The organism is Streptomyces sp. AB3(2024) (genome assembly GCF_041862025.1).
GTDB lineage: Bacteria > Actinomycetota > Actinomycetes > Streptomycetales > Streptomycetaceae > Streptomyces.
In genome coordinates, this window is the sequence record NZ_JBGWAB010000052.1 from 1 (window position 1) to 50,104 (window position 50,104).

Below are 50,104 nucleotides of genomic sequence, written 5' to 3' on the forward strand. Positions count from 1 at the left end.
CCGGGCTGCCGCAGGCCGAGGCCGCCGCGCTGCGCGTCGTACGGGGTCTGCGCGCAGCACGGGAGCGGCACGCGGCGCAGCGCCTCGGCGACCTCGCCGCCGCCTTCCGCGAACTGCTGACCTCCGCCGCGCTGCTGGCGTCCGGCACCGGCGGTCCGGGACTGACCGGCGGGGGCCGCCGCGCCTACTCGGCCGGGGGCGGCCTGCGCGTGTACGGCCTGTGCCGGGAGCCGGTGCTGAGCGCCACGGGTTACGGGGGCGTGGTCACCCACCTGCTGGGCGCGGACGGCGGCGCCTACTCCCTGTCGGACGTCCGGCCCGGCGGTCTCGCCCGCGCCCGGGGTGCGGGGGCCGCCTCCGTCGCCCTCGGTGGCGGGGTCCTCGACCATGCCGGGCTGTCCCGGGCGGGCCTGCGCATCGTCGGTGCGACGGTCTCCGCCGACGGGCGGCTCGGCGCCGGGCGCGCGGTGCGGGCCACGCCCATGCCGGTGACGCCGTGGACGGCGGAGCCGCTGGCCGCGCTGTTCGCGCGCCCGGCCGCCGAGGCCGTCGCGGAGCTGCTGTGCCGGGAGGAGGCCGAGCCGGGCCTGCTGGGCTGCGACGTCGAGGTCGTCGGCGCGGCCGGGGAGCACCTGCTCGTACGGGAGGCCCGCGCGGATGCCCCGTTGCTGCGGCTGCGTCCCGCGCATCCGCACCCGGAGCTGGCCCACACCGCCAACCTGCGCCGCCTGGCCGGGTATCCGGGGCTGGCGGTGCGCGTCCTGGGACGCCCGGACCCGGACCGCGCGGCGACGCTGAGCCCCCTGGCGGTGGGGCCGGTGCCCGGGGCCGCGTACACGCTGCGACTGCCGCCGGAGTGGCACGACCGGGCCGATCTGGGCTACGACCGGCTCCAGGGCGGCCACTTCCCGTTGCCGGGCGAGGCCCCCGCGGCAGCGGCGGAGGCGGTGGTGCCGGGCCCCGACCCGTTGGCCGACGCGCCGCTGTGGCGGGTGGGGCGGCTGCTGGAGACGGGCGTCGCGGGAGGCCGCCGCGCGGTGGCCGAAACCGCGCGGGGACCCCAGTCGCTGACCGCGTACGGCCCGTTGCGGCGGGCCGGGTTCGGGGCGGCGGCGGACCTGGCGGCCGCTCTCGTGGCCGAAGCGGACCGGCGCCCCAGGGACGTGTTCGGCCGGCTCACCGACCCCTCGTCGGACGGCTACGCCTGGGCCTGGCTGGCGGCGTCCACCCACCTGAAGGCGGCCCGGCGCTCCCTGGTCACCGCCTCCTGGACCTGACCGCCCCGGCGGCGGAGGCCGCCCCGACCCCGTCCGGGCCGACGGTCCACCGGTGCGGGGGGCCTCGCCCCCGTCGGCGCGGGGGCGGGCGTCGACTCCGTCGGCGGGCGGGGCGGCCACGGCGGCGGGGCCCGTCCCCGCACGTCCCCCGAGCCTCGCGCGTCCTCGGCGCGGAACACGGGGCGTGGGGCCCGGGGTCTCCGCGCGGAAAGCGGCTCCGGCGCGGGCTGGGCGCGATGCGCTCCCTGTTTTCGGCCAAGTCCTTCGGGCGTCTGGTCCGGTCGCGGGGGCATCGGCCGCCCGTGCGCGGGGGCCGGGCCGGCTGCCGGTGTGGCCGGATCCAGGCCCTCCACTCGACTTCCATGACGATTCCACCCTTCCTGGACCCCGCGCTGCCCACACTCTTGCCCGGAGGGCCCCGCACCGCGGCCGGCCCCTGAGCGGAGGGGGCTCGATGGCACGGGAGGGCTACCACCTCGTACGGGAGCGCGGCCGCACCGGTGGGCCCGGGGGGCGGATCGTCGCCGGTGGCCTGGCCCTCGTGGCGCTGGTGGCCGTGGCCGGGGTCGCCGCCGCGCAGGGCCGGCCCGTGGCTCTGGCTACGGCCCTCGCGCTGGTGGCCGTAGCCGGGTGGCGCACGCTGAACCGGGCCGCGCGCCCCGCCGCCCTGCGGATCACCCTGGCGGAGTTCGACGCCATGGGCCACGAGGAGTTCGAGTACGCGGTGCGGGACCTGCTGGTCCGGGACGGCTGGGGCGCGCGGGGGGCCACCGGGGTGATCGGCGGGGACGCGCGGCACGGCCGCATCCTCGTCCGTGCCCGGCACACCCGCGCGGGCGCTGCCGGGGCCACCGTCGGCTCCTCGGCGATGGCCGAGGCGATGGGCTCGGCGGGTCCGGCGCACCGGGCCGAGCACGCCGTGGTGGTGACCAACGGCGGCCTCACCCAGGACGCCAAGGCGTGGGGTGACCGGCACGGCGTGCGGTGGATCGACCGCGACCTGCTGCGCCGCTGGGCCGAACAGGGAGCCCCGCTGGCGGACCTGCTGCGCCTGCCGCCGGACCGGCCGCGCCGGCCGGAGCGGCGCGCCCTGCGGACCACCCGGTAGGACCCGGCAGGACACAGCGGGACCCCGGTCGGGTCCGCCGAGGGAGCCCCGCGCGGGTGCTCCTACGATGGCGGCACCGACGAAGGAGCACCGTGGATCCCAGACCGCCGACGCCCGACCACAGGCTCGGACCCCACCCGTTGACCGAGGAGGGGATCGCGGCCCTGTCGGCCCGCTACGAGTTCGGCGACTCCTGCCTCCGCCGCGTCGTCCTCGATCAGGAATACGGTCCGCGGGCGGCCGGGGGACGGGTTGCCGGACTGGTGATCGACGCCAGGGTGGTGAGCGAGGACCTCCGCTGGGAACCGGTGTGCCTGGAGCTGCACGACGTACGGCGTTTCCGCATCGACGAGAGTGCGGCCTTCTCCTGGGTGCTCTACGACCCCCCGCGGTTCACCCGCTTCGACGGACTGTTGCAGGTGGATCTGTGCGCCGAACGCTTCGGGAGCCTGCGCCCGGAGAACGCCGCCGAGGTCTTCGAGGGCTCGGAGCTGGTCTTCGAGGCGGTCGGTGGCAGCTGGAGCGCGATGCATCCGTGGCAGCGGTAGGACCGCCGGACACTCCGCACCGCCCGGTGCGGGGTTGGTTGTCCGGTTATGGGTAGTCTTTCCGGGTCAGCGCAGAGTCTCGTCGGGGTGGGTCATGGGTCGTCAGTCAGGTGTGCGCGGCGCGGCGGTGGTGGTGGCGGCCGTGCTGCTCGGTATCAGCGGATGCGGTGGGCCGGCGTCCTCCGGGGACGGCAAGACCGGGGGTACGCCCGGACCGGGCCCGGCTCCCGGCACGTCCAGGGGCGCGGGCTCCGCCCCGCCGGCGCCCTCGGGGGCCGCCGGACAGCCGGCCCCCGGGGACGTGCTGCCCGGGATGGTCAGTGCGGCCGTCGCCCGGACCCAGCTGGCGGCGCTGACGACGGGCAAGCCCGGCACGATGGCCGGGTACAGCCGCGACAAGTTCACGCACTGGGCCGAGCAGGGCAACAAGTGCGACACCCGCGAGGTGGTCCTCAAGCGGGACGGCACCGACGTCACGCAGGACGCCGAGTGCCGGGCCCTGACCGGCCGCTGGAAGAGCCTCTACGACGGGGCGACCGTCACCGAGGCCGCGAAACTGGACATCGACCACATGGTGCCGCTCGCCGAGGCCTGGCGCTCGGGCGCCGCCGCCTGGGACGCGGCCCGGCGCAAGGCCTTCGCCAACGACCTGACGCGGCCGCAACTGCTGGCGGTCTCGGCGTCCTCCAACCGTTCCAAGGGCGATCAGAGCCCCGACCTGTGGCAGCCGACGGACAAGTCGAGCTGGTGCCAGTACGGGCGCGCCTGGACCACCGTCAAGTCCCACTACGGGCTGACCGTCACCGACGGCGAGAGGGCCGCGCTCACCACCATGATCGACACCTGCGCCTCGTGACCGGGCCCCAACGCACCTGGCAGGACGAGGTCCTCGCCGGTCCCGGCGGAGCCATGACCGACGAGGTCGGGGTCATCACCGGCCCGCTCACGCTGCGGACGACCGGCGGGGCGGACGGCACGGTCGGGTTCGCGATCCAGTACACGGACGCGGACGAGTGGTACACGCTGACCGGCAGCCCGGTGGCCCACGGCGATCCGCACGCCCTGCACACCGCCGCACTGCGCGCCATCCGCGCGGGCGGCGGGGCCGGGGCGCCCGCCCCGGCCCGGTGACCGGCGGCCCGGTGCGAACCCGATGGCCCGCGGACGGCCCGGCTGACAGACTGGGCCGACGTGATCACTCCAGGAGGCACAACGATGGCTGACGCAGCACAGACCCCGCAGGCGGACGGGGCACAGGCGGACGGGGCCCCGGCGGACGTCCCGCAGGACGAGTCCCCGGCAGACGAGGCCAAGCGCAAGTTCCGCGAGGCGCTGGCGCGCAACGCCGCGAGCGCCCAGTCCCAGCAGTCGCACCAGAGCCGGGCGAAGGTACAGGGCTCCAGCGCCGGCGCCGGGGGCAAGAACAAGAAGGTCCGCCGCAAGACCGGCTGACACCGAGGCCCGGGCCCGGCAACCACCCGGCCACGGCGCGAATCATTGGGCCGCATGGGTGATCGGCGATAACCCCTGGGCGCGGGGGCAGTTGATCAGGACGTCCCGCCGGGGACAGCTCATGCGACAGAAGGATCCCCACAATGCTCAAGAAGTTCATGGCCACCGCCGCGGTCACCGCCTCCGTACTGGGCACGGGCGCCCTCGCGGCCTCCCCGGCGATGGCGATCGGGAACGACAACGGCGTGAACACCGTCAACGGCAACGGCGCCTCGCAGATCTACGGCAACCAGGAGACCAAGGGCAACCAGAGCCCGCAGCTCAGCGCGGTCCAGGGCTCGCTGAACAAGCTCTGCATCGGCCTGCCCGCGAAGGTCAACGCGCAGTCGGTCCTCGCCGCCCTCAACATCGGCGTCCAGGACATCAACGTCCTGTCCAACCCGCAGAACCAGCAGTGCGCCGAGAACTCCACCCAGGCCAAGGGTGACGAGTCGCTGTCGCACATCGTGGACAACATCCCGGTCCTGTCCGGGAACCTGTCCGCCGGCAGCTGACCCCAGCGGCATCCGGAACGGCGTGACGGCCACGGTCGTCACGCCGTTCCGGCGTTTGCGGAGTCCCGCACCGAACCCGGAAAGCTTTGGTCTAGACCTTGACAGGTCCAGACCATCTTCGCTTCAGTGGCGGTAGCCGTCGCCCCCCACCCCTCGCGACGATTCCCCCCACCCCAGGAGCAGTTACGTGATACGCGCCCTACGCCGCCGTACCCTCTCCCTCGCCGCGGCCGCCGCCGTGACGCTCGGCCTCGCCGTGGCACTGCCCGCCTCCCCCGCCGCCGCGGCCCCCGCCTGCGCCTCGGCCTGGACCTCCTCCGCCGTCTACACGGGGGGCACGAGCGCCTCGCACAACGGCCACAACTGGCAGGCGAAGTGGTGGACCCAGGGCGAGACGCCCGGGACCACCGGCCAGTGGGGCGTCTGGTCGGACCAGGGTGCCTGCGGTGGCGGCGGGGGCACGGACCCGGACCCCGGCACCGGCAACCCCTCCGGTTTCGTGGTCAGCGAAGCCCAGTTCAACCAGATGTTCCCGAACCGGAATCCGTTCTACACGTACAACGGCCTGGTCGCCGCCCTGTCCGCCTACCCCGGCTTCGCCAGCACCGGTGACGACACCGTCAAGCGGCGCGAGGCGGCCGCCTTCCTCGCCAACGTCTCCCACGAGACGGGCGGGCTGGTGTACATAGTGGAGCAGAACACCGCCAACTACCCGCACTACTGCGACGCCTCCCAGCCCTACGGCTGTCCCGCGGGCCAGGCCGCCTACTACGGGCGCGGCCCCATCCAACTGAGCTGGAACTTCAACTACAAGGCGGCGGGCGACGCCCTGGGCATCAACCTCCTCGCCAACCCCTACCTGGTCGAACAGGATCCGGCGGTCGCCATGAAGACGGCACTCTGGTACTGGAACACCCAGAACGGCCCCGGCACGATGACCGCGCACGCCGCCATGGTCAACGGCGCGGGCTTCGGCGAGACCATCCGCTCCATCAACGGGTCCCTGGAGTGCAACGGCGGCAACCCCGCACAGGTGCAGAGCCGGGTGAGCAAGTACCAGAGCTTCACCCAGCTGCTGGGCGTGACCCCGGGCAACAACCTCGGCTGCTGACGCGAACACCCCGGGCTTCGAGCGGGCCGTGCCCGGGGGGCGACCCGCTCAGTGCCCGCGCAGCGCGGTGGCCAGTTGGGCGCGGGAGCGGACGTCCAGCTTCTGGTAGATCCGGGTGAGGCGGGCCTCCACCGTCTTCACGCTCAGGAAGAGCTTCGCGGCGGCCTCCTGGTTGCTGGCTCCCCCGCCGACGAGCAGCGCCAGTCTGGCCTCCGCCGCGGTCAGGGCCGCCACCCCGGGGTGCGGGGCGGCGGTCTCGGGCGGGGTCTCGCGGGCGAGGCCGAGCCAGGGCTTGGCCCCGGCCCCCGCGAAGACCTCGGCCGCCGCCGACAGGGCGGCACGGGCGGGCGCCCGGCGGCGGCGCCGGCGTTCCACCCGGGCCAGCGCGAGGAGCGTGCGGCCCTGTTCCAGGGGCAGCCCGAGGGCCCCGAACCGCTGCGCGGTCAGCTCCAGCAGGGCGACCGCCGGTTCCGGTTCGCCCTGTGCCGACCGGCACAGGGCCCGGGCCCGGTCCAGGGCCGCGATCACCGTGGTCCGGCCCAGGGAGCGGGCCACGGGGGTGACCCGGTCCAGCAGTTCCCCGGCCCCGGCGGGATCGTCGGCGGCGACCAGGGCCTCGGCGAGCTCGCCGTGCCAGCGCAGGACCGAGGGGTCCACCACCTGCTGGGCCTCCTCCAGCGCGGCGACCCGGCGCAGCGTGGCGACGGCCTTCGCGGCCTCCCCGGTGGCCAGTTCGACGGTGCCGAGGGCGTACAGCGCCCGGGACAGGAAGACCTGGTCCTGTTCCTCCTCGGAGGCCTGGATGCCCCGGCGGGCGTATCCGGCGGCGCGGGCGAAGCTGCCGGCCGCGGCCTCGGCCGTGGCGGCGACGTACCAGGCCGGTCCGGGGGACAGGCCCGCCTCGATGGTCAGCTCCAGCGCGCGGCGGGCGTGCGCGGACCCGGCGACGCAGCGGCCGCGCCGCAGTTCCACCTCGGTGAGGCTGCGCAGCACCTCGAAGACGTCCTCGGCGGATCCGGTGCGCTGCACGGCGGGCAGCAGGACGAGGAGCTGACGGCGGGCGTCGGCGAGCCGGTCGTCGAAGAGGGCGTGGCGGACGGCCAGGTACTGGGGTGCGTTGCGCATCCCGAGGGGGACCTCGGGGGCGGGCAGGTCGAGGGCCTCGGCGAGGATGTCCTCCGCGTCGGGGTCCCCGAGGATGCGGCCCATGCGGGCCCGTACGGTCAGGGCCATGGCCTCGGCGACCTGGTCCCCGCCGGCCTTGGCGAGGGCGCCGGCTTCGGCGGCGGCGTCGCGGGAGCGCAGGGGGTCGCCGTCGCCGATGTTGTGCTTCCAGGCGATGCGCAGTTGGACGGCGGCCCGCAGTGAGGGGTCGCCCGCGGCGTCGGCCAGGGCGTGGGCGATGGTCTCGTCGACGTCGGCGAGGGCCTGCCCGGCGGCGTCGATCACGGCGAGCCGGGCGCGTACCCGCTGGGCGGGCGAGGCTTCGCGGGCGAGGACGGCGCGGGTGGCCCGGCGGGCGAGGTCGGCGCGGCCGGCCCAGCCGGCGTCCTCGGCGGCGGCGACGAGCCGGCCGAGTTCCTCGCGGGGCAGGGTGAGGGGGGTGCGTTCGGCGGCGAGCAGACCGAGTTCGGCGGCGAGGGCGCGCTGGCCCCGGCGCCGGCACGCGGCGGCCGCGTCGGTGATCTGGGCGGCGAGGTCCGCGTCGGGGGTGTCGACGGCCAGCGCGCGGTGGCGCACGGCCTGGACGGGGTCGTCGACGGCGGCGGCGAGGGCGGCGTGTCCGGCCGCGCGCTCCGGCCAGCCGGCGTCGGCGGCCAGGGCGGTCGGCAGGGCGCCTGCCGTGAAGGTGACGGCTCCGTCCTCCCCCACGGTGACCAGCGCGGCCCGTTCGGCCTCCGCGAGTTCCGCTTCGGCGTCGGGGCGGCCTGCGCGGCGCAGCAGCGCGGTGGTGGGGCGGGCCGCGAGGGCGGCGAGGAGCAGGGTCCGCCGGGCGCGGGCGGGGGCTTCGGCGAGGAGCCGGCGGGCGACCTCGCGGGCCTGGCCGGAGACGGGCGGGGTGTCGGCGTGGTGGGCGGCGCCGCCCGGTCCGCCGCAGGCCTCGGCGAGGGAGTGCCCGAGGGCGAGGGCGAGCCGCGGGTTGCCCCCGCTGGCCTGGTGGACGCGGCCGGCGAGGCGGGCGGGCAGGCCGTGGCGGAGCAGGAGCTCGGCGACCTGGTCGGCGCCGAGCGGGGGGACGCGGACGACGGGGGTGCCGGGGCCGCAGAGGGGTTCGGCGACGGGGGCGCCGCCCTGGACGCATTCGGCGACGAGGACCCGTACGCGGGGCGGGGTCAGGCGCAGGACGAAGCGGAGCAGGTCGGTGCTCTCGGCGTCGAGCCACTGGGCGTTGTCGAGGACGAGCAGGACGGGACCCGGGACGGACAGGGTGCGCAGGACCTCGACGACGGCGAGGCGCAGCGCGACGTGGTCGCGGCCGGCTCCGGGGGCGTCGGCCTCGCGGCGGAGCAGGGCTATGGCGGTGCGCTGGGGGCCGGCGAGGCGTTCGAGGGCGGTGCGGGGGACGGAGGCGAGCAGGGTGGCGGCGGCGGCCTCGGGTATCGCCTGGTCGGCGGCTTCGGGGGCAAGCCGCAGGACGGTTTCGCGGCGGCCGACGGCGGCGGCCGCGACGGCGCGCGCCACCTCGGTCTTGCCCGCTCCGGCGGGTCCGGTGAGAACGGCCCGGCCGTGCGTGGTCAGCGCACGGTGGACCGCCTCGATGAGTTCGCGTTGTCCGACGTTGGTGTGTCCCACCCCGGCGTCAGCGTGCCCCGTCGCCGCCACGCACAGCCACCAGCCTTTCGCGCCCCAGTTCTGTGCCTTTCCTGTGAGACGCGACAATACGAGGTCAGCCGCCGGACGGACCCGGATTGTGACGCAGAATTCAGTCCGCATTCAGTACGTGGACAGGAATGCGCGGCGGGCCTGTCGGTACGGGAGGTACCGGCAGGCCCGCGTGCTGGGGTTTGGTCCGTACCATCGGCCCGTCAGAACGGAGTTGGGGGGCTCCGTCGTGGGCCTGGACCGGTCAGAAGCCGAGGCTCCACGAGTCGATCCTGCCGGTGTCGCCGCCGGCGTTGTCGTTCACCCGGAGCTTCCAGGTGCCGTTCGCGACCTCGGAGGAGGCGTCGACGGTGTAGGTCTGGCTGATGTTGGCGGTGCCGCCGCCGGCCCGGTTGTGGAGCGTGTAGACGGAGCCGTCGGGGGCGACCAGGTCGACCTTCAGGTCACCGATGTAGGTGTGCACGATGTTCACGCCCACCTTGAGGGTGGCCGGGGCGTTGCCGGTCACGCCGGAGACGGTGATCGGGCTCTCCACGGTGGTGTTGTCACCGATGGCGACGTCCGCGGTGTTCTCGAACGTGGGGGTGGTGGGGGTGGAGGTCACGGCGTTCACGGTCGCGGCCGCGTCGGCGAGGCCGGCGCCGCAGCCGCCGGTGCAGGTGCCGGCGAGCGGCCGGGCATTGGCCTTGATGGCCGCCTCGACCTGGGCCGGGGTCAGCGACGGCTTGGCGGCGACGAGCAGCGCGGCGAGGCCCGCGACGTGCGGGGCGGCCATGCTGGTGCCCTGGTACGGCTTGTAGATCTCGGCGCCCGGCGTGGTGGTGCCGGCGTTGAGGGAGGAGAGGATGCCGTTCTCGGGGGTGGTGACGGTGCCGGGCGTGTCGGTGGCGCGGCGGGTCTCACCGCCCGGGGCGGCGACGTCGATGATCGCGCCGAAGTTGGAGTAGAAGGAGCGGTCGCCGGTGCGGTTGGTGGCGGCGACGTTGATCACGTTGTTGCAGCTGGCGGGGGAGAACCCGGCCGCGTCCGCGTTGCTGTTGCCGGCGGCGACCACGACGGTGGTGCCGCGGGCGACGGCCGCGTTGATGGCGTTCTGGTAGCTGGCGGTGCAGGCGCCGGAGCCGCCGAGGCTCATGTTGATGACCTTGGCGGGGGTGGCGTTGGCCGGGACGCCGGCGACGGAGCCGCCCGACGCCCAGGTGATGGCGTCGACGATGTCCGAGGTGGCGCCGCCGCACTTGCCGAGCACGCGGACCGGCTGGATCTTGGCGTTGTAGGCGATGCCCGCGACGCCCTTGGCGTTGTTGGCGGCCGCGGCGATGGTGCCCGCGACGTGGGTGCCGTGCCAGGAGGAGTCGCTGGCCTTGGAGCCGGTGCCGCACTCGCCCGCCGCGCTCCAGTCACCCTGGTCGGCGGGGTTGTTGTCGCGGCCGTTGCCGTCGCGGGCGGCCGTCGAGCTGCTGATGAAGTCGTAGCCCGCGACGATGTTGGGCGCCACGTCGGAGTGGGCGACGTAGCCGGTGTCGATCACGGCGACGGTGACGCCGGACCCGGTGGTCTTGTCCCAGGCGGCGGGCACGTTCATGCCGGCGGTGGGCTCGAAGAGGTCCCACTGCTTGGCGTACTCGGTGTCGTCGGGGGTGCTCATCGCGTAGGCGCGGGAGTCCGGCTCGACGTAGGCGACGTCCGGGTCGGCGCGGAACTGGGCCATCACGTCGGCCGCTTCGGCCGGGGCGACGGCTCCGCCGAGGTTGACGAGGGCGGCTCCGGTACCGAGGCGGCGGTCGAACTTCGCCTTCTTGCCGGCCTTCTTGCCCTTGGCCGCGGCGTCGTCGGCGGCGGCGGTGTTGGAGCTGGCCTCGGAGGCGGTGGACTTGTATCCGACGATCAGGTTCTCGACCGGGGCGGCGGCGGGCGCGGCGGGGGCCGCGGCGGCCGGGAGGGTGCGGGCCGGGTCGTTCCCCCCGGTCACGGCCACGGAGGCGGTGGCGGAGCCCGCCAGCAGGGTGACGGAGATGGCCGCCACGGATATGAGCCGACGTCTGGATGCGTGCACGGTGTTCCCCTTCGCGGGCCGATTCCGGGCAGGCCGGAGCGGCCGGTCGGTGCAGTGTGGGAGGTGATCGGGCCGCGGCGCCGGGGGCGGGCTGGTCAGGCCCGCTCCGGCCGCCGCCGCACGCCGCGTCGTCCGGCCGCGACGGTGGGACCGGACAACTGCGTACCCGCGATCCGCGCGTCGCCGTAGGGCTTCACACCATGTGGGGTTGGTGCGGGGGCCGTTCGGGATGTGGAAGATCGCCGGTGGGCAGACAGTAGGCAACGCGGGGGTGAACCCGATACGGGGAAAACCCTTGTCCGGACCCTGTCGGCCCCCCTCCCCCGCACCGGTCCCTCCCCCGCCGCGCCCCGGGGGCGCCCCGGGTCACCTGGGGTCGAGCCTGCGGAAGTAGGTCCAGCTGGTCTCGTTCGGCTCGGTCCACTTCTCGGGGGCGCGGGCGAACTCGGGGTGGTGGGCGGCGATGTACGCGCGGGTGCGCTCGGGCACCTCGGCGTAGGAGCCGAGTTTCACGCCGCGGCAGTGGAAGGTGAGGCCGCCGGGGCGTTGTCCCTGCTCCATCCAGGGCAGCCAGGGCGACTGGCGGGTCCAGGACATGGTGGCGGGCACGCTGGGGGCGTCGCCCGCGAGGGCGGCGGCGGGGGTGAAGAACTGGAAGAGTTCCAGGGCCCGGTAGGTGTCGTCGGCGGAGTTCAGCGGGTAGTCGGCCACGGGCAGCGGGGAGGGGTAGGAGAGGGGGATCTCCAGGCTGAAGCAGACCTGGTCGCCGAGCTCGGTCCGGGGGACGGGGAAGGGCCGCCACCTCTGGTTGGCCGGGTCGTTCCAGACGTGGACGACGGGCTTGCCCTGCCAGGTCTCCAGGATCTCGCGCGTGCCCGGGTCGAGGTAGAAGGCCGCCTCCCGGGAGAGCATCCGGTATCCGCCGGCCCCGCCGTCCTCGGCGTCCTCGGTTTCGAGGCGGGCCACGTTGACGCCCTCGAAGCCGAAGAGGCGGCGGTAGGGCTCGCCGGGGGCCCAGGAATGGACGTCGCCGGACCACCAGTAGGTGACCTCCTCGCCGTCGAGGGAGACGCGGGTGCGGGCCAGGGAGTGCAGGAGCTCTTCCGGTGTCATACGGAGAACTCTGCGCGGCCCGCGCGCGGCCCGGCAAGGACCGGACGGGCCAACTCCGCGGGGCGCCGGTACCCGTGGGGCACGGGACGGAGAGCGGCTCGCGGGGTACGGACCGCCCGGCGCCGGGCAGGGGTCCGGCGCCCGGAGCCGCCATGCCGTACGACCCCTACAACCCCCGGCGCCGCCCCTCGTGCGGACGCCCGGTTGACGGCCGTGCCGGGCACCGGCAACCGTGACCGCCATGGGCAACGAACACCGACTGCTGGCGCTCCTCGTCTGCCTGGTGCTGGGCACCGGGCTGACGGCCGCCGTGCTGGGCGCCACCCGGGCGGCCGGATCCCGTCAGGCCTCCGTGGCGGGTGCCACCGTGGACATACGCCGGGTCGCGCCCGGCCCGCAGGGGCCTCCCCCGGCCGGGGCCGGTGGCTCCCCCGGCTCGGTGACGGTGGACTGCGGGCGCAACGAGGAGGGCCACTGGAACGAGGACAACCTGGTGGTCTCGCCGGGCCTGCGGGCGGGCGCCCACCACACCCACGCGTACGTGGGCAACCTCTCCACGGACGCCCTGTCGACCGACGCCTCGCTCGCCGGGGCCGCCACGAGCTGCGCGGGCGGCGACCGCTCCACCTACTACTGGCCGGTGCTGCGCCGGGTGGACCGGCCGGGGAACGGGGCCCACGAACACTCGGCCGGGCACGGCAACGCCGGCGAGATCCTGCCCGAGGCCTCCGTGACCGTGGAGTTCCGCGGCAGCCCGGTGAGCAAGGTGGTCCCGATGCCCCGGTTCCTGCGCGCGATGACCGGCGACGCCGTCGCGTACACGGCGGGGGCGCGCGCCGACGTCCGGGCCCGCTGGGGCTGTTCGGGGTTCCCCGACCGGTCCACCACCGACTACCCGCGCTGCCCGGCCGGCTCCCTGGTCACCCGTACGCTCGTCTTCCCCAGCTGCTGGAACGGGCTGGACACGACCGCCCCCGACCACCGCTCCCACCTGCTGTTCCCCTCCCCGCAGGGCGTGTGCCCGCAGGGCACCTTCCCGGTGCCCGAGCTGCGCCTGTCGCTGGCGTACGCGGTGGCCCCGGGCGTGCCGATCGCGCTGGATTCCTTCCCGGAGCAGCGGCACAGCCCGCGGACCGACCACGCGATGTTCGTCGACGTGATGACGGACGCGCAGATGGACGCGGTCGTCGTCTGCCTCAACGAGGGACGGGAGTGCCGGACCTGAGTGACGTACGTCACGTGAACCGTACGTGCGCCCAGGGCGTGTTCCGACCGCACCAGGTAACACCAGGCGGACGGAGAGGGTGAGATGGCCGGACCACTGTGGCCCCGCACTCGGCGGGGCTCGACCGACGAGGCACTGATCAGGGCGGTCTACGAGGAGCACGGCAACGCCCTGCTCGCGTACGCCACCCGGCTGACCGGGGACCGGGCCGCCGCCGAGGACGTCGTGCAGGAGACACTGATCCGGGCCTGGCGGCATTCCGAGGTCCTGGTCAACGGGAAGGGCTCGGTGCGCGGCTGGCTGCTCACCGTGGCCCGCAACATCATCACGGACCGGTACCGCGCCAAGGCCGCCCGGCCGCCGGAGGTCTCCGGCGCGGCGGCCGCTCCCCCGGTCGAGGGGGACCACGCGGACGCGGTGGTGGACACCATGACGGTGCTCGGCGCTCTGGACCGGCTGACGCCGGAACACCGGGACGTGCTGACGGAGTTGTACTACCGCCAGCGCAGTGTCGCCGAGGCCGCCGACCGCCTCGGCATTCCCGCCGGTACGGTCAAATCACGCTCGCACTACGCGCTCAAGGCCCTGCGCGAGGTGTTCGCGGACGGCACCGGGGACGGCGCCGGGAACAGACGATCAGGCCGGCCGCCCCAGCAGCCCGGCGGACTGCGGGAGGTGGTGGCGTGAACCGGCAGCGGCACGAGGAGGAACTGCTCGGCCCGTACGTGCTCGGTGTCCTGGACGAGGACGACGTACGGCGTGTCGAGGAGCACGTCGGCGATTGTGTGCGGTGCCGTGAGGAGGTGGCCGCGTTGCGCGAGATGGAGGGCGTACTGGGCGAGGTGCCCGAGGAGGCGTTCCTCGAAGGGCCGCCGCAGGGAGGCGATCTGCTGCTCCAGCGGACCCTGCGGCAGGTGCGCGGGGAGCGGGCGGCGTCGGCGCGGCGCCGGGTGGGGCTGGCGGGTCTGGCCGTGGCGGCTTCGCTCGCGGCCGTGTTCTGGGCCGGAACGCAGCTGGGCGGGGACCGGGAGCAGGTCGGGGCGCTGCCCCCGCCGCCGTCCCCGACGGCGTCGGCGGTGCCTTCGGCGCCCGTGGCGGGGACCAGGGTGGCCTCCGCGACGGACCGGGGCACCGGTGCGCGGATGAACGTACAGGTGACGCCGGCGGCGAAGTGGGTGCGGGTGCACGCGGCGGTGACCGGGATCCCGGCGGGCGAGCGGTGCCGGCTGGTGGTGGTCGCCAAGGACGGTACGCGCTCCACCGCGGGCGGCTGGGTCGTGGGCACGGCCGAGCACGGTGAGGGCAAGGGGGCGTCGCTGGACGGCTCCGCGGCCGTGGACCCGGGGAACGTCCGGGAGGTCCTGGTGGAGAACGAGTCCGGCCGGACCTTCGTGTCCGTCCCCGTGTAGCGGGAGGCACGCCCGGGAGCCGGGCTCGGGCCCGGACGTGACGGGGTCCGGGAGCACCCGCTCCCGGACCCCGGTCCTGCGTCACCGCGTCGATTCCGCCGGTGCGGTCACCGCCCCTGTGTGCGGCGGGCCGTTCAGGGGGTGTGGAAGCGGGCTTCGGGCGCGTCGGCGGAGGGCCCGTCGAGGGCCGGGGCGGGCCGTCCCTTGAGGTGGAGGTCCAGGAAGGCCGTCACGTAGCGGCGGGTCAGCTCGACGGCGCGCGGTCCGGCGAGGGGGGCCTCGGGGTGGGGCAGGCCGAGCTGGTCGCGCAGGGCCGGGAAGTCGGTCGCGCCGAAGTGGTCGGTGCCGTCCAGGGTGATCCAGCGCTTCCAGCCGTCGAAGTGCGGCCACGGGCCGGACCAGTTGCCGGGGCCGTCCCCGGGGACGCTGGCGGCGGAGCCGAGCAGCATGAAGGGCCGGCCGCCGATGCCCGCCGCGGGGTAGGGCTCGGGCAGGGTGCCGTCCATGTCGATGCCCGAGCGGATGCGCGGGTCGGCGGCCATCGCGGGCAGGGCGGTGGCTCCGCCGATGGAGTGGCCGGCCATGGCGATGCGGGACGCGTCGATCACGTCGGCGTTCTTCCAGACGGGGTGGCGTCCGGTCAGGCGGTCCAGCAGGAAGGAGGTGTCGCGGGCCCGGACCTCGGTGACGGCCTCGCGGCCGCCGGGGCCCTGGGTCTGGTCGCAGGCCAGGCACGTCAGGATGCGACCGCCGGGGAAGGCGGTGGCGGCGCTCTCGTAGGCGTGGTCGACGGCGGCCACCACGTAGCCGCGGGAGGCGATCTCCTCGGCCAGGGAGCTGAGGGTGGCGCGCGGGACGGTGAAACCGGGCGAGAGGACGACGAGCGGGTAGCGGCCCCGGACGGGCCGGGCGTCGGTGCGGGCGTGGGCCCGGGTGGCGGCGAAGACCGCCGGGTCGATGACCTTGTCCAGGCCCTTGTCGGCGAGGATCAGCCGGGCTTCCTCGGTGCTCATGTACGGCGCGGGTGCGCGCCCGGTGCCGCGCTGCGCCGGATAGCGCAGGGTGACCATCAGCTCGCGGGGCCCGGAGTGGGCCCAGGGATCGGTCCGGCTGCGGTCGACCAGGTGGAGGTCCTCCTGGCCGACCGCGAACCGGCCCGTGGCGGGCGGCAGTTCCAGCGCCGTGCGCTGCGCGTCCGAAGCGGCCGACGCGGTCGGCGCGGCCTGCGCGGCGGAGGCCGCGGTGACCGGGAGCGGCAGCAGCAGGGCTAACAGGGCGGCGGCGGCCGCGGTGCGGCGGCGTGTGGTGTTCATGGCGCCGAATCTAGGCCGCGGCCGGCCGCCGGGCGTCAGCTCGTGGTGGTATCCCGGGTCAGACCGTGGTCGCAGAGAGCCTCACGGGCAGGTCGTGGAGGTCGTTCTGGGTCAGGATCGGCTTGTTGCGCAGCTCCGCGCGGCCGACGGCCAGGCTCAGGTCCGGGAAGCGGGCGTAGAGGGCCGGGAGGGCGACCAGGGCCTCCAGGCGGGACAGGGCCGCGCCGGGGCAGACGTGCGGGCCGTGGCCGAAGGAGATGTGCCGGTTGGGGGTGCGGGTGATGTCGAACTCCCCCGCGGTCTCGCCGTGCTGGGCCTCGTCGCGGCCCAGCGCGCCGAAGGACACGATCAGGCCCTCGCCCTCGGGCAGGATCCGGTCGCCGACCTCGATGTCCTCGGTGGCGAAGCGGATGAGGACGTGCGAGGTCGGGGTGGACCAGCGCAGGGTCTCCTCGATGACGTTCTCCCAGGGCACCTCCCCCGCGAGGACGCGGGCGCGCTGCCCGGGGTGGGTCTCCAGGGCGACGACGGCGTTGACGATCAGGCTGATGGTGGTCTCGTGGCCCGCGGCGACCATCAGCTGGAGGGTGTTGGTGATCTCCTCGGTGCTGAGGTGGTCGCCGTCCTCGGAGGCCGCGATCAGGGCGCTGGTGAGGTCGTCGCCCGGGGTCTCGCGCTTGGACTCCACGATGCGGGAGAAGAGCGCGCCGAGGTCCGCCATCATCTGCGGGACTTCCTCGGGCAGGGTCTGGGTGGAGAAGAACTTCTCGAAGAGCGCCTTGAGCCGCGGGTGTTCGCCGGCGTCGACGCCCATCAGCTCGCTGATGACGTTCATCGGGAGCGGGTACGCGAAGTGCGCCTTCAGGTCGACGCTCTCGCCGGCCGGGAGGGTGGCCAGCTTGTCGAGCATCTCCGTGGTCAGGGCCTCGATGCCGGCGCGCAGCTTCTCCACCCGGCGCACGGTCAGGGCCTGGGCAACCAGGGTGCGCAGGCGGCGGTGCTCCTCGCCGTCGACGGTGAGCATGGAGCGGCCGGGGTTGGCGAGGCCGATCAGCGGCCAGTCCAGGGGGATCTCGCCGCGCTGCCAGGCCCCCCACACGTTGATGTCCTTGACCACTCTGGGGTCGGTGAGCAGTCTCCTGGCCTCGGCGTGGTGCGTGACGGCGTACACGCCGACGCCGCCGGGCAGCACGACGGGGACCAGCGGGCCCGCGGCGCGCAGGGCGGCGCTCTCGGCGTCGAGGTCGGCGACGAACGGGTCGAGGACCAGGGGGGCGGGGCCGGTGTGGTCGATCGGGCAGGTCATCGGGCGGCTCCAAGAGCGGGGGTGGGAGTGAAGGTCACGGGGAGCGCGGTCAGTCCGCGCAGCCACGGCGAGGGACGCCGGGTGAGCTCCTCTGCGGGGCCGGCCAGGTCGACGTCGGGGAGCCGGTCGAGAAGGACCTCGATGCCGGTCCGCGCGATGACCTCGGCGACCTCCTGGGCCGTGAAGGGGCAGCGGTGTTCGCCGTGGCCGAAGGAGAAGAAGGCGTTGTTCCCGCCGGTGAGGGCGCCCGCGTCGGTCCGGACGGCCGGGTCGCCGTTGGCGGCGGCCAGGCCCAGCAGGACCAGGTCGCCGCTGCCGATGTGCTGTCCGCCGAGCTTGGTGTCGCGGGTGGTCCAGCGGCCGGCGACGTTCTGGGTCGGGGTGTCCTCCCAGAGCACTTCGTTCATGGCTTCGCCGACGCTGTGGCGGCCGCCGGCCAGGGAGGCGGCGAACCGGTCGTCGGTGAGCATCAGGCGCAGCGAGTTGCCGATCCAGTCCGCGGTGGGCTGGTGGCCGGCGGCCATCATCACCATCAGGTCCTGGGCGACCTCGTCGAGGGTGAAGCCGGCGGTGTTGGCCAGCATCCGGGAGGCGACGTCGTGACCGGGCTCGGCGGCCTTGGCGGCGAGCAGCCCGTACATCGACTCGCCGAGGTGGCGCTGGCCGTCCAGGGCGCCCTCCCGTCCGTTGATCATGTCGTTCATGGCGGTGACGAGGCCGGGGCCCTGTTCGTCGGAGAAGCCGTAGATGCGGGCGAGGACGCGCAGCGGCAGGAGCATGGCGTACTCGCCGACGATGTCGCACGCGCCCCTGCCGCAGAGCTGGTCGATCAGCTCGTCGGCGAAGCGTTCGGCGTGGCCCTTGAGTTCGAAGGGGTCCACGGCCTCCAGGGCGGCGGAGATCACGGCGGCGCGTTCGCGGTGGCGTTCGCCGACGGTGTAGAGGATGGACGGCTGCTTGCGGCCGATCATCGGGAGCAGGGGCCAGTCGGCGGGGATGCGGTCCCACTGGTTCCACAGGTCGGAGTCGCGCGAGAAGAGCTGGGGGTCGCTGGTGACCTGGTGGAGTTCGCGGTAGCCGAGGACCAGCCAGGCCGGGACGTCGCCGTCGAGGACGACCGGGGCGACGGCGCCGTGGTCACGGCGCATCTCCCGGTACAGCTCGGCGGGTTCGGTCTGGAAGCGGGGGCCGCCGAGGTAGACGGGCTGGGGCTCGGGGGTGGTCACGGGGTGGGCTCCGGAATCGGGGGCTGGAGGGCCGTCTGGGGGTGTCGTGCGCGCTGGAGGTGCTGGAGGTGTTCGACGAGGGAGATCAGCACGTGCTTGCTGGACTCGCGGGAGCGGGCGTCGCAGAACAGCAGTGGCACCTCGGGCGGCAGGTCGAGGGCGCCGCGGACCTGCTCCGGGGTGTGGGTGGGGCCGCCGAAGTCGTTGCAGGCCACGACGAAGGGCGTGCCGTGGTGTTCGAGGCGGTCGATGGCGTACCAGGAGTCCGCGAGCCGGCGGGTGTCGACCAGGACGACCGCGCCGAGGGTGCCGGAGAACAGCCGGTCCCACAGGAACCAGAACCGCTCCTGGCCGGGGGCGCCGAAGAGGTAGAGCACGTTGTGGGCGTCGAGGGTGACGCGGCCGAAGTCGAAGGCGACCGTGGTGGCGGTCTTGGCGTTGATGCCTTCGGTGTCGTCGACGGCCTCACCGGCCTTCGTCATCGTCTCCTCGGTGTTCAGCGGGCGGATCTCGCTGACGGAGCGGACCATGGTGGTCTTGCCGACGCCGAAACCGCCCACGATGACGATCTTGAGGCCGTTGTCGGCGGTGCTGCTGAGGGCCTGACGGGGCTCGCCCGGGTCAGAGGTTGCGGAGTCCAACGAGCACCTGCTCCAGGATGTCGAGGTCGGGAAGGCGGTACGTCGTGGCGCGGGGGTGCCGTGCGCTGATGCGGCCGGTGCCGTGGAGGTCGGCGAGGAGGATCCGGACGATCGACACCGGCAGACCGAGCTCGGCCGCGATCTCGACGACCGCCGTCGGGAAGCGGGACATCCGCAGGATCGCGGCGTGCTCGGACTGCATGCCGGGCACCGGGTCGCATTCGGCGACGATCAGGGTGACCAGGTCGAACGCGTCGGAACCGGAGCTGCTGCGGCCGCCGGTGAGGGTGTAGAGCCGGTCCGGGGAGTCGTCCCGGCCCGGCCTGCCGCGGCTCATCCCCGGGGCCTGGCGATCAAATGTTCGCTCAGCTGCTCCACCAGTTCGGACATGTTGTGGCCGACGAGGCCCGCGTCGGCGTCGTCGGCGGCGACGAGGGCGAGGTGCGCGCCCTCGCCGGCCTCGACGATGAAGAGGATGCCGCCGTAGAACTCGGCCATGGCGGATCGGACCCCGCCGCTGCCGTCACCGAACTCGATGGACGCCCCGTGGGACAGGCTCTGGATGCCCGCGGAGATCGCCGCGAGCTGGTCGGCCTGGTCGACGGAGAGCTCGGGGGTGCGGCACAGCTTGAGGCCGTCGCGGGAGAGCACGAGGGCGTGCCGGGCGCCGGGGGTGCGCTCCAGGAGACCCTCCAGGAGCCAGCTGAGCGTCTCGTCGGTGGTGGAGCCGGTCATTGCGTGTTGCCTTCCGGGTGCGTGGGGGTCGAGGGCTGCTGCGCCGAGGTGCCGCGCACGGCCTGGCGGAAGCTGCCGAAGCGGGTGGCGGACTGGGAGGCGCTGCCGGGGGCGGCCGGGGTACGGGCCGCCGCGCCGGCGGCGTCGGGTCCTTCGGGGTGGGCGGCCGCCAGGGTCCGGCCGCGCCGCCGCTGGGGCAGTCCGCTCTCGCCGAGCACCGGGGTCGTACCGGTGGTTTCGGAGTCGGGGGTGGTGTCCGCGCCGTCGTGGACCGGCTCGGCCTCCGGGGCGGGCGCCTGCGCGGGCGCGGCGACGGCCCGCGGGGCGGGTTCGGGGGCGCCGATCAGCGGCGGGGCGGGGACGGGTTCGGCCGGGGCGCGGCTGATCAGGTCCTGCGGGAGCATCATCAGCGCGCCGGTGCCGCCGCGCGCGGAGGGCCGGAAGGACACCGTGAGCCCGTGCTTGCGGGCGAGGCGGCCGACGACGGCGAGGCCGAGGCGGGTTCCGGAGAGTCCGGCCAGGTCCAGGGACTCGGCGGTGACGGCCTGTTCGGCGCGGCTCAGCTGGATCTCGCTCATGACGAGGCCGCTGTCCTCGACGGTGATGATGATCCCGGCCGGCACCTCCTCCACGTAGACGTGGACCTCGGCGGTGGGCGGCGAGAAGTTCGCAGCGTTGTCGAGGAGTTCCGCGAGGGCGTGCATGACGCCTTCGGCGGCGTGTCCGGCGACGGCCGCCTCGCTGGTGGAGTGCAGGCGCACCCGCTGGTAGCCGCCGATGCGTCCCATCGCGCCGCGCAGGATCGACTCCATGACGATCGGCTTGGCCCAGCGGCGGCCCGAGCGGGCTCCGGTGAGGACGGCGATGGAGTCGGCGAGGCGGCCCGCCTGGGCGGTGCGGTGGTCGAGGTGCAGCAGGTCGCCGAGGACTTCCTCGTCGGCGTGCTTGTGCTCCATCTCGCGCAGGTCGGCCAGCATTCCGGTGGCGAGGGCCTGCATGCGGCCGGCCGCGTTGGCGGCGGCGGCCATGGCGGCGGCCCGTCCGGACCGGGCCAGGCGCAGTTCTTCGGCCAGCCGTTCGCGGGTGGCCTGCTGCGCGGCGGTCAAGCTGTCGAGCTCGGCGGTGTGGGCGGCCGTCAGCCGGTCCAGTTCGGTGGCGCGGGCGGTGGTCCAGTGGTCCATCTCGGCGGTGTGCGCCGCGACGAGCCGGCCGCGTTCGGCGGTGTGGGCCGCGCTCTCGCGGGCCGCGTCGGCGGCGAGCCGGGCGATGTGCGCGTCACGGACGGCGACGTCGGCGGTGAGCGCCGAGACCTGGGCGCGCAGCTGCCGGGCATTGCGCGCCCACCAGGTGACGGCGCAGGCGGCCACGGCGAGGAGCAGCGATCCGGAGGCCGCGAACCATCCGAGGGGAACGCGGATGGACGACGGGGCCGCGGCCACCGCCGCCATCGAGAAAGCACCCGTGGCCGCCGCGGTGACGAGCAGCGCGAGCGCGGAGGGGCGAAGGGGGGAGGGCGACGCCGTCATTAGTCAAAGCCTCAAACCGGGCGTAAATGGAAGAGAGGGTTCCTGTGGCAACGAGGCACAACTATAAGAGGATTGCTGATCGTTTAGGAAAGGTTTTGTCGAATATCACGCTCTGTAGCGCCCACTAAGGCTGCATCTGGAGCGGTTTCGGGGCTATGCCATGGCATCCTGTGACGTCACAGCTCGCCGGACGGGATCGGCGGAGGGGCGTCCGGGGAATATGGGGAAGGTCATGAGGCTCTGCTTCCTGGTGGAAGAGCACTACCGCCGTGACGGCATGCCGAACGAGGTGATCCGGCAACTGTCGGCATGGGGACACCGGGTGGACGTGGTCCGTCCGGGGGGCTCCCTGCTGCGCATGGACGAGGTCGTCCGCTCGGGCTTCCACGACGCGTGGGTGCTGAAGACCGTGTCCGGCGGACCGGGGCTCACCCTGCTCGAAGCGGCGGCCGCCGCCGGCATGACCACGGTCAACGACGCCCGCGCGATCCGCGGCGTACGGGACAAGGCGCTGGCCGCCGCCATCGGCAGCGCCCGGGGCCTGCCCCAGCCGCAGACCTACGCCGTCGCCCGGCCCGAACTCCTCGCGGAGATACCCGACAGCGCGTACCCGCTCGTGGTCAAGCCCGCCGACGGCAGCTCCGGGCGGGGCGTGCACCTGCTGGCCTCGCCGGACCGGCTCGCCGCGCTCCTGCCGGAACTCGCGGGCGAGGCCATGCTCATCGCGCAGCCGTACGTCCCGAACGCGGGCACCGACATCAAGGTGTACTGCGTGGACGGCGAGCTCTTCGCCACCGAGCGCTGCTCCCCCCTGCACCCGGACGCCACGGTCCGCGAGCGGCAGGTGCCGCTGCCGGCCGAAGTGGCCCGGATCGCCGCCCGGGTGGGCGAGGTGTACGGGCTGGACCTGTACGGGGTCGACGTCCTGCTGGGTCCCGACGGGCCGGTGGTGGTCGACGTGAACGACTTCCCGAGCTTCCGGCAGGTACCGGACGCCGCGGCCAGGGTGGCCCGTGCCGTCCTGGCGCTGGCCCGCGCGGGCGGCCGGCGCGAGTGCCCGCCCGCCGCGCCGTTCGTGCTGCCCGTGACGATCCCGCTCCAGGTGGCCGCGGGCGCGGGGGACGGCGCGTGAGGATCGGCCTGATCACTCCGGACGCCGGGCACCCCCTGCTGGCGGCCACCGCCCGGGCGTTGGCCCCCGGCGGGCACGCGGTGGACGTGCTGGATCCGGCCGCCGGACCCGCGGGGGCGGCCGACGCGCGGGCCGACATCTACCTGCTGAAGGCGCGCACCCCCTCCGCGCTGGCCCTGGCCCGGGAGCTGGAGCGGCGGGGGGCGCCCGTGCTGAACTCGGCCGCCGCCACCGAGGCCTGCCAGGACCGTACCGGCATGGCCGAGCTCGCCCTGCGGGCCGGGCTGCCCTTCGCCCCCACCCGCACCTTCGCCGCGGCGGCGCTGCTGGAGGGCGCGGCGGGGCTGCCGTGGCCGATGGTGGTCAAGAGCCGGCGCAGCCACAAGCACGACCTGGTCGCCCGCCTCGACGGTCCCTCGCGGCTGGCGGAGCTGGTGGGCCACTGGAGCGAGGAGCCGGTCGTGGTGCAGGCGTTCGCGCCCAACGACGGCTGGGACCACAAGCTGTGGGTGATCGGGGACCGGGTCTTCGCGGGCCTGCGGCGTTCCGAACTGGCCGCCGGGGGCAAGGAACCGGCGCGGAGCCTGGACCGCCTTCCCGACGGCTGGGCCGAACTGGCGCTGCGGGTGGGCGAGGTGTTCGCGCTGGACGTCTACGGCGTGGACGTCATCGGCACCGCGGGCGGCGCCCCGCTCATCGTGGACGTCAACGCCTTCCCCGGGATCCGGGGCCAGGCCGGCGCCCCCGAGGCCCTCGCGGCCCTGGCCCTGCGCCGGGCCGCGGGCTGATCCCCCGGCGGCTGCGGGCGTAGCGTGGGGGCGGTCTACGGAGGGGCGGTCCCATGCGCGCGGTGGTGTTCGAACGGTACGGGGAGCCGGCCGAGGTCCGGGAGGTGCCCGATCCGGCGCCGGAGCCGGGCGGGGTCGTGGTGCGCGTCGAGGCGACGGGGCTGTGCCGCAGCGACTGGCACGGCTGGATGGGCCACGACCCCGACATCACCCTGCCGCACGTCCCCGGGCACGAACTGGCCGGTGTCGTCGAGGCGGTGGGCACCGGGGTGTCCGCCTGGCGGCCCGGCGACCGGGTGACCGTCCCCTTCGTCTGCGCCTGCGGCACCTGCCCCGACTGCGCGGCCGGCGAGCACCAGGTGTGCGCCCGCCAGACGCAGCCCGGGTTCACGCACTGGGGTTCCTTCGCGGAGTACGTGGCCCTGGACCACGCCGACGTGAACCTGGTGGCGGTGCCCGGGGAGCTTTCGTACGCCACGGCCGCCGCCCTGGGCTGCCGGTTCGCCACGGCGTTCCGGGCGGTGGTCGCGCGGGGCCGGGTGGCGGCGGGCGAGTGGGTCGCCGTCCATGGCTGCGGCGGCGTCGGCCTGTCCGCGGTGATGATCGCGGCGGCCGCGGGCGCGCGGGTCGTCGCCGTCGACACGGCCCCCGCGGCACGGGAACTGGCCCTCTCCTTCGGCGCGGCCCACGCCCTCGACCCCCGGGCCGCCGGGCCCGCGGGCGCGGCCGGGGCCGTACGGGAGCTCACCCGCGGCGGCGCCCACCTCTCGCTGGACGCCCTGGGCTCCCCCGCCACGGCCGCCGCGTCGGTGGCCGGGCTGCGCCGGCGCGGGCGGCACGTCCAGGTCGGGCTGCTCCCCGCGGAGTCCGGCCCGGCGGCGCTGCCGATGGACCGGGTCATCGGCTGGGAGCTGGAGGTGCTGGGCAGTCACGGGATGGCCGCCCACGCCTACCCGCCGATGCTGGAACTGGTCCGCTCAGGCGCGCTGCGCCCGGACCTGCTGGTGACCCGTTCCCTCCCGCTGTCCGGCGCCCCGGCGGCCCTCGCCGCGATGGGCTCGGCGCCCGGCTCCGGGGTGACGGTGGTCCTGCCGCAGGAGTGAGTCCCCGGGCGGCGGCGGGCGGAGCGGGCCCGGCGGCGGGGCGTCAGACGGACCGGGCCCGGCGGGCGTGGCGGTGGCGGTGGCGGATCAGGAGTGCCGTGCCCGCGGCCACCGTCAGGAGGGCGCCCGCCACGGCGAGCGGCCAGACCGGGACGCCGCCCACGGTGAGGACCTCGTAGCGGTAGACGGCCCGCTGGTAGGGGGTGTCCTCGGCGGTGGCGCGCAGTTCGTGGTCCCCGTCGATGCGGGCCGGGTCCGGGAACCTCTGGTCGATCGCGGTCAGGAACACCGGCTGGTCGCCCGCGAGTTCGGCCAGCGGGCCCTTCGGGTTGATCCGTCCGGCGAAGGTCACCTCCGGGGTGGCCCCGCCGATCGCGGAGGCGGGCTCCATCCGGTGGGCGGCCAGCACGAACAGGCCGAGGGACTGCGGGGTCCGGGCCAGCCGGGACAGTCGCATCGGGTAGACGAGGCGGGTGCTGTCGAACCGGATCCGCAGCGGGTCCAGTTCACCGCTCAGGGGCCTGCCCTGGTCGCGGGGGGCGAGACGGACGGCCACGTACTCCCACTTCTGGTCGACGTACGGTTTCAGTTCGACCGCGAGCCGGTCGGGCAGCTTGAACCCGTTGGTCTCCAGCCAGGTGCGCAGGGCGTCCGGGTCGGTGGCGGTGAGCCGGGCGACGTCGAAGTCGCCGAGCCGCTCGCGGCCGACCACGCCGACCGAGGGGGCGGCGCCGGGCGGTGCGGCGCCGACGTGGCGGTCCCGGTCGTCGGCGAAGGGCCAGTCGGTGTCGCGCGGCCAGAAGTACGTACGGGTGCGGTGCACGGGCCGGGTGAGTTCGGTGAGCGCGGGGAAGAGCCCGGCGTCGCCGAGGCCCACGGTCGCCCGTCCGGGGACCGGCATGATCCAGGCGGCGCGACGGGCGTCGCCCCCGACGGTGAACCGCATCACGATCTCTTCGGCGCGGCCGTCCCAGCGCACCACCGAGGCCTCCCGGTCGACGCCGATCCGCGACGCCCCGTCGGGAACCATCGCCCCGCAGCCGCATGCGTAGGCGGGGCTGATCAGGGAGCCCGCCAGGACGGCGAGCAGGGCGAACAGCAGGGCCGGGATCCTTCGCTTCATCCACACGGGTCTCAGACGAAGGTGCCCGAGATCCGGTTCCGGTCCCCTCCGGTCCGGTTCCGGTCCCCTCCGGACCTTCCGGCCACCTCGGCGCCATCCCCCGGCCATCGGGGGCTGCCAGCATGCCGAACACCCACCCAGAGTTGTACATACAACTTTCGACCCCGGGAGCCCCGATGTCCTCGACGGCGATCAGCGATTCGCCCGCACCCTGGCTGCGCGACAACTGCCCCTGCGGCGACTGCCGCGATCCGCGCACCGGTCAGAAGCTGTTCCAGATCACCGACCTGCCGCCCCGGCCCGCCGTCGGCTCCGCGCGCGAGCTGCCGGGCGACGACGGGCCCGTGTGGGAGGTGATGTGGGAACCCGACGGGCACCGCTCGCGCTACCCGGCCGCCTGGCTCGACGCCCACTGCCCCGGCGGCCCGCAGGGGCCCCGCGGCGACGGCCGGACCGAGGCCGACAAGGAGCTGTGGGCCGCGGCCGACCTCACCGGACGGCTGCCCGGGGCCTCGTGGGACGCCTACATCGGCGACCGCTCGGTACGGATCCGGGCGCTGGAGAGCGTTCGGCGGCTCGGCTTCGTCCTGCTGCGGGACGTCCCCCACCGGGACCGGATGGTGCTCGACGTCGCGGAGACCTTCGGATTCGTACGCCGGACGAACTACGGGGAGCTCTTCGAGGTCCGGGTCGAGGCCGACCCGAACAACCTGGCCTTCACCGGAGCGGCGATCGGCCCGCACACCGACAACCCGTACCGGGACCCGGTGCCGACCGTGCAACTGCTGCACTGCCTGCGCAACGAGGCGCTCGGCGGGGACTCCGGGCTGGTGGACGGCTTCCACGCCGCCGCGCTGCTGCGGCAGGAGGCCCCGCGGGCCTTCGACGTGCTGACCCGGGTTCCGGTGGAGTTCGTCTTCACCGACGCGCGCACCGAACTGCGCGCGCAGCGGCCCCTGATCGACGTGGACCCGCTCGGGCGGATCCGCGAGATCCGGTTCAACAACCGTTCCTTCGGCACCCTCCACGAGAGCGCCCCGGTCCTGGAGGAGTTCTACGCCGCCTACCGGCGCTTCGGCGAACTGCTGCTCCGCCCGGACCTGCGCCTGGACTTCCGCCTCACGCCCGGGGACTGCCTCATCTTCGACAACACCCGCCTGCTGCACGCCCGTACGGCCTTCGCCGAGAGCGGCGGACGCCACCTCCAGGGAGCGTACGCCGACCTCGACGGACTGGGCTCGGCCCTGGCCGTGCTGCGCCGCGAAGGAGGCGCCGCGTGAACGCCGGAGCTCCCGCCCCCCTCGATCTGCTCGCCGCGCTCTTCGCGGGCGAGGGCGCGGCCGAGTACCTCGGCGAAGAGGTCACGCAGGCCGAGCACATGCTCCAGGCCGGCGCCCTCGCCGAGGCGGCCGGGGCCCCCGCCCATCTGGTGGCCGCCGCTCTGCTGCACGACATCGGCCATTTCCACGGGACGGTGACCGGCCACGACCTGATGGAGGAGGGCCTGGACAACCGGCACAGCCACACCGGGGCCGACTGGCTGGCCCGATGGTTCGGGCCGGAGGTGACCGAGCCGGTACGGCTGCACGTGGCCGCCAAGCGCTACCTGTGCACGGCCGAGCCCGGATACTTCGGCCTGCTCTCCGAGGCCTCGGTGCACACCCTGCGCGTGCAGGGCGGGCCGATGACGGCGCGGCAGGCCCGTGCCTTCGAGGCGCTGCCCGGGGCCGCCGACGCGGTCGCCGTGCGGCGGTGGGACGAGCGGGCCAAGGACCCGCTGGGGGTGACCCCGGACTTCGCGCACTTCAGGCCGCTGCTGGCGTCGCTGCTCCGCACCCGGGACTGAGCCCCGGCTCACGGCCGCAGCCGGCGCCCCAGGGCACTGGCCGCCGTCGAGTGCGCCGTGAAGGCCACCGTCCCGGGCAGGTAGCGGTCCTGCGACCACTCGACCGGGGTGCCGGCCGGGTCGGTGGACCGCCGCCGCTCCCGCAGCAGCGCCTCACCGGCCCGGCAGCCCAGCAGCCGTGCGTCGTCGGCGTCGGCGGGGGTGATGTCGATGGTGTGGTGGGCGTCGGTGAAGAGGACCCCGTGCCGGGCGAGCTGCTCCGAGTACGAGACGGTGTCCATGGGCATCCCCGCCACCAGGGCGCCGACCGCCCGCGGGTAGGTCGTCCGCTCCACCATCACCGGCTCCCCCGCCAGGGTGCGCAGCCGCAGTACCCGGTACACCGGGTCGCCCGTGGCGATCCGCAGCTGCTCCGCCTCCTCCCCGTCCGCCGTGCCCGGGTCCACGGCGACGGTCCGGCCGCCCGGCTCCTGCCCCAGCGAGCGGGCCCAGCGGGTGAAGCTGCGCAGCTCGGTGGCGGCGTTCTCCTCCCCCGGCCCGCCGAGCACCACGCGGCGGGTGCCGCGGCGGGAGGTGATCAGGCCGTCGGTGCGCAGCGCGGCGAGGGCCTGGCGTACGGTGCCCCGGGAGACGGCGTAGCGGCGGGCGAGTTCGTCCTCGGCGGGAAGCCGGGCCCCGGATCCGTACGCGCCGGCGGAGATGGCCCCGCGCAGGTCCTCGGCGACCTTCAGGTAGAGGGGCGTCCGGGCGGAGGCCCTGCGGGGTTCCCGGTGTGCGTCTGCTGCCTGCGGTGCCTCGTTCACGGGCCCCAGACTGCCATGCGGGCCGTGGGCGCGGCGGCCCCGCTCGACCCGGTCCCCGCTCCCTCCCATACTGGGGCCTCGTGAAAGGAGCCTCATGAGAGGGAAGGACAAGCCGCGCAGCAGCCCGCTGGTGCCGGACGGTGTGCGGGCCGAGCTCGCACGGCAGGACTGGGCGTCCGTGACCTGCGGCTGCGGCCGCTCGGCGGAACACCTGGAGGACGCCCTGTGGGACGCGGCCGAGGGACATCCGGCGGCGTACCACGCGTTGCAGGGACACGTGTTCACCGGGACCCGGCTGTGGCCCCCGGCGCCGGCCGCCTGCGCGGTGCTGATGGCCGTGTGGTCGGCCGGCCCGCCCCGGCTGACGACCCGCGAGGCGCTGCTGTGGACCCTGCTGTCCCTGCTGAGCGCCGAGGAGGACGGGGAGCCGTACGGGGCGGGCCTGTACGGACAGGTCGCGGCCCACGTACGGACCGGCCTGCCGCTGCTGGTCGGCGTGCTGGAGACCGGGCCGGGGTCGGTCTCCGGGGCCTACGCCGAGGGCATCCTGGAGCTGCTCGTCCTGTCGGCCTGAGCCGCGGGCCCGGCTGCGCTCATGCCGCGCAGCAGCTCCGGGGTGACCTCCTCCAGGGAGGCCGCGAAGGTGCGCAGCGCCGAGCGCGGTACGTCCAGCAGCGAGGGCACCACCAGCAGCGCGCAGCCCGCGGCCTCGGCGGAGGCCGCGCCGTCCGGGGAGTCCTCCACGGCCACGCAGCTCGCGGGCGCGAGGCCCAGGCGGGCGGCGGCGGCTCGGTAGGGCTCGGGGTGCGGCTTGGTCCGTACGGTGTCGTCGGCGGAGAGCGTGAAGGCGAACGGGACGTGTGCGAGCGCGCCCCCGACCACCTCGTCCACGACCACCCGCGGCGACGCGCTCACCAGCGCGAAGGGGATCCCCTCGGCCTCCAGCGCGGTCAGCAGCCGCTGGGCGCCGGGGCGCAGGGGCGCCCCGGCGGCGACCCTGCGGAAGAAGCCCTCGGTGAGTTCGGCGGCGACCTGCGCCGGTTCCCCGCGCCCTGCCACCCGTACGAGGTGGGCGGCGGTGTCCGGGACGGCGCGGCCGACGACCTCGGGGGCGTCGGCGGGGCCGAGGCGGTGTCCGAGCCGCTCCGCGGTCGCCTCGGTGGCCTCCCACCACAGCACCTCGGTGTCGACGAGGGTGCCGTCCATGTCGAAGAGCACGGCGGCGGGTGCGTTCACGCGGTCCTCGCCACGACGAGCACGGGCCGTTCGGCCGGTCCCACGACGGCCCGCGCGCCCGGGGCCAGGTCCCCGGCGTCGCGCGACGGCAGGTCGGCCTTGACCCGGGTGCCGTCGGCGAGGTCGAGGTGGAGGCGGGTGACGGCGCCGAAGAAGGAGGCGGAGGCGACGGTGGCGCCGCCCTCGGGGTCGGCGGTCACGGTGAGGTTCTCGGGGCGGACCAGCACCTCCACGTCCGCGGTGGCCGGGACGGGGCCGTCGACGGGCAGCCGGATGCCGGCGACCTCCACGAGGCCGGTGTCGGTGAGGCGTCCGGGGAGCCGGTTCATGGTGCCGACGAACTCGGCGACGAAGGGGGTCGCGGGGCGTTCGTACAGCTCGGCGGGGGCGGCGCACTGCTCCAGGCGGCCCGCGTTCAGCACGGCGACCCGGTCGGCCATGGACAGGGCCTCCTCCTGGTCGTGGGTGACGAACACGGTGGTGATGCCGAGGTCGAGCTGCAGGCGGCGGATCTCCTCGCGCAGGTTGGCCCGTACCTTGGCGTCCAGGGCGGAGAGCGGCTCGTCCAGGAGGAGCACGCGGGGGCGCAGGGCGAGGGCGCGGGCGAGGGCGACGCGCTGCTGCTGGCCGCCGGACATCTGGTGCGGGTAGCGGTCGCCGTGGTCGGGCAGGCCCACCAGGTCGAGGAGTTCGGCGGCGCGCTCGCGGCGCTGCGCGGCGGGCACCTTGCGCACGCGCAGGCCGAAGGCCACGTTGTCGCGGGCGCTGAGGTTGGGGAAGAGGCTGTACGACTGGAAGACCATGCCGGCGTCGCGGCGGTTGGCCGGGACCCGGGTGATGTCCTCGCCGTCGACGAGGACTTCGCCGGCGTCGGGCGTCTCGAAGCCCGCGAGGACCCGCAGGGCGGTGGTCTTGCCGCAGCCCGAGGGGCCGAGCAGGGCGAGGAGTTCGCCGGGTTCGACGGTGAGGTCGAGGCCGTCGAGTGCGACGGTGGAGCCGAACGCCCGGCGCAGGCCGCGGAATTCGACGCGGGCACCCGCCGGGGCGGCGGGGCCGGCCGGCTTCCGCGGCGCGGTGAGGGTCGTGGACATGGGGGTCAGGACTCCTTGCGGGAGGTGGCGGGGGCGGCGGAGACCGGGGAGGGGTTCGTGCCGGCCCGCGAGAGGACGAGCAGCAGCAGCCAGGTGATGAGGAGGCTGAGGATGGAGACGGCCACCGACATCCGGGCCTGGGCGCCGGAGATGGAGACGATCCACACGGCGAAGGGCTGGAAGCCGAGGAGCGAGGCGATGGTGAACTCGCCGAGGACCAGGGCCAGGGTGAGGAAGGCCGCTCCCGCGAGCGAGGCCCGCAGGTTGGGCAGCAGGACGCGCAGGACCACGTGCGGCCAGCTCGCTCCGCAGCTGCGGGCGGCCTCGACCAGGGTGGGGACGTCGACGGCGCGCAGTCCCGCGTCGAGCGAGCGGTAGACGAAGGGCAGTGCCAGCACCGTGTACGCGAGGACCAGGACGACGGGGAAGTCCGGGTTCTGGACGGCGAGGAAGGTCTGGTACAGCGGGGTCCGCGAGAGGTGCTCGGGCCCCCAGCGGAGCACCGTGGTGATGCCGGTGACCAGGGCGATGGGCGGTACGACCAGGGGCAGCATGCACATCACCTCCACCAACGGCCGCAGCCTCGGCGAGCCGATCCGTACGGCGACCAGTGCCGGCACCGCCAGCAGCAGGGACAGCGCGATGGTAGCGGCGGCCAGGCCGAGCGACAGGAGCAGGCTCCTCATGAAGCCCTCGGCGCCCAGCAGTTCGGTGTAGGCCTCGGAGGTGAGGCCCTGGCCGGGCACGTGCACGGTGAACACGAAGGAGGCGGCGAGCGGAAGCAGGAAGTAGGCGCCCGCGAGTGCGAGGACGGCTCCGCGCCAGATGCGGGGACGCGGGCGGCGGGCCCGCGCGGGGGCGGCGCCGCCGGCAGCTTCGGCACGGTCCGCCCGGGTGGCGGTCGGGGTCATCGCAGCCATCGGGCGCTCCGTCGCTGGAGGGGCAGGTAGACCGCCATGACCAGGCCGGCGATCAGGATCATGTCGAGGCCGAGGGCGAGCGCCACGTTCTCCTGGCCGGTGAGCACGTTGCCGGAGAGGGCGTCGGCGATCTTCAGCGTGACCAGCGGTACGGAGCCGCCGACGAGGGCCGCGGCCGTGGCGTGCGCGGCGAAGGCGGTGCCGAAGAGCAGGACGAAGCCGCCGAGCAGGGAGGGTGCCAGCACGGGCAGGCCGACGTGGCGCCAGAACTGCCGTGCGGTGGCCCCGTTGTTCTGGGCAGCCTCGCGCCACTGCGGGCGGAGCCCGTCCAGGGCGGGCACGATCACCAGGACCATCAGGGGGGTGAGGAAGTACAGGTAGACCACGGCGAGGCCGGTGAAGGAGTACAGGTCCCAGCCGAGGTCGGTGAGGTCCGCGAGCTGGGTGACGACTCCGGAGATCCCGGCGGTGGCGATGAACGCGAAGGCGAGCGGCACCCCGCCGAAGTTGGCGAGGACGCCCGAGGCGGTCAGGGCCGCGGAGCGCAGGGCGGTGGAGCGGGAGGTGACCAGGGCCTGGGCGATCAGGACGCCGAGGACTCCGCCGAGCAGTGCGGTCAGGGCGGAGAGCTGGACGCTGCCGATGAGGGAGTCGAGGTAGGGGCCCTGGAGGGAGCGGGCGAGGTGCTCGCCGGTGAGGCCGGTGGTGCCGGTGACCGGGTCGGTGCGGGTGACGGCGCCGAAGGCGATGGCGCCGAGCGGCAGGCCGAAGCAGAGCCCGGTGAAGGCGATGAGGGGGAGGGCGGCGAGCCAGGTGCGCGGGCCGCGCCGCCGGCGGCGGAGGGTGGTGCCGCCGGCGGTCCCCGTCGTGGGGGAGGTGGGGGTGGGTGCGGACATCAGCTGAGGGCCTTGTCCCACTTCTCGGCGAGGGTGGCCTTGGCCTTGTCGAGCTCGGTGGAGGCCGGGAAGTTCGGGGTGCCCTGGACCTGCGGGAGCTTGGTGACGGCGTCCTTGTCGGCGGTGCCGTCGGCGGCCATCACGGGGAGCAGCACGGGGCGGGCGTGGCCCTTGAGCCAGATGTTCTGGCCCTCGGCGCTGTAGAGGAACTCCATCCACAGGCGGGCGGACGCCGGGTTGGGGGCGTCCTTGTTGATGGCCTGGGAGTAGTACTGGGCGTAGACGCCGTCGGAGGGGACGGAGACCTTCCAGTCGACGCCCTTGCCCTTGAACTGCTCGGCGTAGCCGGCGTTCAGGTAGTCCCAGTCGATCGAGATGGGGGTCTCGCCCTTCTCGACGGTGGCCGGGGTGGACTCGACGGGGATGAAGTTGCCGCTCTTGCGCAGCTGTCCGAAGAAGTCGATGCCGGGCTGGATGTCGGCGAAGGAGCCCTTGTTGGCGAGGGCGGCCGCGTAGACGCCGCCGAAGGCGGAGCCGGACTTGGTCGGGTTGCCGTTGAGGGCGACCTTGCCCTTGTACTCGGGCTTGAGGAGGTCGGCGAAGGTCTGCGGGCAGTTGGGGATGCGCGCGGCGTCGCAGCCGATGGAGACGTAGCCGCCGTAGTCGTTGTACCAGCGGGCGTCGGCGTCCTTCTGGGAGCCGGGGATCTTGTCCCAGGCGGTGACCTTGTAGGAGGCGAAGAGGTTCTCGGCGGCGCCGCTGCGGGCGAAGGCGATGCCGAGGTCGAGGACGTCGGGGGCGCGCTTCTGGCCCTTGCGGGACTTGACCGCGGCGATCTCGTCGGCGCTGGTGGCGTCCGGGTTCTCGCTGCCGACCTTGATCTTGGGGTACTTCGCCTGGAAGGCCTTGACCATCTCGCCGTAGTTCGCCCAGTCCGGCGGCAGGGCGATCACGTTGAGCTGGCCCTCCTTCTCGGCGGCGGCAACGAGGGCCTCCATGCCGCCGAGGTCGGCCGCCGAGGTCGCGGCGCCCGGCTGGGTCTTGCCCTTGGCGTCGCCGGAGGCGGCGCCGCCGGGCTGCTGCGGGTCGGGCGCTGCGCCGCACGCGCTGAGCGTGGTCAGGACGGCGGCGCTGAGCAGTACGGCCGCGCCACGACGGGCGGTGGAACTGAGCACGGTCTCTCCCGGAGACGAAGGGGGCTGCACTTGTCAGATCACTTGTCTGAACAAGTTGGCTCCAGTTCGCCCGTGCTCGCTGTACGGACGGTGAACGGCGGCTGGACCGTGGAGCACGGCTCGACGAAGAGACGAGAATGACCGAAAGGAGTCGTGACAGATCCGCCCGGATGCCCATCGATGATGATCAAGACCTTGAGGTCGCAGAGCACCGCAACGAGGGGGGAACGGCATGGGAACGGCCCGGTATCTGGAGATCGCCGACGAGTTGCGCCGGGCGATCCTGTCCGGCGCCCACCCGGTGGGGGGCCGGCTGCCCTCGGAGAGCGACCTCGCCTCCCGCTGGTCGGTCTCGCGCGGAACCGTCCGCCAGGCCGTCGCCACCCTCGCCGCCGAGGGGCTCATCGGCTCCAGCCAGGGCGCGCGCAGGATCGTCCTGCGTCACGAACGGCGCCACAGTTTCGGCGAGTTGAACAGTTTCGCGCAGTGGGCCGAGGGGGTCGGCCACGAGGTGCGCAGCCGCTTCCTGTCCCGCACCCGGCGGCCCGCCACCGCCGAGGAGGCGGAGCGTCTCGCGCTGCCCGCGGGTACGGAGATCCTGGCCGTACTGCGGCTGCGGACGCTCGACGGCGAGCCGACGATGGTGGAGCGGACCGCCTACGCCGACTGGGTCGCGGCGGCCGTGGAGGCGCTCCCGGAGGACTGCCGCTCGGTGATGGACAGCCTCGCCGCCGACTCCGGGATCGTGGCCCACTACGGGGAACACCTCATCGACGCGCTCCCGGCGGGCAGCGAGGACGCCCGGCTGCTGGAGATCCGGCGGGGAGGTCCGCTGCTGCGCCAGCGACACACTTCGGCCACCCGCACGGGTCGCCCGATCGAATGGTCCGACGACCGCTACCGGGCCGGCAGCGTCACCTTCAGTGTGAGCAACTCGGTGGTAGCCACACCGCTGGAGCGGCATCCGGGGGCCGGCGAACGCTGAGGGCGGGGGCGGCGCGTCCGCGGTCGGGGGGGGGGCGGTGACCGTACGGCCCCCGTCGCGGAGCGGTGTGGCCGGGTGCCCGCCGAAGCACCGGCTGCCGTCGGCGACCGGAATATCGATCATGCTGTCGACTCCGCCGCTGTAGTGTCCCCGTCGAACCGGTCCCCCGTGGAACCGGTCCGTTGCCGAACCTGCATGAGGGAAAACCTTGATCGACGTGCACCGGCTGCGCATCCTGCGCGCCGTGGCCGAGCACGGGAGCTTCAACCGCGCGGCGACCGCCCTGCGGCTGACCCCTTCGGCCGTCTCCCAGCACATCGCCGCCCTGGAGCGCGGCATCGGCCACCCGGTGGCGCGGCGCAGCACGCGCGGGGTCGCGCTCACCGAGGCCGGACGGCTGCTGGTGGAGACGGCCGAGACGGTCACCGCCGAGCTGGACCTCGTCCGGTCGCGGATCGACCGGCTGACCGCCGACCGGGCCCGCCTGACGGTGGCCACCTTCACCAGCGGCGGCCGGCACCTGCTGCCGCGGGCGCTCGCCGCCTTCGTGGCCGTGCGTCCCGAGGTCGAACTGACGGTGGTGGAGGCCGAACCGGAGGTCTCGCTGCCCATGGTGCGGTCCGGGGCGGCGGACCTCGCGCTGGCCTACCACTTCGACGGGCCGCTGCCGGCCGGCGGCGCCGGGCCGGCCGGTCCGGCCTGGCTGCCCCTGATGGAGGACCCGCTGTACGCGGTCCTGCCGCCCGGCCACCGGCTGGCGGAGCGGGAGCTGCTGGAGCCCGCGGAGCTGGCCGGCGACCGGTGGGTGCTCGGCTGCCTGAAGACGGAGGCCTTCCTGCGCCGGTACGCGGACCGCGCCGGGTTCGAACCCCGCGTCGCCGCGTCGACCACCGACTACTTCTTCGCGCAGGCCCTGGTCGGGTCGGGTGTCGGGGTCTCCCTGATCCCCCGCGTCGCGCTGGCCCCGGCCGCCGGATCGGCCACGGTGGCCCTCGCCTCCCCGCGCCCGGCCCGCCACATCGGCGTGGCGACCCCGCGCCGCACCCCCCTCGACCCGCTCGCCGCCGCGCTGCGGGACGCCCTGCGCGAAGCGGCGGCGGCGGCCGACGCGGGCGCGACCGCGGGGGCGGGGGCAGGCCCCGGTACACGCCCCGGCACCGGCTCCGGCGTGGAGGTGGGGCCGTGAGGCACGTCGTGCAGGGGCTCGCCGCCAATCCTGCGCTGCCGCCCCCGTTCGTCGCCCGGCTGGTCGCCTTCGCCGTCGGGGAGGACGCCGAAGAGGGCGGCTGGGTGGCCTCCGCACTCGCCGTCCGCACCGACCTGAGCCGTGCGCAGGCCCTGACCCTGACCGCCCACCAGGGGAACCTGGCCGTCGGCCCGGTCCGCCGGGGACTGCTGCGCGCCGACGACATCGATCCGCGGGCCCTGCCGGACGCCGCCCTCGCCCTGCTCGACGAGGGCCTGGGCCTGCCGCACTGGCCCGGTCTCCTCGTCACGGACCCGGACCCCGGCCGCCGGGACAAGCTGGCCTCCTGCCCCGGCCTGCCCCCCGAGGTGGCCGCCCGGCTGGCCGCCGACCGGCAGCTCGACGTGGTGACCTCCCTGGCGGCGTACGGGACCCCGGACCCGGCCACGGCGGCCCTGCTGGCCGCGCATCCGCACGCCGAGGTGCGCATGATGACCGCCTTCAACGAGGCCGTACCCCCGGCGGTGCTGTCCGCCCTGCTCACGGGTGAGGGGCTGCCCCCGGCCGCCGAGTGCACCGTCTGCGAGAAGGGCCCGGAGCTGCGCTGGTACGCCCCCTACCTGCGCGGGGGCGCCGACTGCGACGGCTCCCACGGGTCCACCGTCCGGGCGACGCGGCAGGCCGCCCTGGCGAACCCCTCGACCCCGGCCGACGACGTGGCCCGGTTCGCCGGTGACCCCTCGATGCTGCTGCGGGAGCCCGTGGCCGCTCGGGCCGGTCTGCCGGACGCGGTGTACGCGGAACTCGCCCGCGACCCGGTGCCCGGGGTCCTGTGGGCCCTGGCCGGCAATCCCGGGACCGGTGAGGCGGTGATCCGCGAACTCGCCGGCGTCCGGGACCCGGAGGTCCTGGGCCGCCTGATCCGCCACCCCCGGCTGCCACTCGACATACTGGCCGGGTTGGCCCGCCGGGCGCGGGCCGGCCGGGAGACGCTGCCCCGGATCGCCGCCGCCACGGAGGCCGAGGTCGACGAGCTGGCGGCCTCGGCCGAGGCGGGCGTACGGGCGCTCGTGGCGCGGCGGCGCGATCTGCCGCCCGCGGTCCGCGACGCCCTCGCCGCCGATCCGGACGCCAAGGTCGTCAAGGCCGTCGCCTCCCACCCGGGCCTGGGCGAGGACCGGCTGCGGGCGATGGCGGCGCGGCACGGCGTGCACGTCCTGGCACAGGTCGCCGCCAACCCGGACGCGCCGGGCGCCCTGCTGGAGGAGCTGGTCCGCCACGATCCGCCGGTGCTGGGGGTGCTGCGGGCCGTCGCCCGGCACCCGAACGCCACGGGGCCCGCGCTGCTCGGCTGCCTGGGCGACGTCAGGGCCCGCCGGGACGCCGCAGCCCATCCGGCGCTGCCCGCACGGGAGTTGCCCCGCCTGCTGGACGACCCGGACTGGCACGTGGTGGAGGCCGCGGCGGCCCACCCGGCCCTCCCGCTCGCGGTGATGCGGGAGTCGATGCCCTGAGACGGGACGCCCGGCGGGGCCGCTACCCCGGGGGGCCGCCGGCCGATCCCGGGGTGACCAGCCCCGTCTCGTAGGCGAGGACCACGGCCTGGGCCCGGTCCCGCAGGCCGAGTTTGGCGAAGATCCGCGCCACGTGGGTCTTCACGGTGGCCTCGCTGAGCGTCAGCTCCCCCGCCAGCTCGGCGTTGGACCGCCCGTGGCCCATCAGGGTCAGCACCTCCCGCTCGCGCGGGGTCAGCGCGGCCAGGTCCCGGTGCGGCGCCGGGACCCCGGCCGAGGCGTTCACGGACGGGCCGGGGGCCGGGGCGCACCGCTCGACCAGGCGGCGGGTGATGGACGGCGCGAGCAGGGCGTCGCCGGTCCCCACCAGCCGTACGGCGGCCGCCAGGTGTTCGGGGGTGACGTCCTTGAGCAGGAACCCGCTGGCCCCGGCCGCGAGGGCGGCGTAGACGTACTGGTCGAGGTCGAAGGTGGTCAGCATGATGACGCGAGCGCCGGGGAGTTCGGCCATGATCCGACGGGCGGCCTCCAGGCCGTCCATGCGCGGCATCCGGATGTCGAGCAGGACCACGTCGGGGCGCAGGCTCCGTGCCATCGACACCGCCTCGACCCCGTCCGCGGCCACACCGGCCACCTCGATGCCCCGGGCCGTCAGAATCAGCCGGAAGCCGGTGCGCACGAGTTCCTGGTCGTCGGCGATCAGCACCCGGGGTCCGGGTGCGGCCGCCGTCACGGCCGGGCCAGGGGAAGGCGCGCGCGGACCCGGAACCCGCCGCCGAGACGGCGGCGGGCGTCGAGGTCGCCCCCGTAGACGGCGACGCGTTCCCGAAGGCCCAGGAGCCCGCGACCGGTCCCCTCGGCCTTCGGCTGCCCGCCGCTGCGCCCGGCCGCGCGGGCCCCGCCGCCGTCCGCGTCGGCGCTCAGCACGCTCGGGCCGCCGCTGAGCACCTCCACCCGCAAGGCACTGTCCGTGTACCGCACCGTCACCTCGGCCTTCACCCCGTCCCCGTGTTTGAGCGCGTTGGTCAGCGCTTCCTGGATGATCCGGTACGCCGTCACGTCGATCCCCGCCGGGAGGGGCCGCGGCTCGCCGGAGATCCGTACGTCCACCGGCAGCCCGGCGAAAGCGATCCTGTCGATGAGCGGGCCCAGCCGGCTCAGGCTCGGCTGCGGGGTCAGCTCGGCGGCGGCGCCGTAGGGTTCGTCCTCACCGTCCTGGGCGGGGGCGAGCAGGCCCAGGAGGTGGCGCAGTTCGGTCATGGTGTTCCGGCCTGCGTTCTCCACCGCGCTCATCGCGGCCGCGGCCTCCTGCGGCATGGTCGCGAGCACCTCGCGGGCCGCCCCGGCCTGCACGATCATCAGGCTCACGTTGTGGCTGACGATGTCGTGGAGTTCGGCGGCGATCCTGGCCCTTTCCGCGTCGACCGCCGCGCGGGCGGCGCTCTCGCGCTCCCGCTCCAGCAGCCAGCCGTGCTCCCCCCGGGCCTCCCGGTGCTCACGCCGGGTCCGCACCAGCGCGACCCCCAGGCAGAGCGCCACCACGGCCGCCGCGCCCGCCGACGCCAGCGCTCCCTCCGTCAGCCAGCCCACCGCACCCGCCCCTCGTCCGCCCCGCGCACCCGGCCCGTCCCCCACGGACCGCCCAGTACTCTAACCACACCCTCCCCTGACCCGACGCCGGTTTCCGCTGGTACGGGCCCCGTCGCGCCGATCCGCCGACCCGTCGGCGAGGGCGGCGGGCGCCCGCGTACATCCGTGGGATGACCCGCCCCACGGGTTACATCGGGTGGGTGACGCCCGGTTGGGGGCGGGCCTTCTAGGTTCGGGGCATGACCAAAGATCACGGCAGTGCCCCGGGGGTCGTCGTCCGGCTGGACGGCGTGCACAAGGAGTACGGCGACGCGAAGGCCCTCGACGGCCTCTCCCTGGAGATCCGCAAGGGGGAGGCGGTCGCCGTGATGGGGCCTTCGGGCTGCGGCAAGTCGACCCTGCTCAACATGGTGGCCGGCCTGGACCGGCCGACGGCCGGCACCGTCGAGGTGCACGGCCAGGACCTGGGGTCCCTGTCGGAGACCGGTCTGGCCCTGTTCCGCCGCCGCGGCGTGGGCATGATCTTCCAGTTCTTCAACCTCATCGACGACCTGCCCGCCCTCGACAACGTGGCCCTGGCCGCCCAGTTGACCGGTGTCTCCGCCCGTCAGGCCCGCCGCCGGGCCCTGGAGCTCCTCGACGAGCTCGGGATCGCCGACCGGCGCGACCACTACCCCGCCACCCTCAGCGGCGGCGAGCGCCAGCGGGTCGCCGTGGCCCGGGCCCTGATGAACCGGCCCGCGCTGCTGCTCGCCGACGAGCCGACCGGCGCCCTCGACAGCCGCTCCGGCGAACAGGTGATGGACCTGCTGATCGACCTCAACCAGATCGGCCAGACCCTGCTGATCGTCACCCACGACCCCCACCTGGCCACCCGCTGCGCGAGCCGCCTGGTCGAGGTCGCCGACGGCCGCGTCGCCCGCGAGAGCGCGCCGGCGGTGACCTCGTGAACGCCGTGTGGCGGGCGGCCCGCGCGGCCGTCCGGCGCCGCCGGGTGCAGACCTTCGTCATCGGGCTGGTCGTCCTGTGCTCCACCACCACCGTGCTGCTCGCCCTCGCCCTGCTCGACGCCGCGTCGGGCCCCTTCGAGAAGGCGCACGCCCGCCAGCACGGCGCGCACGTGGTGGCGTCCTTCGACACCGCCAGGGTCTCGCCGGAGCAGCTCGCGCGGACCGCGGACCGGCCCGGGGTCGAGGCCTCGGCGGGCCCCTTCGGGCAGGCCGTCGTCAACGTTCCCGACGGCTGGCTCTGGACGGCGGGCGGCACGCTCTCCGTCGTGGGCCGGGCCGATCCGGCGGGCCCGGTGGACCGGATCGAACTCCTCGAAGGGCACTGGGCCACCGCGCCCGGCGAGATCGTCGTCAACTGGCCTTCCCAGGGTTCCCCCGGCCCGCAACTGCTCGGCACCACGCTCGACCCGTCCGGGGGGCCGAAGCTGACCGTCGTCGGTTTCGCCGCCAGCATGAGCAAGTCGGCGAGCGCCTGGGTCACGCCCGGACAGATGGCCGCGATGCACCCCGCCTCCGCGCAGATGCTGTACCGGTTCACCGACGCGTCGAGCGGGAGCCGGCTCGACGCCGCCCTCGCCGAGGTCACCGCGGACCTCCCGGGCGGATCGCTGACCGGCGCGCAGGACTACTTCACCCTGAAGGCGGCCTTCTCGGCGCTGGCCGACTCCTACCTCCCCTTCATCACCTTCTTCGGGGTGCTCGGCCTCCTGGTGTCCTGCCTGATCGTCGGGAACGTCGTCAGCGGGGCCGTCGTCTCCGGATACCGGCACATCGGCGTGCTCAAGGCCGTGGGCTTCACCCCGAACCAGGTCGTCGGCGTCTACCTGACGATGGTCTGCCTGCCGGCCGCCGTGGGCTGCGTCCTCGGCACCCTCGCCGGCAACGCCCTGGCGGGGCCGATCCTGAAGGTCGCGTTCTCCGGCATCGAGACCGGCCGGGCATCCGTCGGCGCGTACGGCACGTGGGTGTCCGTCGTCTGCCTGGCGGGCATGCCCGCCCTCGTCCTGCTGAGCGCCCTGGCCCCCGCCCTGCGGGCGCACCGGCTGCCCGCCGCACGGGCGATCAGCGCGGCCGGCGCTCCGCGTACCGGCCGTGGGCGGCGCGTGCAGCGGCTGCTCGGCGGGAGCCGGCTGCCGCGGTCCGTCAGCCTCGGGCTGGGGCAGCCGTTCGCCCGGCCCGCGCGCACCCTGCTGACCCTCTCCGCGATCGTGCTCGGCGTCACCACGGTGACCCTGGCGACCGGGCTGACCGGCACGATGCTGGCCTACGCGGACGCCGGCCGGGACGGGGGCACGCGCATCCAGGTGTCGGCGGGCGGTCCGGGCAACGGCCGTACCCCGCCGGCGCTCACCGACCCGCAGATCGAGGACCGGCTACGGGCACTGCCCGGCACGGCCGGGGTACGGGCCCGCGCGCTGTCCCAGGCGCACCTGGCGGGGCAGGCACAGACGGTCTTCGCCGACTTCTACCGCGGGGACGCGTCCCGGATCGTGCGGGGCCGGGCTCCGCAGGCGGAGGGAGAGGTCGTCGCCGGTCCGGCGTTCCTGACGCAGCGCGGGCTTGCGGTCGGTGACCGGACCACGCTGGAACTGCACGGCCGGCAGGCCCCGGTGGTCGTCGTGGGAGAGCTGATCGAGGGCAACGCGCAGGCTCTGGAGGCCTCCTGGCCGACCCTCCTGAAGCTCGCACCGGACCTCCACGCCACCGAGTACACGGTGCGGCTGGCCCCGGGGACCGACGCGCGGGCCCACGCGGAGGCCGTCGAGGCGATCGACCCGGGCCTGCGCGCCCGGGTCCCGGACACCTCCAACGCGGGCACGACGACCGTGGTGACGTTCTCCACGGTGTTCACGGTGCTGCTGACCCTCGTCGCCTCCCTCGGGGTCTTCAACACCGTGCTGCTGAACACCCGCGAGCGCCGCCGGGACCTCGGCATGCTCAAGTCGATCGGGATGACGCCCCGGCAGGTGGTGGTGATGACGGTGACCTCGGTCGCCGGGCTGGGCGCGGTCGGCGGGCTGCTCGGGATCCCGCTGGGCATGGTGGCGCACCGGCTGGTCGTGGACCACGTCGGGGTGGTGTCCTTCCCGGAGGCGATGAAGGACGTCTGGCACGCGCCGCAACTGGCCGTTCTGCTGCTGGCGGGCGTGGTGATCGCCGTGCTCGGCGCGCTGGTTCCGGCGCGCTCGGCCGCACGGGCGACGATCGCGACGGTCCTGCACACCGAGTAGGTTTTCGACCCATGCAACGACGACCTCTCGCACTGGTGCTCGACGTGCTGCTGATGCTGGTGGGCGCCCTGTTGGGGATCGCGACGAACTACGCGACCAACGTGGAGGGTGAGGTCCCGCTCCCGCTGCGGCTGCTCCGCCAGTGGTCGATCCCCCTCGTCGGGATCGGCCTGCTGGCCCTGGTCGGCGGGCAGTTGTGGCTGCGCTGGCTGGAACGCCGGCCGGCCGCACCGGCCGCCCGGTGGACGGCCGGGCAGCCCCCGTACCCCGGGCTGGAGGCCTTCGGGGAAGAGGACGCGGCCGTCTTCTTCGGCCGGGAGCGGGAGACCGCCGAGCTGGTCGCCCGACTGCACCCGGCGGTCCCGGCGCGGGCGCACCGGTGCGTGACGGTGGTCGGGCCCTCGGGCTCCGGCAAGTCCTCGCTGGTCCGGGCCGGGCTGCTGCCCGCGCTGACGGGGCGCCGCGCGCGCTGGACCGCGTACCCGGCCATCACCCCCGCCGCCGATCCGGTCGGCGCGCTGCGCGCGGCCCTGGACGGCGGGCCGCGGGACGGTCGGCCGAGGGTACTGGTGGTGGACCAGCTGGAGGAACTGCTGACGCTGTCGGGCGCCGGGGAGCGCTCGGCCTTCGCGGAGGCGGTACGGGAGGTCCTGGACCGGGATCCGCGGCTGTGGCTCGTGGGCACGTTGCGCTCGGACTTCCTGACCGGGTTCCTGGAGGGCCCGCTGGCGCCCCTGGTACGGGATCCGGTGGTGATCGGAACCCTGCCCCGGGAGGCGCTGCACGAGGTGGTGGCCCGTCCCGGGGCCGCCGCCGGGGTGGAGTTCGAGGCGGGGCTGGTCCCCCGGATCGTCGACGACTGCGGGGGCGGCGACGCGCTGCCGCTGCTCGCCTACACCCTCCAGGAGCTGTACCGGCGCGCGGGCGGGCCCGGGTCCGTGATCGGCCACGCCCTGTACCGGGAGGTCGGCGGGGTCGCGGGCGCGCTCGTCGGGCAGGCCGACCGGATCCGCGCCGAACTGCTGGGCCCCGGCGCTCCGCACGGCGACGACCCGGTGGTGGGGACCCTGCTGCGGCTGGTCACCGTACGGGGCGGGGAGGCGGTGCGCAGGCGGGTCGCGCGCGCCGAACTGACGTCCGCCGAGCGGGAGATCGCCGACGCCTTCGTCGCGGGCCGGCTGCTGACCTCCGACGCCGGGGTCCTCGACCTGGCCCACGAGGCACTGCTGCGCCGGTGGCTGCCGCTCCACGCGGCCGTCGAGGCCCACGTCGAGCGGCTGCGGCAGCGGGGCGCGTGGGAACGCTGGGCGCAGGAATGGGAGTTCGCGGGGCGGGGCGAGGCGTTCCTGCTGACCGGGGACCGGCTGGCGGACGCGCGGTCCTGGCAGGCCGGACAGGCCGGCGCCCCGTCCGGGCTGGAGGTGTCGGCGCTCGTCGCGGAGTACGTCGAGCGCAGCGCCCGTGCGGACGGCGCCGCGCGGGCCGGCACCGCGGACGCGGTGGCGGCCCGGGTGCTGGAGAGCCGGGAGCCGGAGACCGCGATCGGGATCGCCCGCGCGGCGGTCACCGAGTGGGCGCCGACCCCCAGCGCCCTCCAGGCGTTGCGGACCGCGCTGGACGGTTCGCTGCTGCGGGCGGTGCGCCGGGACTTCGGGGCGACGGTGACGGGCGCGGCGTGGTCGCCCGACGGGACGCGGCTCGCGGCCTGTTCGGGTGACGGACGGCTGCGCGTGTGGGAGGCGGACACCGGGGCGCGGGCCGGGACGGGAGCCTTGGCCGAGGAGCCTTCGGCGGTGCTCGACGTGGCGGGCCGGTGGCCCCGTGCGGTGCTCTGGTCGCCCGACGGGGCCCTGCTGGTGTGCGCCACCCGCGACGCGCGGCTGACCTCGTGGGAGACGGGGTCCTGGCGCCGGTCGGCGACCGTGCGGCACGGGGCGGACGGGGACGGCGGCGGGCACGGGGCGCTGGCCTTCTCCCCGGACGGCCGCCGGCTGGTGTCGGCGGCAGGCGACGGGGTGCTCCGGCTGTGGGAGCCTGCCGCGCTGACCCCCGCCGGCACCCTGCGGGCGCCGTCGGGCATGGTGTGGAGCGCGGCCTGGTCCCCCGACGGCGGTCGGCTCGCGGCCGCCGGTGAGGACGGGGTCGTACGGGTGTGGCCGTCGGCGGGACCCGGCGGCCCGGTCCCGGCCGGGCCCGCGCACCGCAACCGGGTCACGGCGTTGTGCTGGTCCCCGGACGGCTCCCTGCTGGCCTCCGGGTCGTCGGACCGGACGGTGGTGCTCCGGGACGCGGCGACGGGGGCTGCGGTCCGCACGTTCGAGAGCATGGACGGGATCAACTGCCTGGCCTTCTCCCCCGAGGGATCGCGCCTCGCCGCCGGTGACCAACACCGCAACGTGCGCGTCTGGGACCTGCGCCCGGGCGGGGGCCCCGAGGACGCGGCGCTCTGGCTCACCGGGCACCGGGAGGCCCTGTACGCACTCTCCTGGGCTCCGGACGGCCGGCGCCTGGCAACGGCCTCGCAGGACCGGACCCTCGCCGTGTGGGACACGGGCGCGCCGCCCTCGGTGCTGCGCGGACACACCGAGTCGGTGTGGCAGACGGACTGGTCGCCGGACGGCACCCGGCTGGCGAGCGCCTCCGAGGACGGGACCGTACGGGTCTGGCACGCCCCGGAGTTCGGACCGCCCGAGGTGCTGCCCCTCGGGCAGTGCGGGGACCTGGCCTGGTCGCCCGACGGCACCCGGCTCGCGGTGGGCCGCCGCGACGGCACGGCGGCGCTGTGGCCGCGCGACGGGGGCCCGCCGACGGTGGAATTCGACGGTCACGGCGACGAGGTGTCGGCGATCTGCTGGTCCCCGGACGGGACCCGGCTGGCGACGGCCGCGCGCGACGGCCTCGTGCGGGTGTGGGACGCGGCGGGCGGCGCCCCGCTGCGGGTGCTGCGCGGGCACCGGGACTGGGTCACCGGGGCCGACTGGTCGCCGGACGGGACGCGGCTGGCGACCTGCGGGACGGACCGCAGGGTGATCCTCTGGGACCCGGACACCGGCGAGCGGGTCGCGACGCTGGAGGGCCACGCCGACCAGGTGTGGAAGGTCGCCTGGTCCCCGGACGGGCGGCGGCTGGCCACCGGCTCCCGGGACCGGACGCTGAGGCTCTGGGACCCCTCGGGCGCGGTGGGGCCCGTGGTCCTGACCGGTCACGGCGACCGGGTCCAGAAGATCGCCTGGTCCCCGGACGGGACCCGGTTGGCCTCCGTGTCCCGGGACCGCACGGTCCGGCTGTGGGACCCCGGGTCGGCGGCGGCGCCGGCCGTCGTCGTGGGGCTGCACGCCGACTGGGTCAACGGCCTGTGCTGGTCCCCCGACGGCACCCGCCTCGCGACGACCTCCCGCGACCGGACCGTCCGGCTGTGGACCCCGGCGGACCCGGACCCCGCGCCCCTGCTGCGCCTGTCGGCGTCCCGCGTGCTCCATCCCCCGGCCCCGGAGGAGCGCCGCGCCCACCGGCTCCCGCCCCCGCCCTGACCCGTGGGACGGGTGCGCGGATCCGGCGGGGCCTGCGGGCCCGCTTTCCCCTCCGCATCCGCATCCGCGTCCGCTCACCCGCTGTCCGGTGCCGTCGGCGGCGGGACGCGTTCGCGCGCGGCGAGGGCCCGCCCGGGTGACGGAGATCGCCGGAACGGGTCAGCCGGGCGCCCCACGCGGGTGAAGTGCGCCCGGCCGCCGCTTCCCGGCCGGGGCGGAGAGCGTTGGGAGGGGCATGAACAGTCCCATAAAGGCGATAAGCGCCCCGATACTGGCGGCGGCCGGCCCCGCCGACGCCCCCGGCATCCCCACCCCGGCCGACTCGGCCACCCCGGCCGGCTCGGCCACCCCGGCCAGCTCGGCCACCCCCGCCGCTTCCGCCGCCTCGGTCACCCCAGCCGTTTCAGCCGCCTCCGCCGCCCCGCCCGACCCGGTGCCCCGCATACGGTCCACGCTCCGCGACGGCGTCCTCGCCGTCAGCCTCGCCGGGGAGTTCGACCTCTTCACCTGCGCCCCCCTGCGCGGCCTCCTCGACGAAGGCGCCGCCGGCGGCGCCCGACACCTCGTCCTCGACGCCGCCCTCGTCACCTTCTGCGACTCGGCCCTGCTCGACGTACTGGACTGGTGGACCCGGAGCGGACGCTCCTGGGAGACCGCCGCGAGCTCGCGGTCCCTGCGGCTCCTGCTGGACCTCGACGCCCGCGTGCGCCCTCGCCCCTCCGACGGGGAGCGGGTGGTGGGCCCGTGACCATCACGCTCCTCACCCCGGCCCCGCCGCCGGCCACCCTCCCGGCCCGGCGGCTCCCCCCGCCACCCGGGCCGTACCGCCCGGAGCCCCTCAGCCGGTCGCCTCGACGATCCGGCCGTCGCGCAACTCCACCACCCGGTCGGCGAGTTCCATCAGTTCCGGATCGTGGGTGGCGACCAGGGCGGTGACCCCCTCGCTGCGCACCACCGCGCGCAGCAACCGCATGATCGAGCGGCCCGTCTCGGAGTCCAGCTGGCCGGTGGGCTCGTCCGCGATGATCAGGACGGGCTCGTTGGCCAGCGCGCGGGCCACCGCGACGCGTTGCTGCTGACCGCCGGACAGCTCCCCGGGGCGCTGTCCGGCGTGGTCGGCCAGACCGACCAGGGCCAGCAGGGTGCGCACGCGCTCCTCGCGCTGTTTCGCGGGGACCCCGCGCATCCGCATGGGGACGCCGACGTTCTCCGCGGCGGTGAGCACCGGGATCAGGCCGAATGACTGGAACACGAAACCGATCCGGTCCCTGCGCAGGGCGAGCCGGCCGCTCTCGTCCAGGCCCGTCAGATCGGTGCCGTCGAGTTCGACGGTGCCGCCGGTCGGGGAGTCGAGTCCGCCGACCAGGTTCATGAGGGTGGTCTTGCCGGACCCCGACCGCCCTTTGAGGGCGGTGAGTTCACCCCTGCGCACCTCGAACGAGACGCCGCGCAGCGCGTGTACGGTCCGGGCCCCGCTCCCGAAACTCCGCCGGAGGTCGCGCACCACCACCATGGGCGCGACGGCGGTGGTGGCGGCGCTGACCTGTTGCTGGGTCATGGTGGGCTCCCCCTCGATTCGGCGGGCGGTGACGCCGCCCCGGAGAGCGCTTCCGGCACTCCCCTACCCTCACGTCCGAATTTGCTCATCTGTCACATCCATCACGCAAGTCCCTTCCGATACCTGATCGAATCTGACAGCATCGTCCGCTATCCGGGGCCTGTAGTCCGGATGGGGGAGGAACAGGCACATGCTCGGCTTCGTCATGCGCCGGCTGCGCGGGCGTTGGCCGCTCGCCGCCGCCGTACTGCTCACGGTGCTCATCACCACGACGGCCCTGACCGCCCTGCTGGCGTTCACCCGGAGCGTCGGCGACGCGGGCATGCGCCGGGCCCTGACCGGACCGGAACGGGCGCGCACCGCCGTCGTGCTGACCGGCGACCACGCCCTGCCCCAGCGCCCCGCCGACGACGCGGCCGTACGGGACTTCACCGACCGGGTCTTCGCCTCCGTGCCGACCGGCACCGAGAGCGTGGCGCGCAGCCGCTCGTACGGGCTGCCCGGCGAGCGGGCCCCCGGCAAGGACGCCGACCTCACCCTGCTCGCCGCACTGGCCCGGGACCGCGTACGGCTCCTCGCCGGCCGGTGGCCCGAGGCGGTCGGCCCGAACCCGGGCAGGCTGCCGGTGGCCCTGCCCACGGCGGCCCTGACCCGCCTCGGCCTGGCCCCCGAGCGGCTACCGGCCGAGGTCCGGCTGGAGGACCGCCTGGGCGGCGCCCCGCTGGACGTGCTGGTCACGGGCGTCTACCGGGCCGCCGAGCCGGACGCCCCGTACTGGCGGCTCGACCCGCTCGGCGGACGGGAGGTGCAGGTCGGCAGCTTCACCACCTACGGGCCGCTCCTCGTCGACGACTCGGCCTTCACCGCGGGTGGCCTGCCGCAGAGCAGCCGCGCCACCCTGCTGACCCCCGACTTCACCGGCACACCCCGCTCCGGGGTCGAGGCCGTGCGCGGCCGGGCCGCCGCGGCCGAGACCGCGCCCCCCTCCGGGCTGACGGTGAGCGGCGAACTGGCCTCCTTCATAGCCGACTTGCAGTCCGGCCAGCGGGTCGCCCGGTCCACCCTGCTCGTCGGCGCGCTCCAGCTCTCCGTCCTGGCCTCGGCCGCCCTGCTGCTGGTGAGCCAGCTCCTGAAGGAGCGTCAAGAACCGGAACGGGTCCTGCTGACCGCGCGCGGCGCCTCCCGCCGACGGCTCGGCCTGCTGTCCACCGCCGAGTCCCTGCTGCTCGCGGCGCCCGCCGTCGTGCTCGCCCCGCTGCTCGCCCCGCTCCTGCTGCGTTTCACGGGCCGCTACGGGCCGCTGGCCCACGTGCCGTTCGACACCGGCGGTTCCTGGCTGCTGTGGCCGGCCGCGGCGGTCTTCGCCCTGCTGTGCGTACTGCTGACCACGCTGCCCGCCGTCCTGCGCGGCGCCACGGCCGCCGCCCTGCGGCGCGGCGGGCGCCGCCGGGCCGTGGTGTCGGGCTTCGCCCGCTCCGGCGCGGACCTGGCGCTGGTCGCCCTCGCGGTCCTCGCCTACCGGCAGCTCTCCCGCTACAGCGGCGGCGAGGGGGACGCCGCCCCGGCCGGCGGCGACGTCCTCGGCGTGGACCCCGTCCTGGTGGCGGCCCCGACCCTGGCCCTGTGCGCGGGCACCCTGCTCGTGCTGCGGCTGCTGCCCTTCGCCGCCCGGCTGGGCGGGCGGATCGCCGCCCGGGGACGCGGGCTCGGACCGGCGCTGGTCGGCTGGCAGTTGGCCCGCCGGCCGCAACGGGCCACCGGCCCGGTCCTGCTGCTGGTGCTCGCGGTGTCCAGCGGGGTGCTCGCCCTCGGCCAGCACTCCGCCTGGTCCGCCTCCCAGCGCGACCAGGCCGACTTCGCCACCGCCGGCGGACTGCGCATCACCGGCGGCGACCTGGCCCCGATGGGCCGCGCAGGCCGGTACGCGGCCCTGCCCGGCGGCGACCGCATCGTCCCCGTGATCCACACCGAGGTGGCCCTGCCGGACCGGAAGCCCGGACGGCTGCTCGCCCTGGACTCCCGCGCCGCCGACCGGCTCCCGCTGCGGGCCGACCTGCGTGACGAACGGCCGATGACCGAACTGTTCGCCCCGCTGGCCGTACCGCCGGCCGCCACCGCCGCCGGACGGGCGCCGGGCGGCGACGGGATCGACCTGCCCGGAACCCCGCGGCGCATCGACCTCGACGTGACCGTGACCGCTCCGGGCGCCCCCGCGACGAGCGGCCGGCCGTCCCTCGCACTGCTGCTGCGCGACCGGTTCGGGCTCACGTACCGGACCCCCGTCGCCGCCCTCCCGGAGAACGGCGACGGCACCGTCTCCGTGCGGCTCGACCCCCTGACCGGGTCCCCGCTGGGGTCCGCCGCCGGGCCGCTGGGCATCGTGGGCGTGGCGATGTCCTACGGGGCCGAGCCGGCCTGGTTCGATTCCAGCACCCTGGCCGACGTCGCCGGGGACCTCGCCGTGCGCCGCGTCTCGGTGAGCGGGACCCCGGACGGACCGGGGGTGCCCGTGGCTGCCACCGCGCCCGACTGGAACCTGCGTACCCCCGAGGTGTCCAAGGGGGTTCCGGCCGCAGCCCTGCGGCCCGCCGGGTCGGACCTGCTGCGGCTGCATTACGAAGGCCGCCCCGGGGTCCCCGTGCAGATCTCGCTGAGCCCGGGCGGACCGCCCGCCGAGCTCCGCGGGGTCGCCACCCGCGGGTTCCTCGCCGCCATGGGGGCCTCCGTGGGCGACAACGTCTCCGTCCGGCTGGGCGTCACCACCGTGCAGGTGCGCGTCACCGGCGCCGTCGGGTCGCTGCCCGTGGCCGGTGACACCGCCCTGGCCGTCGACCTGAACGCCGCCGCGCGCCGGCTCGCCGCCGAGGACGCGCAGCCCCTGCCCACCGCCGACGAATGGTGGCTGCCCGCCGCCTCCCCGGGCGACCCGGAACCGGCGCGGGCCGCCGCCGCCCTGCGCGCGGG

Annotated in this window: 44 protein-coding genes and 1 pseudogene; 25 read left to right on the forward strand and 20 right to left on the reverse strand. The window is 75.3% G+C overall.

Features of this window, described 5'->3' with window-relative positions; all coding sequences use genetic code 11:
* The 8 genes and pseudogenes from ACEPPI_RS20880 to ACEPPI_RS20915 all read left to right on the forward strand — a co-directional run.
* A pseudogene (locus ACEPPI_RS20880) lies at positions 1-1,277 on the forward strand (hypothetical protein); the annotation flags it as partial.
* 454 nt (positions 1,278-1,731) lie between these two features.
* Complete coding sequence (locus ACEPPI_RS20885; protein WP_373916759.1) at positions 1,732-2,385, forward strand: restriction endonuclease; 654 nt, start codon at positions 1,732-1,734, stop codon at positions 2,383-2,385.
* Between the two features lie 92 nt (positions 2,386-2,477).
* Positions 2,478-2,933 carry a hypothetical protein gene (locus tag ACEPPI_RS20890; protein WP_373916760.1) on the forward strand — a complete coding sequence of 152 codons (456 nt, stop codon included), beginning with the start codon at positions 2,478-2,480 and terminating at the stop codon, positions 2,931-2,933.
* A 94-nt stretch (positions 2,934-3,027) separates the two neighbouring features.
* Positions 3,028-3,789, forward strand: coding sequence for a DUF1524 domain-containing protein (locus ACEPPI_RS20895; protein ID WP_373916761.1), 762 nt, complete (start codon positions 3,028-3,030; stop codon positions 3,787-3,789).
* Positions 3,786-4,064, forward strand: a complete 279-nt coding sequence (locus ACEPPI_RS20900; protein ID WP_373916762.1) for a hypothetical protein — start codon at positions 3,786-3,788, stop codon at positions 4,062-4,064. Before ACEPPI_RS20895 ends, ACEPPI_RS20900 begins: the two co-directional genes overlap by 4 nt.
* A gap of 84 nt (positions 4,065-4,148) precedes the next feature.
* Positions 4,149-4,385, forward strand: a complete 237-nt coding sequence (locus ACEPPI_RS20905) for a DUF5302 family protein (RefSeq protein ID WP_373916763.1) — start codon at positions 4,149-4,151, stop codon at positions 4,383-4,385.
* Positions 4,386-4,528: 143 nt separating this feature from the next.
* The gene (locus tag ACEPPI_RS20910) at positions 4,529-4,939 is read left to right on the forward strand and encodes a rodlin (RefSeq protein ID WP_373916764.1); all 411 of its coding nucleotides are present in this window, start codon (positions 4,529-4,531) and stop codon (positions 4,937-4,939) included.
* 187 nt (positions 4,940-5,126) lie between these two features.
* Entirely contained in the window at positions 5,127-6,050 is a 924-nt protein-coding gene (locus ACEPPI_RS20915; RefSeq protein WP_373916765.1) for a glycoside hydrolase family 19 protein, read from the forward strand.
* Positions 6,051-6,098: 48 nt separating this feature from the next.
* Here ACEPPI_RS20915 and ACEPPI_RS20920 read toward each other — a convergent pair whose 3' ends face one another.
* The 3 genes from ACEPPI_RS20920 to ACEPPI_RS20930 all read right to left on the reverse strand — a co-directional run bounded on the left by ACEPPI_RS20920 (position 6,099) and on the right by ACEPPI_RS20930 (position 12,042).
* Positions 6,099-8,843 (reverse strand): AAA family ATPase, encoded by a 2,745-nt coding sequence (locus ACEPPI_RS20920; protein WP_373916766.1) that lies wholly within the window; start codon positions 8,841-8,843, stop codon positions 6,099-6,101.
* A 274-nt stretch (positions 8,844-9,117) separates the two neighbouring features.
* Positions 9,118-10,929 (reverse strand): S8 family serine peptidase, encoded by a 1,812-nt coding sequence (locus ACEPPI_RS20925; protein ID WP_373916767.1) that lies wholly within the window; start codon positions 10,927-10,929, stop codon positions 9,118-9,120.
* Between the two features lie 366 nt (positions 10,930-11,295).
* Entirely contained in the window at positions 11,296-12,042 is a 747-nt protein-coding gene (locus ACEPPI_RS20930) for a DUF1838 family protein (protein WP_373916768.1), read from the reverse strand.
* Between the two features lie 241 nt (positions 12,043-12,283).
* Between ACEPPI_RS20930 and ACEPPI_RS20935 the strand changes: the two genes are divergently transcribed.
* The 3 genes from ACEPPI_RS20935 to ACEPPI_RS20945 all read left to right on the forward strand — a co-directional run bounded on the left by ACEPPI_RS20935 (position 12,284) and on the right by ACEPPI_RS20945 (position 14,676).
* Positions 12,284-13,267: a DUF1996 domain-containing protein gene (locus tag ACEPPI_RS20935; protein ID WP_373916769.1), complete on the forward strand. Its 984-nt coding sequence runs from the start codon at positions 12,284-12,286 to the stop codon at positions 13,265-13,267.
* 84 nt (positions 13,268-13,351) lie between these two features.
* A complete protein-coding gene (locus ACEPPI_RS20940) occupies positions 13,352-13,954 on the forward strand; it encodes a sigma-70 family RNA polymerase sigma factor (RefSeq protein WP_373916770.1) in 603 nt (200 codons plus the stop codon).
* A complete protein-coding gene (locus tag ACEPPI_RS20945) occupies positions 13,951-14,676 on the forward strand; it encodes a zf-HC2 domain-containing protein (RefSeq protein WP_373916771.1) in 726 nt (241 codons plus the stop codon). Before ACEPPI_RS20940 ends, ACEPPI_RS20945 begins: the two co-directional genes overlap by 4 nt.
* Before the next feature lie 134 nt (positions 14,677-14,810).
* Here the strand turns inward: ACEPPI_RS20945 and ACEPPI_RS20950 are convergent, their stop codons facing one another.
* Genes ACEPPI_RS20950 through ACEPPI_RS20980 form a run of 7 tightly spaced genes read right to left on the reverse strand, consistent with a single transcriptional unit; the run spans position 14,811 to position 21,423 of the window.
* Complete coding sequence (locus ACEPPI_RS20950; RefSeq protein WP_373916772.1) at positions 14,811-15,989, reverse strand: alpha/beta hydrolase family protein; 1,179 nt, start codon at positions 15,987-15,989, stop codon at positions 14,811-14,813.
* Positions 15,990-16,047: 58 nt separating this feature from the next.
* Entirely contained in the window at positions 16,048-17,295 is a 1,248-nt protein-coding gene (locus tag ACEPPI_RS20955; protein WP_373916773.1) for a cytochrome P450, read from the reverse strand.
* Complete coding sequence (locus tag ACEPPI_RS20960; protein ID WP_373916774.1) at positions 17,292-18,521, reverse strand: cytochrome P450; 1,230 nt, start codon at positions 18,519-18,521, stop codon at positions 17,292-17,294. Before ACEPPI_RS20960 ends, ACEPPI_RS20955 begins: the two co-directional genes overlap by 4 nt.
* Positions 18,518-19,162, reverse strand: coding sequence for an ATP/GTP-binding protein (locus ACEPPI_RS20965; protein ID WP_373916775.1), 645 nt, complete (start codon positions 19,160-19,162; stop codon positions 18,518-18,520). Before ACEPPI_RS20965 ends, ACEPPI_RS20960 begins: the two co-directional genes overlap by 4 nt.
* Positions 19,143-19,499: a DUF742 domain-containing protein gene (locus tag ACEPPI_RS20970; RefSeq protein WP_030234280.1), complete on the reverse strand. Its 357-nt coding sequence runs from the start codon at positions 19,497-19,499 to the stop codon at positions 19,143-19,145. Before ACEPPI_RS20970 ends, ACEPPI_RS20965 begins: the two co-directional genes overlap by 20 nt.
* Complete coding sequence (locus ACEPPI_RS20975; protein WP_356212535.1) at positions 19,496-19,897, reverse strand: roadblock/LC7 domain-containing protein; 402 nt, start codon at positions 19,895-19,897, stop codon at positions 19,496-19,498. The genes ACEPPI_RS20970 and ACEPPI_RS20975 overlap by 4 nt, the downstream gene beginning before the upstream one ends.
* A complete protein-coding gene (locus tag ACEPPI_RS20980) occupies positions 19,894-21,423 on the reverse strand; it encodes a sensor histidine kinase (RefSeq protein ID WP_373916776.1) in 1,530 nt (509 codons plus the stop codon). The genes ACEPPI_RS20975 and ACEPPI_RS20980 overlap by 4 nt, the downstream gene beginning before the upstream one ends.
* Positions 21,424-21,655: 232 nt before the next feature.
* Between ACEPPI_RS20980 and ACEPPI_RS20985 the strand changes: the two genes are divergently transcribed.
* From ACEPPI_RS20985 to ACEPPI_RS20995, 3 genes are read left to right on the forward strand one after another with little or no spacing between them, the layout of a single operon-like run.
* Complete coding sequence (locus tag ACEPPI_RS20985) at positions 21,656-22,555, forward strand: RimK family alpha-L-glutamate ligase (RefSeq protein WP_373916777.1); 900 nt, start codon at positions 21,656-21,658, stop codon at positions 22,553-22,555.
* The gene (locus ACEPPI_RS20990) at positions 22,552-23,343 is read left to right on the forward strand and encodes a RimK family alpha-L-glutamate ligase (RefSeq protein WP_373916778.1); all 792 of its coding nucleotides are present in this window, start codon (positions 22,552-22,554) and stop codon (positions 23,341-23,343) included. Before ACEPPI_RS20985 ends, ACEPPI_RS20990 begins: the two co-directional genes overlap by 4 nt.
* Before the next feature lie 53 nt (positions 23,344-23,396).
* Positions 23,397-24,446 (forward strand): zinc-dependent alcohol dehydrogenase family protein, encoded by a 1,050-nt coding sequence (locus ACEPPI_RS20995; RefSeq protein ID WP_373916779.1) that lies wholly within the window; start codon positions 23,397-23,399, stop codon positions 24,444-24,446.
* Between the two features lie 43 nt (positions 24,447-24,489).
* On the opposite strand, the gene ACEPPI_RS21000 is transcribed toward ACEPPI_RS20995, so the two are convergent.
* Positions 24,490-25,569, reverse strand: coding sequence for a DUF2330 domain-containing protein (locus ACEPPI_RS21000; protein ID WP_373916780.1), 1,080 nt, complete (start codon positions 25,567-25,569; stop codon positions 24,490-24,492).
* Between the two features lie 176 nt (positions 25,570-25,745).
* On the opposite strand from ACEPPI_RS21000, the gene ACEPPI_RS21005 reads away from it, so the two are divergent.
* Both ACEPPI_RS21005 and ACEPPI_RS21010 read left to right on the forward strand, forming a co-directional pair.
* Entirely contained in the window at positions 25,746-26,849 is a 1,104-nt protein-coding gene (locus ACEPPI_RS21005; protein WP_373916781.1) for a TauD/TfdA family dioxygenase, read from the forward strand.
* Positions 26,846-27,415, forward strand: a complete 570-nt coding sequence (locus tag ACEPPI_RS21010) for a phosphonate degradation HD-domain oxygenase (protein WP_373916782.1) — start codon at positions 26,846-26,848, stop codon at positions 27,413-27,415. The genes ACEPPI_RS21005 and ACEPPI_RS21010 overlap by 4 nt, the downstream gene beginning before the upstream one ends.
* An 8-nt stretch (positions 27,416-27,423) precedes the next feature.
* Here ACEPPI_RS21010 and ACEPPI_RS21015 read toward each other — a convergent pair whose 3' ends face one another.
* Positions 27,424-28,218, reverse strand: a complete 795-nt coding sequence (locus ACEPPI_RS21015) for a GntR family transcriptional regulator (RefSeq protein WP_373916783.1) — start codon at positions 28,216-28,218, stop codon at positions 27,424-27,426.
* Between the two features lie 94 nt (positions 28,219-28,312).
* Here ACEPPI_RS21015 and ACEPPI_RS21020 point away from each other — a divergent pair, with 94 nt between their 5' ends.
* Positions 28,313-28,792, forward strand: a complete 480-nt coding sequence (locus tag ACEPPI_RS21020; protein WP_373916784.1) for a hypothetical protein — start codon at positions 28,313-28,315, stop codon at positions 28,790-28,792.
* Here ACEPPI_RS21020 and ACEPPI_RS21025 read toward each other — a convergent pair.
* The 5 genes from ACEPPI_RS21025 to ACEPPI_RS21045 are packed head-to-tail and all read right to left on the reverse strand — an operon-like array spanning position 28,750 to position 33,536.
* On the reverse strand, positions 28,750-29,454 hold the full coding sequence (locus ACEPPI_RS21025) for an HAD family hydrolase (protein WP_373916785.1): 705 nt from the start codon (positions 29,452-29,454) through the stop codon (positions 28,750-28,752). The genes ACEPPI_RS21020 and ACEPPI_RS21025 overlap by 43 nt on opposite strands.
* Positions 29,451-30,545 (reverse strand): ABC transporter ATP-binding protein, encoded by a 1,095-nt coding sequence (locus ACEPPI_RS21030; protein ID WP_356212567.1) that lies wholly within the window; start codon positions 30,543-30,545, stop codon positions 29,451-29,453. The genes ACEPPI_RS21025 and ACEPPI_RS21030 overlap by 4 nt, the downstream gene beginning before the upstream one ends.
* A 5-nt stretch (positions 30,546-30,550) precedes the next feature.
* Positions 30,551-31,465, reverse strand: coding sequence for an ABC transporter permease (locus ACEPPI_RS21035; protein ID WP_373916786.1), 915 nt, complete (start codon positions 31,463-31,465; stop codon positions 30,551-30,553).
* Positions 31,453-32,361: an ABC transporter permease gene (locus ACEPPI_RS21040; RefSeq protein WP_373916787.1), complete on the reverse strand. Its 909-nt coding sequence runs from the start codon at positions 32,359-32,361 to the stop codon at positions 31,453-31,455. Before ACEPPI_RS21040 ends, ACEPPI_RS21035 begins: the two co-directional genes overlap by 13 nt.
* Positions 32,361-33,536, reverse strand: a complete 1,176-nt coding sequence (locus tag ACEPPI_RS21045; RefSeq protein ID WP_373916788.1) for an extracellular solute-binding protein — start codon at positions 33,534-33,536, stop codon at positions 32,361-32,363. The genes ACEPPI_RS21040 and ACEPPI_RS21045 overlap by 1 nt, the downstream gene beginning before the upstream one ends.
* A gap of 232 nt (positions 33,537-33,768) precedes the next feature.
* Between ACEPPI_RS21045 and ACEPPI_RS21050 the strand changes: the two genes are divergently transcribed.
* The 3 genes from ACEPPI_RS21050 (at position 33,769) to ACEPPI_RS21060 (ending at position 37,221) form a co-directional block, all read left to right on the forward strand.
* On the forward strand, positions 33,769-34,521 hold the full coding sequence (locus ACEPPI_RS21050) for a GntR family transcriptional regulator (RefSeq protein ID WP_373916789.1): 753 nt from the start codon (positions 33,769-33,771) through the stop codon (positions 34,519-34,521).
* 208 nt (positions 34,522-34,729) lie between these two features.
* The gene (locus tag ACEPPI_RS21055; protein WP_373916790.1) at positions 34,730-35,707 is read left to right on the forward strand and encodes a LysR family transcriptional regulator; all 978 of its coding nucleotides are present in this window, start codon (positions 34,730-34,732) and stop codon (positions 35,705-35,707) included.
* Positions 35,704-37,221, forward strand: a complete 1,518-nt coding sequence (locus tag ACEPPI_RS21060; RefSeq protein WP_373916791.1) for a hypothetical protein — start codon at positions 35,704-35,706, stop codon at positions 37,219-37,221. The genes ACEPPI_RS21055 and ACEPPI_RS21060 overlap by 4 nt, the downstream gene beginning before the upstream one ends.
* A gap of 22 nt (positions 37,222-37,243) precedes the next feature.
* Here the strand turns inward: ACEPPI_RS21060 and ACEPPI_RS21065 are convergent, their stop codons facing one another.
* Together ACEPPI_RS21065 and ACEPPI_RS21070 are read right to left on the reverse strand one after the other, a co-directional pair.
* Positions 37,244-37,954 (reverse strand): response regulator, encoded by a 711-nt coding sequence (locus ACEPPI_RS21065; protein WP_373916792.1) that lies wholly within the window; start codon positions 37,952-37,954, stop codon positions 37,244-37,246.
* Positions 37,951-38,811 (reverse strand): sensor histidine kinase, encoded by an 861-nt coding sequence (locus tag ACEPPI_RS21070; protein ID WP_373916793.1) that lies wholly within the window; start codon positions 38,809-38,811, stop codon positions 37,951-37,953. The genes ACEPPI_RS21065 and ACEPPI_RS21070 overlap by 4 nt, the downstream gene beginning before the upstream one ends.
* A gap of 239 nt (positions 38,812-39,050) precedes the next feature.
* Between ACEPPI_RS21070 and ACEPPI_RS21075 the strand changes: the two genes are divergently transcribed.
* The 4 genes from ACEPPI_RS21075 to ACEPPI_RS21090 all read left to right on the forward strand — a co-directional run bounded on the left by ACEPPI_RS21075 (position 39,051) and on the right by ACEPPI_RS21090 (position 46,330).
* Entirely contained in the window at positions 39,051-39,761 is a 711-nt protein-coding gene (locus tag ACEPPI_RS21075) for an ABC transporter ATP-binding protein (protein WP_373916794.1), read from the forward strand.
* Positions 39,758-42,052: an FtsX-like permease family protein gene (locus tag ACEPPI_RS21080; RefSeq protein ID WP_373916795.1), complete on the forward strand. Its 2,295-nt coding sequence runs from the start codon at positions 39,758-39,760 to the stop codon at positions 42,050-42,052. The genes ACEPPI_RS21075 and ACEPPI_RS21080 overlap by 4 nt, the downstream gene beginning before the upstream one ends.
* 11 nt (positions 42,053-42,063) lie before the next feature.
* The gene (locus ACEPPI_RS21085) at positions 42,064-45,582 is read left to right on the forward strand and encodes an AAA family ATPase (RefSeq protein ID WP_373916796.1); all 3,519 of its coding nucleotides are present in this window, start codon (positions 42,064-42,066) and stop codon (positions 45,580-45,582) included.
* A 235-nt stretch (positions 45,583-45,817) separates the two neighbouring features.
* Entirely contained in the window at positions 45,818-46,330 is a 513-nt protein-coding gene (locus ACEPPI_RS21090; RefSeq protein ID WP_373916797.1) for an STAS domain-containing protein, read from the forward strand.
* Between the two features lie 90 nt (positions 46,331-46,420).
* On the opposite strand, the gene ACEPPI_RS21095 is transcribed toward ACEPPI_RS21090, so the two are convergent.
* The gene (locus ACEPPI_RS21095; RefSeq protein ID WP_373916798.1) at positions 46,421-47,140 is read right to left on the reverse strand and encodes an ABC transporter ATP-binding protein; all 720 of its coding nucleotides are present in this window, start codon (positions 47,138-47,140) and stop codon (positions 46,421-46,423) included.
* A gap of 190 nt (positions 47,141-47,330) precedes the next feature.
* Here ACEPPI_RS21095 and ACEPPI_RS21100 point away from each other — a divergent pair.
* The coding region (locus ACEPPI_RS21100; protein ID WP_373916799.1) for an ABC transporter permease at positions 47,331-50,104 on the forward strand (2,774 nt) is incomplete at its 3' end.

What these genes read in the sequence shown, in the direction of transcription:
- ACEPPI_RS20885 (WP_373916759.1), top strand. Translation starts at nt 1,732, where the DNA reads ATGGCACGGGAGGGCTACCACCTCGTACGGGAGCGCGGCCGCACCGGT.
- ACEPPI_RS20895 (WP_373916761.1), top strand. Translation starts at nt 3,028, where the DNA reads ATGGGTCGTCAGTCAGGTGTGCGCGGCGCGGCGGTGGTGGTGGCGGCC.
- ACEPPI_RS20905 (WP_373916763.1), top strand. Translation starts at nt 4,149, where the DNA reads ATGGCTGACGCAGCACAGACCCCGCAGGCGGACGGGGCACAGGCGGAC.
- ACEPPI_RS20910 (WP_373916764.1), top strand. Translation starts at nt 4,529, where the DNA reads ATGCTCAAGAAGTTCATGGCCACCGCCGCGGTCACCGCCTCCGTACTG.
- ACEPPI_RS20930 (WP_373916768.1), bottom strand. Translation starts at nt 12,042, where the DNA reads ATGACACCGGAAGAGCTCCTGCACTCCCTGGCCCGCACCCGCGTCTCC.
- ACEPPI_RS20935 (WP_373916769.1), top strand. Translation starts at nt 12,284, where the DNA reads ATGGGCAACGAACACCGACTGCTGGCGCTCCTCGTCTGCCTGGTGCTG.
- ACEPPI_RS20940 (WP_373916770.1), top strand. Translation starts at nt 13,352, where the DNA reads ATGGCCGGACCACTGTGGCCCCGCACTCGGCGGGGCTCGACCGACGAG.
- ACEPPI_RS20950 (WP_373916772.1), bottom strand. Translation starts at nt 15,989, where the DNA reads ATGAACACCACACGCCGCCGCACCGCGGCCGCCGCCGCCCTGTTAGCC.
- ACEPPI_RS20955 (WP_373916773.1), bottom strand. Translation starts at nt 17,295, where the DNA reads ATGACCTGCCCGATCGACCACACCGGCCCCGCCCCCCTGGTCCTCGAC.
- ACEPPI_RS20970 (WP_030234280.1), bottom strand. Translation starts at nt 19,499, where the DNA reads ATGAGCCGCGGCAGGCCGGGCCGGGACGACTCCCCGGACCGGCTCTAC.
- ACEPPI_RS20975 (WP_356212535.1), bottom strand. Translation starts at nt 19,897, where the DNA reads ATGACCGGCTCCACCACCGACGAGACGCTCAGCTGGCTCCTGGAGGGT.
- ACEPPI_RS20980 (WP_373916776.1), bottom strand. Translation starts at nt 21,423, where the DNA reads ATGACGGCGTCGCCCTCCCCCCTTCGCCCCTCCGCGCTCGCGCTGCTC.
- ACEPPI_RS20985 (WP_373916777.1), top strand. Translation starts at nt 21,656, where the DNA reads ATGAGGCTCTGCTTCCTGGTGGAAGAGCACTACCGCCGTGACGGCATG.
- ACEPPI_RS20995 (WP_373916779.1), top strand. Translation starts at nt 23,397, where the DNA reads ATGCGCGCGGTGGTGTTCGAACGGTACGGGGAGCCGGCCGAGGTCCGG.
- ACEPPI_RS21000 (WP_373916780.1), bottom strand. Translation starts at nt 25,569, where the DNA reads ATGAAGCGAAGGATCCCGGCCCTGCTGTTCGCCCTGCTCGCCGTCCTG.
- ACEPPI_RS21005 (WP_373916781.1), top strand. Translation starts at nt 25,746, where the DNA reads ATGTCCTCGACGGCGATCAGCGATTCGCCCGCACCCTGGCTGCGCGAC.
- ACEPPI_RS21020 (WP_373916784.1), top strand. Translation starts at nt 28,313, where the DNA reads ATGAGAGGGAAGGACAAGCCGCGCAGCAGCCCGCTGGTGCCGGACGGT.
- ACEPPI_RS21030 (WP_356212567.1), bottom strand. Translation starts at nt 30,545, where the DNA reads ATGTCCACGACCCTCACCGCGCCGCGGAAGCCGGCCGGCCCCGCCGCC.
- ACEPPI_RS21035 (WP_373916786.1), bottom strand. Translation starts at nt 31,465, where the DNA reads ATGGCTGCGATGACCCCGACCGCCACCCGGGCGGACCGTGCCGAAGCT.
- ACEPPI_RS21040 (WP_373916787.1), bottom strand. Translation starts at nt 32,361, where the DNA reads ATGTCCGCACCCACCCCCACCTCCCCCACGACGGGGACCGCCGGCGGC.
- ACEPPI_RS21050 (WP_373916789.1), top strand. Translation starts at nt 33,769, where the DNA reads ATGGGAACGGCCCGGTATCTGGAGATCGCCGACGAGTTGCGCCGGGCG.
- ACEPPI_RS21075 (WP_373916794.1), top strand. Translation starts at nt 39,051, where the DNA reads ATGACCAAAGATCACGGCAGTGCCCCGGGGGTCGTCGTCCGGCTGGAC.
- ACEPPI_RS21085 (WP_373916796.1), top strand. Translation starts at nt 42,064, where the DNA reads ATGCAACGACGACCTCTCGCACTGGTGCTCGACGTGCTGCTGATGCTG.
- ACEPPI_RS21090 (WP_373916797.1), top strand. Translation starts at nt 45,818, where the DNA reads ATGAACAGTCCCATAAAGGCGATAAGCGCCCCGATACTGGCGGCGGCC.
- ACEPPI_RS21095 (WP_373916798.1), bottom strand. Translation starts at nt 47,140, where the DNA reads ATGACCCAGCAACAGGTCAGCGCCGCCACCACCGCCGTCGCGCCCATG.